This window comes from Thalassoglobus sp. JC818 (assembly GCF_040717535.1).
Taxonomy (GTDB): domain Bacteria; phylum Planctomycetota; class Planctomycetia; order Planctomycetales; family Planctomycetaceae; genus Thalassoglobus.
Genome location: NZ_JBFEFI010000006.1, coordinates 115,344 through 173,014, shown reverse-complemented (window position 1 = coordinate 173,014; position 57,671 = coordinate 115,344). Strand labels below are relative to the sequence as shown.

The following is a 57,671-nucleotide window of genomic DNA, read 5'->3' as shown; positions in this document are numbered from 1 at the left end:
AAGACTGAGAGGTAACCTTTCTTGACGAGTCCGTCGGCAGCATGGATGAACCGGAGCGGCGGGCTTACACCAGACATAAGATCAAGACCTCCGGAGACAAGTAAATAACCGTGGGGTTCAACAAAGTGGCAGTTGTGGGATCGTCGTATTCACTCGGCACCCGATGATCCACGCCGGTATGCAGAACGTGAACCACTTGACCTGACTTCAGAATCAAGGGGCTTCATGGTGACACGTTCTGTTGTCTTATTGCTCGTCGGCTCAATTGTCTCACTGGTTTGGATGGGGATCGGTGGTTTGGTGAGTTACGTGCCCGGAGCGATCACGTCAAACGAGATGCAAAACATTTACCTGTCACGCATCTTTTGGTACGGATCGCTTTCGAGTCTCCTGCAATTTGCTGCAATTGCATTGATCGGAGCGGGGCGAAATCGATCAACGGTTACGAGGAAGGAGTGAGAACAATGGAGAGCATTTCTTCGGATGCCCGGACATGATGCTCGTGGCTCATCCGCGAGCGTCATTATCCAAAAGCGAAAGTCACGTTCTCACAATCAAACAAGTCTGCAGACGCTAATTATGCCAACCAAAGCAAAAGTCTTCTTCATTTTGGCTGCCGTTCTAACGACAAGTGCTTTGTCGGCAATCGGTCGCGGAGATCCCCGCGGGGGACTCGCGTACAAGATTGGTTACGTTTTCGGATTGTTCTTACTTCCAACGATCTTCTTAATCGGCGGTCTCATAGCGAGGAAGTCGTCGAAGTAATTCGTTTGTTGCCCCAAGGAGGACCATTGCGATGCTGGCATCTACTTCACGGCTCTCGTCGCCGAACAACAATTGCATGAACCGTAAGAGCGGTGTTGAGATCGCCTTATTTTCCCAGCACCCGCTGGTCAACTCTGGAACATCTTTCGTTGCGCTAGAAACCCGCTCCACACGGCTACTCCTCACGTTGAATCGAGGGGCAAAACGAGTTGCCTTCCTCGCGTTAGGCGAGAAGGGAATCGCACGTGTTTGTAGAGGCAACCCTGTAGGCGATTTATCCGTTGAAGTCGTTGGGATTACCGAACAGTCCTCCGCCGCCGGTTGAGCCGGTTCCGCCTTTGAGCGGGCCTTTGCGTTTGCGTTCGTACTTTTCGACTGGTGCTTCTTCGACTTTCGGGCGATCGACCGGCTCGGGTTTGGCTGTCAATGCTTTTACTGACAGGCTGATTCGCTTCTTGCCGGGGTCGACTTCGAGAACCTGGACTTCTGCCATGTCGTCGACGTTCAGGATCTCGGTCACGCGTTTGACCCGGCGATGGTCCAATTCGCTGATGTGGACGAGTCCTTCAATTCCAGGTTCGAGTTCGACGAATGCTCCGAAAGTTTCAACACGAGTGACGCGACCTGTAACAGTCGAGCCTTTTTCGTATTTGCTTTCCGCGACGCGCCAGGGGTTTTGCGTCAGCTGTCGCATGCCGAGGCTGATTTTTTCTTTCTCGCGATCGATGCTGAGAATTTTGACTTCGATCTCCTGCCCTTGTGAAATGATTTCGCTCGGGTGTTCGATTCGAACCCAACTCATCTGCGAGATTGGGAGAAATCCGTCGAGTCCACCGAGATCGATGAACGCTCCGTAATCTTTGATCGTTTTGACAGTTCCTGTTCGGACCTGATCAGTTTTCAGTTCGCCGAGGACTTCTTTCTTCTGCTCGTCGCGGCGTTGCTTCAGGACTTTTCTGCGGCTGAGGACGAGATTCTTTTTCTCAGGCTTTAGTTCTGTCACTGCGACAGTCAGTTTGCGACCGACGAAAACTTCCATGTCTTCCACGAAACCGAGGTCGACCTGGCTGGCGGGAATGAATCCGCGGAGGCTTCCGACGGTGACTTCGAGTCCACCTTTGTTCGTCTTCTTGACGACGCATTCGACCATCTGGCCTTTGGTGAGCAGGTCCCAGTCGCCACTGACCACAGCCGACGTGCGACCTGGAATGCGGGCCATGATCAGCCCTTCGGCTTCGTCGACTTTATCGAAGATGACTTCAATTTTTTCGCCTTCGTTCGGAAGTGGTGTGCTTCCGAACTGTCGAACCGGAATCGCTCCGCTGAGTCGCAATCCGAAATCGACAAAGACGTAATCTGCTGCGTTGGATTGAACAATTCCGCTCAACTTCTGGCCGGGCTCAAGATCTTCAACGTTGACCACTCCAGCAGCTGCGGCATCTGGATCGGATGACGAAGAACTTTCTGAGCCGGACATTGCTTCTTCAATGGCCGCTTCGATCGAAGCATCAATGGCAGACTTTGCAGGCACTTCGACAGCACCTTTGGGGTCTTCTGAATCTGATGTGGATGAAGGATTCGATTCGTATCCGGAAATCGCTTTCGCGACTTCTGCTTCGATGTCTTCATCCGTTGCGGTTGGCAATTCGACTGGTCCTGAAGGGACAGCTTGCACTGATCCTGTTTCTGCACCGATTGACGGAACGGGTCTTGCGTCTTCTGGTGTTGCTTTCGGATTGAGAGAAACCTTCCGCTTGCTGGTTTCTTCTGCGGTCTCACCTGCTGCTGGAGCTGGAGTCTCCGCAGGATCTGCAGCAGCTCCGACAGATGGAGCTGAGGCTTCTGATGATTCGCTTTCGGCTCCCGCAGCCTGTTGCTGTTCAGCGTTCTCGGAAGCTGAGGATTGACTCGCTTCAAGCTGCTGAGAAGAATCGTTCGCGGTGTTCTTTTCCTGCGGGGCACTTTGTTCGGTGCTCATTCCGTCAACCTAAAATCAATTCCAGTAACCAAGCGGTAATCAGGAGACATGTCGAAATTGAAACGTCGAGGTGGTTCGATAGCCACCTACGAGGACTAGTGCACATCGAGATCAAAACACTGTCAAGAGATGAAATCGGTGCGCGACGTGATTGTCAGTAAAAAACCAGCTTGAACGCAAGGGTTTGGGAAGAGTTTGCGGCGGGAAATTCAAGGAACGTTGCGGGAACCCGTCATTCCGAGAGTGATCAGATGCCAGAAACCGATTATTGAGGCCAATTCATGGCATGTCGGTGGGAGTTTTCGGTTTCGAAAGAGAGCGGAGGAATGGTGCTCACAAAGCAGCTTTTGTGTTGAGATGACACCACAATCTCTCAGGACTCTGACACTCCTGTGTTTGTTAAACGACTGAGAAGTTTCATTCGCTGCCGAGATCGAGTCCAATCGCGAGGGGAGACTCTCTTGGATCAGAAAGACTGAACATGACAAAGAACAGCGCCGATCCCATTTGTCTGGTGACGGGAGGAGCTGGATTCATCGGGTCGCATTTAGTGACGAGGCTGGTGAACGATGGCTATCAGGTTCGGGTTCTCGACAATCTCAGCACTGGAAACCTGGACAACATCAAATCGGTTTCCCAAGAAATTGAGCTGTTCGAAGGAAGCCTTCTTGATCGTCCTCTGCTCGACAAAGCGTTGAAAGACGTGCGATACGTTTTTCACGAGGCGGCACTTCCTTCTGTTCCGATCAGCTTGAAAGATCCACTCGCAACTCATGAAATGTGTGCCACGGGAACGTTGAATCTCTTGGACGCGAGTCGTCAGGCTGGGGTGCAACGACTCATCTATGCTGCATCGAGTAGTGCCTACGGTGAGTCCGAAACTCTTCCACACCGTGAAGACGCTCCAACAGCTGCTCTGTCTCCGTATGCGGCAGCGAAGCTGGCGGGAGAACTTTACTGTCAGTCGTTCACCGCTTCTTACGGGTTTGAAACTGTTCGCCTGCGGTACTTCAACGTGTTTGGTCCGCGCCAGGATCCCGGGAGCCCGTATTCAGCCGTCATTCCGCTATTCATCACCGCAATCTTGAACGGCAAACGCCCCACGATTTTCGGAGACGGTTCGCAGACCAGAGACTTCATTTACGTCGAAGACGTTGTGAATGCCAACGTCGCTGCGATGAAGGCTCCGTCTGCTGTCGCTGGAGGCGTTTTCAACGTCGCTTCTGGGGAATCCATTTCAATTCGAGGACTGGCTACGAAGATCAGCCAGTTCATGAATGCTGTAGACGATCCACAGTTCGAAGCAGCACGTTCCGGTGAAATACAACACTCCTGGGCTGAGACAGCAGTAGCACGGGAAGCTCTCGATTTCGTGGCGCAATACTCGTTCGACGATGCTCTTCAACAAACGATCGATGCGTTTGTCGGCGAAGCGAACACGTCGCAGGCGTGAAGCTCTTAATCGTGTTTCAGGCAGACTGATTGCGTCTTGAAGATCGTGTCAGTCGTTGAGAGTGTCGTCTTCTGACTGCTCAATGCACGGAATTGGGATCGCGAAGCCTGACTCATCTTCTAGCGAGACAGTTTCGTCGAGGTTCTGAATCATCCGCTCGCAGATGTCCTTGAACAGGTGCAAATCTTCTGACGTCAGCCCGGAAACGGCTTGACGTCGAATCTCATGAGCAATTTCTGAGGCGCGATTCCAGACTTCGGTCGCTTTGTCTGTCGGATGAAGCGTGTTCTTTCTCCGGTCTTGATCACACGGACGGCGGACTAACAGCCCGGCTTTCTCCATACGATTCAAGATTCCAGCCAACGTGTGAGGTTCAATTCCCAATTGCTCTGCCAGGACAGACTGCGAACCGCAGCCGCGCGACGAAAGCCACGCCAGGACTTCCCACTGTCGGATCGTGATTCCCTCTGGTGCGAGACGGGCGTCGAGAGTCTTACGAAAGACATGAGACGCTGCGCATACCCAATACGCGACGCTGTTTTCCCAGTCATAATTGAGCATCAGAGAGGAGCTCCGTAACGTGCGCGATGTGAGGGGATTTTCCCCGGGAGATGTGAATTGTTCAGAAAAAAGAGAAGGATAGAGTCTAAATTATCACTCGAATTCCCTGCAAGCAGCGATTCTATAAACCAGACATTTCCTTCAGATTGACTAAACGTTCTGAACTTCGTGGCTGCGTTGTCTTTGTACGTCTCTGCTTTGTGAAATCAAGCCCGTTTTCTTGAGGATCGTCTCAGCAGGGTGTTGATGTTCTGCCCGAGATCGTGACACTGAATGAAGAGTAATCAGGTCCGGTGAACAAAGTCGTCGGCATCACGGGCTCTGTTTCCATGCCAGGTGGGCACAGTCACAAGACAACAATGACCAACTGAAAGTCTGCGCAGACATCATGAGTGACAGCAACACGGCAGCACGGACTCCCGGAAGCCCAAATCGTCTTAGTGACGAAACGAGTCCGTATCTTCTGCAGCATGCAAACAACCCGGTCGACTGGTATCCGTGGTCCGAGGAAGCGTTTCGACTCGCAGAGGAAACCGACCGACCCATCTTTCTCTCTGTGGGTTACAGCGCATGTCACTGGTGTCATGTGATGGAGCATGAGAGCTTCGAAAACGAAGAGATCTCGGCGATTCTCAACGAGTCCTTCGTGTCGATCAAAGTCGACCGGGAAGAACGACCGGATGTTGACCAGATTTACATGACGGCGGTTCAACTGATCACACGTCGCGGAGGATGGCCGATGTCGGTCTTCATGACTCCGGATGGACGTCCATTTTACGGGGGAACATATTGGCCGCCGACTTCTCGCATGGGCATGCCCGGATTTCGAGACATCTTGCTGAAGCTGCGGGACTATTGGCACAACAAGAAAGATGAAGTCGAGACAAGTGCCGATCAACTCGCCGAAGCGATTCAGGAGATGGCTGCCCCAGTTTTCCAAACAGCGAAGCTTGGAGAGGAGACTTTGCAGGCAGCGGTCGAAGGATTGATGCGGATTGCTGACCGCAAACATGGTGGATTCGGAGGATCACCCAAGTTTCCACATCCGATGGATCTTCGATTCCTGCTGCGAGGTTGGGATCGCTTTGGTGATCAAGAGGTATTGGATGTCATTCAATTGACTCTCAAGAAGATGTTCGCAGGCGGGATCTACGATCAACTCGGCGGCGGCTTTCATCGTTATTCAACCGACGCGTACTGGCTGGCTCCGCATTTCGAAAAGATGCTTTACGACAATGCGTTGCTGGTGCCCGTCTATCTCGAAGCTTGGCAAATAACTGGAGATCAGGAATATGAAACCTGTGTCCGAGAGACTCTCGACTACGTCTTACGGGAGATGACAAGCGAGCTGGGAGGATTCTACAGCACTCAGGATGCAGACACCGAAGGGGAAGAAGGTCGATTCTTTGTCTGGAGTGCGGATGAAATTTGGCAGTTGCTCGGAGATCGCGAAGCTGAGATTTTCAGTGCAGCTTATGACGTCTCTCAAAACGGCAATTGGGAGGGGCACTCGATCTTAAATCGCCCGAAACCGCTCGATCAGGTTGCTCGAGAGCTGAGCATCGAAGTCGAAGAGCTACACAAAAGCCTCGATCGGTCGCGTTCGATCTTATTCGAAGCTCGTTCCAAACGAATTGCACCAGCCCGTGATGAGAAAGTTCTGACAGCCTGGAACGGAATGATGATCTCCGCGTTCGCGCAGGCGGGTGTGGCATTCAACGAGTCGAAGTATCTCGATGCTGCTCAAGCTGCAGCTGACTTCTTTAGGCTTCACATGAAAGGCAGCGGCAACGAACTATTGCACAGCTACAAAGATGGTCGGTCTCGTTTTCGTGGGTATCTCGATGATTATGCTTGCCTCATCGATGGCCTCGTGGAACTGTTTCAAGCGACTGGATCGGACCAGTACCTCGAGGAGAGCCTCGAGCTTGCAGATGTTATGATCGCAGAGTTCTGGGACCCCGAGCAGGGTGGATTCTTCTACACCGGGAACGATCATGAAAAGCTGATCGCGCGAACCAAAGAAGTGCAGGACAACGCCGTCCCGAGCGGCAACGGAATGGCCGCAACGGCACTCGTCAAACTCGCCCACTTGACCGGTCGATCTGATCTAATGGAACGAGCGACCAGCACGCTCGATTCATTCGGAGAATTGTTGGCAGATCGTCCGCAGGCAGTGGGACAGGCACTTATCGCCCTCGATCTGGTTGTCGGGCCAAGTCGTCAGATTGTGCTCGTGGAATCTGACGACGAAAAGGACTCTTCGAAGCTGGGAGAATGGGCTCGCCGTCAGTTTCTTCCGAGGACGACGGTACTCTGGAAGTATCAGTTCGTCGACTCGCAAGGCATTCCCGATCTCATCGCTGGAAAAGAGATGATCGATGGCGCGACCACAGCATATCTGTGCGAGGGAGGGGCGTGTCAGGCACCGGTCACGAGCGTTGAGGATCTTGAGCGTCAAATTCGGAATAATCCGTAAAAACTGATTGGCATACCGTGGAATGCGAATTTCGATGACGCCCTAAGAGAGGAGGATCTCGATGCGTCGATGACACGCTATGATTGGGGCAACTTCAACAACAGATCGGTCCAGTTTTCTCATGCGCAGTGTCCATGAACTCTGCGTAAATCGAGAAAACCATTGGTCTTGAGAAGAAGCTGTTAAGAAGAAAGCGCCAATCTGTGGAATGGCGGCGTTTCGTGATTCAAGAAAGTCAAAAGGATCAGTAGAATCAAATTGGTTCTACGTTCAGTCGATATGGCAACGATGCAACATCTGAATATTTTTCGAGTCGAAAAGATTGGCGATGCGCTCGTTGTCACACCGAGTGGGGAAGTCAGCTCATTCCGGTATCAGGACATCCATCAGGAAGCGAACACGATTCGCGGCGAAATCGCCCGCAAGAATGCGAAGAACCTGGTGTTGAATCTCGCGGAACTTGAGTACTTCGGTTCAGAATTTATTGGCTCGCTCGTTTCGATGCTGCGAGAAACCCGTATGCGACGCGGAACTGGTTGTTTTTGTGCTGCGAACGATCAGATGTTGAAAGTTTTGCAAAACATGAGCCTGTTCAAGCTCTGGCCATACTACAACACCGTTTCTGAAGCCTTGGCCGCTCTCGAAGAGCCGAAACAGTAATCTCTGGCCTTCGCCTCATTGAATGGACATTGTTTCTGACCGGTCCCTTGATCCGGTTTTGAGAAGACCGTTTCGGGAAATGCTTGTGATGGAATCCGGTTTTCGTCAAGTTCCCGCGGACTTCCAGCTGCGACGTGAACATTCTCTCAGCTAACCCAATCGATTGATAAGTCTTGATCGATCAAAGTGTTACGGGGAAATCGCACGGGCAGGTTGCGACTTCTGGAAGGACGGGAGGGTTCGACGTTGTCGGGCTCAAGTTCTCCGCGATTCTGGACGATTTCTCCAAGAGCAGAGGGTGATGGATGAAACCCTCTCAAAGACCGAGACAGTCGACGGAGTGGCGATGGCGGCGAAGACGGATCAAGAGCGATTCCATTTGGGATTTCTGTGGGTTGCAGAGACGAATCTCGGATTCGTTGGGGGACTGCTTGTCACCAACCATCGCGGCAGGCCACTGGAATTCCAGTGTACGACCCCGGTCAAAGCAAACCGCACTCAGGAAATTCTATACGGTAATTCGCTGAAGCCGTTCCTCTTTGGAGAGTTGATCGGGAAAACTCTCTGCGAACGTATCTCTGTTCACCCGGATCTCATTATCGTTCAGCAGGACGAACTGATGGAGCTGCGGAGCCATCAGAAAACGCCGGTTGTCTATCTGCTTCCCGAGGACTGCCGAGATTTGCCCGACGAAGATCGGGTTCAAATCGGGAATCAGTCCGTCCGCTTTAATCCCGAGTTTCCAGAAGATGTCGATCAGATTCGCGAGCGGGCTCGTCTGATCAGTGCAGACGCCGATTTGGAAGAGCCGCTCGATCGTGTCCGCGAAGCATTGAACGAAACAGTCAAGGTCCAAACCGTTGCCTGATTCTCAGAACGCTCCCGAATCTCACTCGGAAACTTCTCGTGACAGAGAGACACAAATGGACTCTCCCACGTTGAGTCACGCGCTTCCGCTTTCGATCGACATTCCAGAGACGTCGATGTCCGATGTCGGAATGCGCTCGCCGAACGTGGTGATCACCGGCATGAATGGAGCTCTGAAGCGCGCCCCTCAAGTCGGCGTTGGAACGCAGTCTCTCACGACACCAGTCGGCTTTGTTCCTCGCTGGAAACCGTTCTGGCCGAAGGTCAACGTCTTCGGTTTGCAGTTTCCCGATGCCATTGAGTTTCTTCAGCCGACCGAAAAGGAGTCTGAAGAACTCGTCAGCATTGAAGCTCCGCGTAAGCCTGAAAAGAAACCGTCCGGGGCTCCGCGCAAACCGACCCGGATCAAGCCGCCCAGCGATGCGCTGTCGATTCAGGATCGCCTGTTTTACGTGCTTCAACCTCCTCTTGAGTCCTGGCTGCGCGGGCAGGAACTCATCATGCCTTTCGAGCCGTTTCCCTATCAGTACGAAGGGATTGCCTGGCTGTTTTCTCAGGAGTCCGCTCTTCTTGCTGACGAAATGGGCCTCGGGAAAACGATGCAGATGATCACGGCCGTCCGCTTACTTCTCCGGTCCGGGCAGGTTCGACGAGTGCTGATGGTCTGTCCGAAACCGCTCATTCCCAACTGGCAGCGAGAGTTCAAGCTGTGGGCGGAAGAAATTCCAGTGACTCCCGTCGAAGGGGATGCAAATCGTCGCAAAATGATCTGGCAGATGCCCGGCTCAGCCGTCCTGCTGGCGAACTACGAACTCGTGGTACGTGACTTTCAGGCGATGCACCCGGATGACCATCCCATGTTTGACCTCGTCGTGCTCGACGAAGCACAGCGAATCAAAAATCGAGAGTCGGTGACCGCGCAAACGATTCATTCGATTCCGCGAAAACGCAGCGTTTGTCTGACCGGAACACCGATTGAGAACCGGGCAGAGGAGATGATCTCCCTGTTCCAGTTCATGAACGTGGTCCCCGCTCATGCCTCTCCCGATATCCGCCAACTGTCGCAACTGAGTGAGGAATATATCCTCCGGAGAACGAAGGATCTCGTCGCCAAAGATCTGCCGCCGCGCATTGATCGGGATGAAGTCATCGAACTGGCACCGGGACAGGAATACGCCTACAAAGTCGCTGAGAATGAGGGCGTCATCCAACTCGATGGGCTCGGCGAATCGATCACGATTCAACACGTCTTCGAACTCGTTCTGCGCTTGAAGCAAATCTGTAATGTCGACCCGTTCACGGGCGAGTCTTGTAAAGCAGATCGACTCGTTGCAGACATGGAAGAGATCGCTGCTTCTGGCGGAAAAGCCATTCTGTTTAGTCAATGGACGAAAACTCTCGACTGGCTCGAAGGCAAAACCAAACAGTTCGGTTGCCTGAAGTACCATGGGGGAATTCCGACCAAGGATCGTGAACCCATTCTCGACCAGTTCAAGCATGATCCGAACTCTCATCTGATTCTGATGAGTTACGGGACAGGTGCGGTCGGGTTAAATCTGCAGTTTGCCGGGTATGTCTTCCTGTACGATCGCTGGTGGAATCCAGCTGTTGAAGATCAGGCGATCAACCGGGCGCACCGCATTGGGGCGACAGCATCGCAGATCATTGTCAGCAAATTCATTTGCAAAGACACGATCGAAGAGAGAATCGATAAGGTCCTGCAGCAGAAGCGAGAACTATTCCATCGCGTGCTGGGCGAAGGGGACAACGAGAACCACTCGCTCAGCATGAACGCTGGGGAGATCTTCGGGCTGTTCGACCTGAAAGCCCGCAAAGGGGGAGAAACAAAGTCCATCGGACCGAAACAACCCGCTCAAGACTCTCACGCTGCTTAGAGAGATCGCCTGTCTCTAAAACCCTCGGACTCGAGACTCCTTACCGTCCGGAAATGGTATGAGCGCGTTCTCTCGCTTCTTCTCATTGCGGAATTCCAACGTCTCTCGAGGAATTCTCACGCTTCAACTCAGCAGCTGCTGAAATAAGCGTTTTCAGGGCATGATTCGCTTGCAAGTGAAGGTCCTGAATCGGCCTGAATTCCTTCTCTTTGACGTCGTCCGGAAAGACATTCTGCGCTCTTTCCGCACGGGGGACTTTGTCAAAATTCAGTAAAAGATAGTGAAAAGATGAAGACGGACGGCTGCTATTGGCGTCAAAATCTCTAACCTTCCTCTGTGGAACCTGCTTTGCGCAGTTTCTGCAGTTTGCGAAATTGGATTCCGCAAACTCACGTCGCAGTGACTCAGTCGACTAGGCATCTCCCATGAAAAAAACTGCACGCTCGCGTTTTTTCATCGCTTTTCTCTGTTCATTTGTCGCACTCGCATCGCCGGGGTTTTCACAGGACGAAAGCCTGGATGACGTCGCAGGTGACACGCCAGACGTTGTGGCGGAAGAGACAACCGCGGATGAAACAGCCACGCAGGAGATCGCTCCTGTGGAAGTCTTGAACGAGAGCGGTGAGCGGATCATCTACATCCCTTTCAAAGATTTCGAAAGTGCGTTCGGCAATCCCAACTCGAATGTCATTCTTCCGTTTTCGGAGTACGAAAAAATGTTGGCTGCCTGGAAGGCGGCGCAACAAAGAACAGAGTCACCGGACGCTGTTCTGTCTCAGATCGGCTATACGGTGACGATCGATGGTGAGATCGCTCGCGTTCGTGCCGAATTGCAGGTGAACGTTCTGAAAGAGGGTTGGGTCGAACTTCCCATTCAATTCGGAGCGGCCGCCGTTGGGCAAGTCACGGGGGATGACGTTCTGCTCCGCGGAGTCGGCAACGGTCAGTATGCGTTGCTCTTTCAAACACCGGGCGAGAAGAGCGTTTCGATCGACCTCGCTGTCCGCGTGAAGCAGTCACCCGATGGACAGGAAATTTCTTTTCAGACGCCTCCTGTAGCTGTGACGACGCTTGATGTCACCGTACCGAGAGAAGGGCAGGCGATTGAAGTTACACCACAAATCGTGGAAGTTGCCGGGGATGGAGACGAAGCCCCTGAAGGCACGACGAGAATGCAGGTCAATGTCGGGGCGACGGACACCATCCGCATTCAGTGGCATCCGGAAGCCAGCTTGCAACCGGAAATGAACCTGCTGGCAAGTGTCGAAAATCAGACGCTGGTGACGATCGAGGATGGTTTGATTCATACGGATGCTTACCTCAAGTATGAAATTCTGCGAGGAACGATGGAGGGTTGCAGAGTTGCAGTGCCTGCCTCGCATCGAATTCTGGACGTGACCGCTTCGAGCCGAATCAAAAACTGGCAGGTCGTCGAACAGGACGGACAGCAAATCGTCGACGTGGAATTTCTCTCTGCCATCGAAAACGGGCTGAATCTTGAACTCCACACAGAACGAAAACTCGATGCTGCCGATATCAGCATTGCTGGTTGGCAGGAAGGGCAACCAGCGGAGGGAATTCATGCGATGGACGTCGTCCGTGAAAGCGGACAAATCGCCGTTCGCCATGCTTCGGACATCAGCCTGACCGTGCTGGAACAGCAAGGTGTCGTACGCATCGAACCTTCAGCAGTGGGTGAAAAACTCGCCGGTTCGAATGCGCTGACCTACAAGTTCTACTCTCCTGAGTTTTCACTGAAGGTGAATGCCAAGGCGGTCGAGCCACGACTGATTGTTGGCAATCGGATCGTTTTGACGTTTCAGGACGATGAACTCGACGTCGTAAACACCTTGAACTACTCCGTGGAACGGATGGGTGTCTTCGAGTTGAAACTGCAACTGCCGGAGAACCTGCAAGTCGACGACGTCATCTCGCCGCGACTCAAGGAATTCAATGTCAGCGAAGAGGGACGGTTGTTGACCGTCACGCTGCTAGAACGGACTCAAGGGGAATTCCCGGTGGAGATTCGAAGCCATCGCGACCTGACGGACTCCGGAGAGGCAGAACCTCTTCCGCTCATCGAACCGCTTGGAGTGGAACGCGAGACCGGCACAATTCAGGTCTTCGCTCGGACAGCGATTGAAGTCATTACAGAGACTGAACAGCTGGAAGGAGTTCAGCCCGTTCCGACATCGATGGAAGCCAGAAACGACGTTCGCCTGAATTCAGCATGGAGTTTCACACGACGTCCGATTGTGATTCCCGTTAGAACGGAACGAAAACCAACGCGTTTGTCTGCCTTCGTCGGGACGACGATTTCAGTTCAGGATGAATTGACACAGGTGCGAACTCAACTGGATTACCTGATTGAATACTCGGGCTTGAACACGTTTCGTTTCGAAGTTCCGGAAGCGATTTCGGATTCCATTCAAATCGAGATTGCCGGAGGTGATCAACAGTCGTCCCCGATTCAACAAAGAACATCAGGAGACCCGGTCGACGGATGGGTTCCCTGGACAATTATCACTCAACGGGATGTGGTCGGACTACAGCGATTTATCATCACCTACGATATCGATCAACCAGAAGCTGAGTCAGAAGAGGCTGATGCAGAATCTGATTCAGAGAGTTCCGCAGAGACGACGACGACCATTCAACTGATTCGACCGCTCGGGCTAGTGGACAGCGACGGAGAATCAACAACAACCCTGGCACAATCGCAAGGGGAAGTTGTCATCGACAAAGAACGGTCTCTTTCAATTGCAGCGAGTGGAACGGGCGGTGGACTCGAGCAAATCGATCTCCGCGAACTTTCGCGTCTCCCACAAAATGGGACGCTGGCTTTCCGCTACTTCCGTTCTGATGCTGACGATCGACCGAGTGTTGAGGTTGCACAGTCACGGCATGACATTCAGGAAGTGGTTTCAACAATTGTGCCTCGCGGTCTCGTCGAGATTGTGACCGGCGAAGATTCCGAGGGGACGTATCGCTGCCGGTATCTTGTGAAGACAACGGAACGACAGCGGCTTCTCGTCTACCTTCCGGTTGATCTCGAAGTCCTCGGGACTTTCCTGAATGAGCGCGAAGTCTCGCTTGAGATCGCAGACGTTCCAGCATCGGAATCCGTCGGCGAAAACCTGACTCCGTTTTGGGTGAATGTCGCGAGAACAGAGTCGTCGGACGAAGACTTTCTGCTGACGTTTCAGTTCTTGTGGAAGCTTCATCCGGCGCTGGGAGAAAGTGCGTTCGGTCGTGGCGAAATGCTTCTTCCTCTGCCGGTCATCGGTCGAGGTGGATCGGCGGTTGTGCAGGAGTTGAAAGTCGCGATCTGGGTTCCTGAGAAATACGCACTCGTCGGCGATCCCGAAAACTTCCATCTGCAAACACGTCGGCGAGCAGGCGACGTGCTGATTGGCGCGACTGCTGATCGACAGGTGGGCGGACTCGAAAAGTGGGTCAGCAACGGACACACTTGTCCGGTGAGCGTTGCACAATTTCCGACCGATGGCCGTGTGCCTTACGTTTACAGCAATCTCGGAGGGGCGAAGAGCGTCACCGTCCGCTGGTGGAATCAGGTCGTCATGACGCTGATCGTCAGCCTCGCAGTCGGCGTGATTGGCTGGTTGCTTTTGAAAACGAGTTGGGAAAACAAACTCGGCATGCTGCTGATCGCTTTCTTCGCGGCAGCACTGTACGGAATCTCGGACAGCCACGCACTCAGTCAGGGACTGCACGCTGCCCGATTTGGGCTGATGCTCCTCATCGGGTTGTGGATCATTCACTGGATCTTCCAACTCATTCGCGGTGTTCAGTCGACCTTCGCAACGGCAGGAGCATCTGCAGCGGCAGCGACGCCGGTCAACACCGAAGCTTCCGGTTCATCGCCCCCGGCAGCGGAGCGGCAAGACAAAAACTAGCGCGACTTGCGGTGGACGTTTTTCTGCTGTCTGTACAGAGGTGTTGTTATGAGTTTCCAGTTTTTCCACAAAGCAAGTCGCTCGGTGATTCAATCCCTGAAGTTGAGCGTCAATCATCTCGCCTTGTTGATGCTGGGCGTGTTGGTCGCGTCGTCTCTCTCGCAGAGTCTCTACGCGCAGCCTGATTCGAAGACTAACTTCACCGGGCAGCAGCTCAATGAAATCAAGAGGATCTATGTTCCTCAGGAAGAGCTCTCCTCGATTCTCCGTCATGACAAACAGGGTGTCGTGATGAGTGAAGACGAGTTCGATGAACTCGTGAATTCTGCAAGACAAGACAACCGATTGGACGAAACTTCTCCGCAGGGACACGTCGTTTCAAACGCTGTTTACTCGGTCCAGATCGACGAACATCGCCTCGTGGGCGAAATTGTCATCGCGCTCCGAACCTTTGAGCGAACGTGGATGGAATCACGACTGAATATTACTGGTTGGAATATCGAACAAGCCACGCTCGATGATGGACCTGCGACGATTGCCCGCGATGGAGACCATCAGAATACGCTTCGCGTCTTCATTGATCAGCCCGGTGAACACATTCTTAAGCTCAGCGTTTCAAGTCCGCTTCAATCAGCGGGTAGTGATCAGGCGGTGAAAGTCAGTCTGATCGAAGCCAGCTCAGGTGTCTTCGAACTTTCGCTGCCAGCTGGAAAGCGACTGGAACTTGATCAGACCTCCATCGATCGACCAAGCCCATTGGAAGAGCAAACGACTTATTCGATTCCGATCGGAGGGCAGCAGGAATTGAGTTTGACGATCACGGATCGTCAGAAAGAGACCCGAGGGGAAGTCTTGACGTTCGCAAACACAGCGATGGCCATTCGCCTCTTTCCGAGCGAACTCAGTTGGTCAGCACAAACAGAGTTGCAAGTCTTCGGGCAAGAGATTGAGAAGTTGGTCTGCAGTGTTCCCAACACGCTGGAAATTACGGGAGTCGATTCGAACGGGCTGGAGTCGTGGGAACTCTCCGACGATCCCGATGACGCATCGCAAACTCGTATCACGCTGAACTACCGACAGGGAATCAGTTCCCGCAGAACTCTAAACTTTCGCGGCATTCAATCGTTTCAGCCATCTCAGCCGTGGACCGCCCCGACTCTAAAGATTTCCGGACTGACTTCACATTCCGGGTCTGTGACGGTCGACTATCCATCCAGCTTGCGCCTTCAGGTACTCCGAGCATCTGGAGTTCGAGCAGCGGAAGCGGATACTCCACAAGCTCCGCCAGTGAATGGAGAAATTTCGCGAGTCGAATATCTCGTCTGGGACGAAAACTTCTCGCTGCAGTTTCTCACGAACTTAAAGCAGCAGGAAGTTCATGCTGCGATGACCAATGTCTTGGACGTTGGAACGTCGGAGTTAAAGCTTTACACCAGCGTCAGCCTCGAAACCAAAGTCGTCCCGCTGTTTGATGTTCGATTGCTCATTCCATCCGACTGGGAAGTCGAAATGGTTCAAGTCGATGGGAATGTTTCCGATTGGAACCTCGTTTCCAATCAGGCGGGGATCAATGAAATCAGAATTCCGTTGGCGAAGCCACTCGCTCCGGGTGAGACACAGAACGTTGTGATGCAGTCTCGACGAGTACCGGACGGTTGGCCGCTTCGCACAAGCTTGCAGCGAATCTCCATTCCAGAGATTCGACTTCCGCAGGCAGCGATGGTGGAAGCACTCTACGGGATGACAGCCAGCGACGAACTGACGTTGACTCCTCAAGATGTCACCGGACTCGATCCCGCCGGTCAGAGCGATCTCCAGGTCCTTAACGAAAAAGTGGCGGTCCTCAATAAAAGCGTCAAGCTGGGATTCACTTATCAGGACACAACCTTTCAGGGCGAACTCGAAATTCAGCGCAAACCAGCGAACGTGACGGTCGAGACGCTCACGTTCTTTCGCGTCGACGATGAGCAAGTCTTCACGCGACTGGAAGCGGTTTTATTGCTCTCTGGAGGGGGTGTTCAAGAGTTGACCATCCAGGTTTCGGAGTCCGCCGGAGAGACGCTGCGATTTGCTTTGTCGCCCGACATCCGAGTCCAACAACAGCAGCAAGCTGTCTTTCCCAATGCGGGGCGACTGGTGGAGCAAATTCCCGGAGATGTGGCGGATGGATTTCGGACGTGGACATTGCGTTTTGATCGGTTCCTCAAAGGCCAGTACCGATTGACAACGGATGTCCTCCTCCCTCGCGATTCGGAGGCAACACAATTTCAGCCCGCACAAATTCTGTTCCCGGATCTCTCGATCGTCAGCGGGCACATTGCGGTCGAAGGCGGACTCGAAGAATTCGTTCGAGTTGAAGCGGTCGATCAGGCTGGGCAACCGCTCGTTGTTGTTGACCCGGTCGATTTCCCATCTGCTGTCTATCGACCCCTCGAGCGAGTCATTGCCGGGTTTCAGTATGTCCATCCCGGTTGGGAAGTGACCGTCACTCAGGATGAATTCGATCGCAGTGCAGTGCCGACCGTTGTGGGACACAACGCACAACTTGAAAGCGTGATCAGCAAAGCCGGCCAGTTTCAGCATCAGGCAACATGGACCTTCACAGCTGTTGGAGCACAATCGCTCGTCGTGGTTCCGCAGGCTGGGGCACAATTATGGTCGATGCTGATCGATGGAGTTCCCATTGAAGTACGCCGTTCCAACCACGGCGTCGAGGTCCCGGTCTCAAACCTCGATCCACTGAAAAAACATGAGCTGCGAGTCTTGTATTCAACGCAATCGCAATCTTTGGCTACGATCGGCGAGTTGTCGGCGGTTGCACCAACGATCGCGGTTCTCGACGGAAGTGGCGAGCTGCAGCCTGTTGAGATTCTCAAGCAGGACTGGGTGCTGCATCTGCCTCATGAAACAATGTTGATCGGGAATGACGGGGACTTTCTTCCCAATCAGAACATCGCTCATTCAGGATTGTTTCAAGAGTTTCGTTCGCTCCTCCGACTGCCTCGCTTTACCGATGCAGTGTCGAAGGGGATTTTGCTGTTCGTGACCGGTCTGATTCTGCTGTTCATTGGCTTCTGGCGAGCTCGTTGGTATCGATCATCTTTGAAGACGGAACCGTCAGAGTTCTCGATCTGGCGGACACTCTTTTTGCTCGCGATCCTAGCTTGTCTGATCGCTCCAGTTTTGTACTTCAGTGTGCTGTCAGCTCCTGCTCGCAAAGCTGTCGTGTCCAGTTCGTACTTTACCACATCCGATGCAGAATTCGCTGAACCAGCTGCTGCAGATGCGATCGTTGAATTCAAGGTCGATGAGGGGCAAGTAGAGTGGGAAGAACGACAATCCACGATCGGCGATGATCTCATTCTTCGCGAACAGTTGCTGGGACTCAGCGACATGGACATGGATGGCGCTCAGCAAATGTTCGATGGTGCTGGCGGATATGGTGGCGACGGGTACGGACAGAACGATTTCACTCAGCCGCAAGGAATTCCCGCGATTGCACAGCCGTCAGATCAACCGATCGCGGGGACTGTCATTCAGCAACCCAATCAAAGTCTTGCGATACAGAATATGCCGGAGGAAGAACCACCATCTCAACCGAGTTCTGGAGAAGCCGAAGTGACAGAACGTTCCAGTGCTCGCGCTCAACGTGGGCGATTCTCCACTGGTGGCCTGTTGTCGATGAAATTTCAACTCGAAGTGCCTGAGGATGTCCGCACTGAGCGATTTACCTACCAGGGCAATGGAACAGCGGCCAGCGACGTCGACCTGCGAGTCAGGTTCGCCAATCGAACGACCGGGCGCGTTCTGGTTTGGTCGGTAGCTTTGGGAATTGCACTCCTCGGCTGGTGGCTTCGCCGCACACACGCAGCGACTCGTGCGTTTTGGATTTTTCTGACAATCGTGGTCCCAGTCGCGCTGATTGAAGTTGTTCCGATGCTGTGGGAGCTTCTTTTAGAAGGCGTCGTCTGGGGTGGATTGCTATCGATGGCTGGTTGGGGACTTCGAGGCATCGTGCAGTGGTTTCGGACGTTGAGAATCCCACTGACGAAGCAGGCTGCCGGTTTGTTGATCGGTGCAGTTGTTCTCTGCGGAAGCAATACATCCTTCGCTCAAGAAGAACCAAATGTAACGAGTCAGAATTCCGGTCCGGCGGTTATCATTCCGTATTCAGACATCGACGATGTACGGAAAGCAGACCGTGTTTTTGTCAGCCATGCTCTGTACAAACAGCTGTGGGAATCAGCTAGCGCTCCGGATGCAGCAGCCGAAAATGGTCCGATCGCTTCGACGGTTTCGGAAGCGACTTACTTCGCAACTCTGGATGATTCCGGTTCTGATCCGAAGATCTCGATTCAGGCACGCTGGGTGGTTTCCGTACTCACTGATCAACCGGTTCTCGTCAGACTGCCGATTCAGGGAGTCGCAATTTCTTCGATCAGTATCGATGGCGAAGCGGCTCCTGTGCTGGCTGGCCCGGATCAGTCAACGGAAGTCAGACTCTCGGGCCGAGGCGTTCACATTGTCGATGGAAAACTCATTTCCCCAGCTGCAGTCAACGGACTTGTCGGGCAATTTCAGTTGAAACTGTCTCCCGTCGGAGCAGCGAATCTGATTTTCGAACTTCCCGAAGCTGATGGCGAGACTCGCGTTCAAGTCGATGGTCAACAACGGTCCTATCGACGTACGACCGACGACGGAAAAACGCGAATTGAGATCGCATGTGATCGCGGTGGCAATCGCTCGATTACCTGGTTCCCTGAGTCTCAAATCGATGGACAGGATCGAACAGTGCAGGTCGAGACCGCCATCGCAGCCAGTTTCCGCGACGTCGGTTTTGATGTGAGTCACAGCTTTCAGATTCGAGTCCGACAGGGAACTCTCAACGAAATTTCGTTCTCACTCCCGGAGGGCGTCGCTGTCCGCGATGTCGGGGGGGATGACCTTGGTGGTTGGGAATTGATTGACGCAACTGCTGATGAACAAGCTCAACTTCGGGTCTTCTTCCGACGAGGCATCACAGCCGAAACGAATCTCTTCGTCGACCTCTTCAAGAAAGAAGAAGTCGATGAGTCAGGTACTGTCGTCTCCCTGCCAACTTTGGCACCGCTGGGAGTGCTGCGTGAAACCGTTCAACTGGCGGTCTTCGTTCCGGATCACTTAAAGGTGCGAGTTGACTCCGTTCAGGGTCTTTTGCAGACGGACGTGTCTCGATACTCCCCGGTTGTGGCACCTCGTGAGACATCAGGCAAGTTGCAGCTAGCTTATCGAACTTCTGTGCGACCGTTTGAGCTAACGCTAAATCTCCGTCGTCAAGAAGCTGATTCGAAGACAACGATCGAACACGGAGTCCATATCGCTCGACGACGAACGCTGGTCGCGACGCGAATTGTTTGGACGCTGACAGGAGCTCCGCAGCGTCGTCTCGATATCGAAGTCCCGGATGATTACCTCCCCATGAGCGTCATCTGTGCGGAGAGTTCGGACTGGTACGTGCATCAGTCTGATGGACGAAGAATCCTCACCATCGAATTCCCTCAGCCGCGCGTGGGAACTGTCGAAGCGGGAATCGAAGGACACCTGCCGAAGAGTCCTGATCAAACTCGGCTTGAGGTTCTGCTGCCTCGACCTGCAGGAATCAACAGCCAATCGGCAACCCTTGGGATTTGGCTGGATGAAGGATATCAGGCGTCCATTGCTCAACCCGGCGGTTGGAAGTCGATTCGTCCCGGAGAACTTTCAGGAAGCTATCGAAATCTCGATCCTGATCCCGTGCAATTTGCGTTTTCGACGATGGTCACTGATCCAGAAAACGTCATTCTTCAGATTCGGGCTGCGACCGCGAAATTGACCGGCGACTCTGTCACTTTGATCGCAGTCGGAGAAGCAACGATCGACTACGGAATGACGCTGCGATGGAACATCTCTCAAGCTGCCACGGACGAGTTCGTCTTCACAACTCCGTCGTGGTTGCAAAACGTAGAAATGAATGGGCCGACGATTCGGCAGATTACGAGCGAAGAACTGGAAGATGGTCAGACCCGCTGGACCGTCTCGCTCATTGATCCCGTCATCGATCAGTACATGTTGACGATCGTCGCGACGAATCCACATCCGGAGGATCTCATCGTCCGTACGCCTCGCATCGTGTTTGAATCACCTCAACAGGGCGGAGACTTCGACCGACTCACCGTTCAGCAGCAGTTCGCGTTTCTTGTCAATCTCTCACACGATCAACTCGTTGCTGAGGATCTGGATCAGTTCGAACTTGTGCCTGCCGGGCGTCTTCCGTTCCGAATTCACGACAACCTGTTGAAGCAGGCTGTTGAGATCACACAGGTGCGTGATGAGAAAATCCCGACCTGGAAGATTGAGCGGATGGATGGAACCGGGGCTGCGAAAGCAGTCGTCTTAGGTGCGCACCTTGAAACAGTCTTGGAACTCGATCGAAGCTGGAGAATGCAGGCGAACTACGCGGTGCGCAATCGCGGACGCCAGTTCCTTGCTTTGGAGATTCCTGAAGGAGCGAGAATCCTCTCGGTGTTCGTTCGAAACAAGCCTTCACGGACAGTCACAACAGACCTTGATGGACGCACAATTCATCTCATCGCACTGCCGCAAACGAGCGCCGTCGATCTTTCGTTTGATGTGCGAGTTCTATTGGCGGGAAGACTTTCGGGCTCAAAATCTGATGACTTTGACGTCATGGGAGAGTCACTAGCGCTGCCCACTCCGCAAGTCCTTTCGCAGAAGGAATCCGAAGAATTCGGGATGCCGGTCACTCAGACGCTATGGACGGTTCATTTGCCGGATGAATTGCGAGCGCGAGTCATGTCGGCAGTGAAAGATACAAACCTGACGCCTCATGCTGAAGATGCCTGGCTCGCTGCTGAAAAGCAAACACTCGACCGGCTTCAGGCTGACATCTCAGAGATGTCGCGAATTGTTTCCGATCAACAGGTGAGTCGCTCGCGCCGAATCCAGGCCCAAAACAATTTGAAAACCCTGAGCCTGACGCTTGAGCAAGCGAACCAGAATTATCAGGCGAATACATCGAACGGCATCGATCAAAGCGAGTCGCTCGAAGAGCTCATTCGTGACAATCAATTTCTGCAAAAGGAAGTCGAGAAAGCGTCTCAAGGAGAACTCGGCGTCACTCAATTGGACGCCGGTTTCGAGAACAATCGAGCCTTCATTATCACTAACAATGGAGAGTTGCTGGCGAACAACTCCGCGAATGGAATTGTTTTCTCAGACGAGAGCAAAACTCAAAACTTCAACTTCCTGATCGTTGAGGACCAACAACTCGGTCAAATGAAGTCTGAGGAAGATTCAAAAGAGTCTGCATCACGGTCGAAGCTCAAATCGAAGTTGTCATCACAACAACTGATCGTTTCAGATTCCGTGAGGATGTCGGGAGAAGGGCAACCCCCTTCGATCACCTTCTCAGGGAAAGATCCTGGTGGACCACGCGGAGGAGCTGGCGGAGGTGGCTTCGGCGGAGGAGCGTTCGACATTCCGGAAGTGACCGACAACTTTCAAATACAGAATGAATTCCAGCAAGGACGACGCTACCAGGACGGATTGGGGCGTGGGGGAAGGTTCGACTCAACTGACCAAAGCTTGGGCTACGCTGACACAAACTCAGCCTACGGAGCGGATGGTCTCTCCGACTTCTTTCAGCAACAGTCAATAGATTCTCTACAGATCAATCCGAATGCGATTTCTGATTTCGGAACGATCGCCGAAGGGGCTCAGTTGCAGTTTGGAGATACGAGCGGATTGGCAACTGCCGTAACGACCCAACCATGGAGTTCCGTGGGAGGACTCAGTGTCGAGATGGGACTGCCCAAGCACGGTCAAACGCTCTCCTTCTCGAAGCCGGGCGGAAGTCCGGTTCTCACACTTCGCCTGCAGCCCGCCGAATCGAACCGATTCCTGTGGGGAGTCGCCTGGTGCTTCGCGGTACTGATTTTTGGAATGTGGTTTTTCAAGAAGCTTCGCGACGCCATCGCTGCCGAACGGACAATTCAGTTCCTAAGTTGCTTTGTGATGGCTCTCGGGGCGTTGGCGCTTGTTTTTCTCCCGGGTGATTTCGAAGCCCTCGGTTTTATTGCTTTCGTCATTGCGGGGATTGTGAAGATCGCAACCTGGAAACCGGTTTCGGCTCCGTCGCAGGCAGCTTAGAACACTTAGAAATTTGGTTTGCACTGACTCGCTCGAGCGAACTCAGGTGTTTAATGAGTGAAACCGCGGAAGCGCATGCGTATGAAAGAGCAGCTTGCTCTAAAATGATGAGTGAGGGGATCGACGCGGTTGAAAGTTTGTCGCAGAGGTTGTTGAATTTGATATCGTCAGCCCATCAGCTTCTTTCCCAACAACCAATCGCCCATGCCGGAACTACCCGACATATCGATTTATCTCGAATCCCTCGAAAGTCGAATTGTCGGAGCGACTTTAGTCCGGTCGCAAATCGTCAGTCCGTTCTTGCTGCGGACCTTCGATCCGCCTGTTGATACGGTCATCGAGCACCGTGTGACTGAGTTGCGAAGGCTCGGCAAACGAGTCGCAATCGGTTTCGACAATGAAATCTGGTACGTCTTTCACTTGATGATCGCGGGACGTTTTCAGTGGAAGGCCACCGACGACCAGTTTTCGAAGCGTTATGGATTGGCTCAGTTTGAATTCACGACCGGCACGTTGATCCTTACAGAAGCTGGAACGAAGAAACGTGCGTCGCTGCATGTCGTGAGGTCTTCAGAGTTGGAAGAACTCGATCCCGGCGGCATCGATGTGCTGACAGCCACGCTCAAGGAGTTTCAGCAGTCACTTCAACTGACGAACCGAACACTCAAGCGGCAGTTGACCAGCCCGATGCTCTTCAGCGGAATCGGAAATGCTTACTCCGACGAAATCCTGCATCGCGCGCAGCTTTCTCCGATTCAACACACTCAGAAACTCAGCTCGGAAGAAGTCGAACGTCTGTATTCAGCGACTCAAGAGGTGATGACTGGATGGACTTCGCTGCTGCGAAAGAAGGCGAAAGGTGGGTTCCCGAAGAAGGTCACAGCGTTTCATCGCGAAATGGCAGTCCATGGAAAATTTGGTGAGCCATGCCCGGTGTGCGGTTCACCCGTTCAGCGGATCGTCTATGCCGACAACGAGACGAACTATTGCGCGACTTGTCAGACAAAAGGCAAGGTTCTCGCGGACCGTTCGTTGTCTCGGCTATTGAAATCAGACTGGCCTCGCCGCATCGAAGATTGGGAAGAAGGTTCTGCCTGATGCTTTGGAACACTCTCAAATTTGGTTCACGCTGACTCGCATGAGCAAACTCAGCTTTCGAATGAATGAGACCGTGCAAGCGAGTGCACAGGAAAAAGCAACGTGTGCTAGTCGACGATTTCGAATGGGATGTCTGAACTCGCCTGTTTGCCAGTCGATTCATCCACGATGGTGATCTTCAGCGAGTACTTGCCAGCAGAGAGATGCTCCGGGAAGTCAATTCGATAGGAGTGATAGTAGTCCGAGCGTTGAGTCCGCGACAGATCTTCAGTCGATGGGAAGTCGTTGGCATCAACACGGTTCCCGGTCGTTGTGTCATAGATCTCAAGGAGTGACCGAATACGTGTTGAGTACTCTCCGTCGGCGGTCATTTTGCTAGTGAAGTTCTTGATCTCAGAGTAAATCAGAACTCGCTGGCCAGCTCGGAATCGATCACTCAGGTACGTTTCGTAGTTTCCGAATCCGTCAATTCGCTGGCAGAACAGAACGTTTTTCAAACGCAAACGAGCGGTCACTTCGAGGTGACTGGTTGCCAGTCGAAGTTGACTGATCGCTTGAGACGTCCGTTCAGCGACGTCGGGGTTTTCCTGATCAATGTAGGACGACAGGCCCCAGAAGAGAGCCGTCCAGAATTCCTGTTCAGAAGCGGTCAGACCGGGAATCGGCTGTTGTGAGAGTTCAGGTTGTCCGTTAATCAGCATCAGCAATCGCAGTGCGACGTGATGACGCAATTCGTTCGGAGACAGGGATTCAGTTCCGCCCGTGACGATCGATTCTGCGCTCATTAACGAGATCAGACGTTGCAGCTCATCTTCCCACAGCTTCGCTCCCGGAGCGATGTGCATTTTCTCATCACTCGACACAGCATGCGGTGGTCGTGACAGCTCTTCCGACGGAGTGACGACGACAACGTTCGACGGTGCCGGTTCACTCTCTTCTCGATTGAGGAAGGAACCGCCGAGAATCTTGGGAAGTCCCAACGGCTGTTTGGCGTTAGGCTCGGACGATTTCGAATTGCTGCTGTCATCTTTTCCACGCAGTCGGATTGGACTGTCCCATTCGGTCAGCGAGCGGAGTCGACCGGGAAGATCTCGTATCGCTTCCGGGACCGCGGTTGAGCTTTCAGCCTCCTCAGCTTCGGGGGCTTGCAGAAGAGGAGGCACTTTGGAAGTTTCTTGAGTCAGCTGAGGTGGCGTGTCGGCACTCGCAAGCGTGTCCTGGGCGGCGTTTCTGGATGAGCGATCGAACAGATGCCCGGTCTGCACGATTTCTTCTCCTTCCGACTCCGCGACGTTTTCTTGTCCATTCTGAAGCGGTTTGGGCATTTCTTCTTCGAGGATCTTCAACAGCGAAGGTTGGTTCTCCACGATTTCCGGGCCGGAATTCTGTTCGTGAGTTCGATCGCGAAGCTGGTCATCTCCGGGATTCCGGTTTTGCTGCTGAGCACTCAGAACAAATGGAACCATTCGAGAGTCAACCGTTGCGAAGTATTCTCTCCACTCAACTTGTTCCGCTTCGCTGAGATTTCGAAGGGCTGTATTGATGAGCGTTTGTGTCTCAGCGTCATGAACAAAGCGCTGAGAAGAAACCGGAGGGGCCGCTGGGGGATGTTCCCCCGATTGGACCGGTTCAATCTCGATGTGTGAGGCGAGTTGAACCACGGGCTTTGGGGTGTCTGGCGGGACTGAAGCCAGATCGGAAGACGGTTCTTCGGGCAGCTCGTCGGGTGTTGACTCTTCGAAGCCGGCCATGGCTTGTTCGAAGGTCTGCACCTGTCGTTCAGGTGTGTTTGGAGTCGCATTTCGATTCAGGAACGACAAGACAGACCGGTTCTGTGTGCCCGATGTCGATTGGCAGCCAACCGACATCAGCAGGAGTAGAACAAGTTTGAAAATGGCGTCGTGCCGGAGCATGTTTTCGGCATCCTGGCCGATTTGATGTAAGTAAATGGCGCTTTGATGTGGAACTTCTTCTGGACGCTAAGTCATGCGAAAACTTGGAACAAGATCAGTATTGGCTGCGGTTGACGCTCTTTGCTGAAGTGGAAAGAATTGCCAAAAGTTTTCCCGCGAAGTGATCGCAGCGGTTTCTTCTAAAGTCGCTATTTTCTCTATTTGGTCGTATTGGCGCGCTGTGTCTGAAGCTCGACAACCAGGATTGTTTGACGATCAGCCGGACCTGTCCCCATGGGAGATTGAAGCAGCCAACGATCAATTGATCGCAGAAGTTGTTTTCAACCGCCCACTGGACACGGTCTATCGATACATCGTTCCGGACGACCTCCGAGAACTCATTCAGCCTGGCCAGCGAGTCCGAGTTCCGTTCGGGAGAGGAAATTCGTCGACGCTGGGATATTGCGTGAGAACCAGTGTCGGCGGGACGCCAGGCAAGAAGCTGAAATCTCTCGCCGAGATCTGCGATCGAGAACCGTTGTTGTCGCCGTCGATGCTCGACCTGACCGAATGGATTGCTGGACGCTATCTGAGCGGTTGGGGGCAAGTTTTAGAGTCTGTGATTCCGGCCGGGGTGAAACGTCAGGCAGGGACACGCGAGATCGTTTTCTATCGAGTGGCTGACTCGTTGCCGGACCTCAAAACGTTGAAATTGCCTTCCAAGCAACAGACTGTTTTGAACCTGCTGCTGCAATCTGACGAGCCGATGAGGGTCGATGAACTCTCTGCTGCCGCCGGGTGCGGGGTTTCTCCGATTGACTCTCTCAAAAAGAAAAACCTGATTGTTCCAGAACGACGACGAGTTTCGACTCACAGCATCGATGGGATCGAAGCGAAACGTCAGGAGGATTTGAAACTCAACTCGGAACAGTCAGCTGCCCTTCAGGAAATTCTGAAGGTGTTGCGAGATTCACGCCACGAAACATTCCTTCTCCACGGTGTCACCGGAAGCGGTAAGACTGAGGTCTACATTCAAGCGATTCGAGAGGTGATCAGCTATGGCCGGCAGGCGATTGTGCTGGTTCCGGAAATCAGTTTGACTCCCCAAACGATCCGCAGGTTTCGCGCGAGATTTGATTCCGTCGCCGTCCTGCATAGCCACTTGAGCGACTCTGACCGACACTGGCATTGGCAACAAATTGCCAGTGGAGATGTACAAGTTGTCGTCGGCGCGAGAAGCGCGGTCTTCGCTCCCGTTCCTCATTTGGGACTGATCGTCATCGACGAGGAACACGAAACGACTTTCAAGCAACAGTCGGTGCCGAGGTATCACGCACGAGAAGTGGCCCGGGAACGAGCGCGACGAGAAAATATCCCCCTCATTCTCGGGACTGCAACTCCTACTCTCGAAACGCTCAAGCGGACCATGGAGGGGAATGATCGACGCATCGTGTTGAAGGAGCGAGTCGAACAACGGCCTCTGCCTCCGGTCAGTATTGTTGATATTCGAAACGATCCCTTCATCCAGCGTCGACACTCTCTCGGTCGAGCCATGACGAACGCGATTCAGGTCGCACTGAAAGCCGGCGGGCAGGGCATTCTGTTCCTCAACTTGCGCGGCTACTCTCCCGTCCTTTGGTGCGGCAAGTGCAAGGGGGTGACGTGTCCGGACTGTGATGTCAGTCTGACATGGCACAAAGACCGCAGCAGATTGGTTTGTCACAGCTGCGACTTCGAAATGGAGTCCCCGGAGCGTTGTCCGACATGCAATCAGCCGGGGTTGAGGTTGATCGGGACAGGGACTCAGCGACTGGAAGCTGAAGTCATCAGCAAGTTCCCTGATGCTCGAATCGCACGTATGGACAGCGACTCCATGCGGAAGCCCGGCAGTCACGACGAAGTTCTCGAGCGGTTTCGCGAGCACGACATCGATCTATTGCTGGGCACGCAGATGATCGCGAAGGGGCTGGATTTTCCGAACGTCACTCTGGTGGGAGTGATCGATGCCGACACTCTCCTGTATCAGCCGGATCTTCGGGCTGGCGAGCGGACGTTTCATCTCATCTCTCAAGTCGCGGGACGAACCGGTCGGGGTGACAAACAGGGACGCGTCCTTGTGCAGACATTGAATCCGGATGAGCCAATTATTCAGTTTGCAGCACGTCATGACTTCGATGGTTTTGCCAAGTACGAACTGCAACAACGAAAGGTCATGCAGGCTCCTCCATTTCAATCAATGGCCCGAGTCATTCTGCGTGCGCTGGATGAGAGGATTGTGCAGGCGGAATCACAACGCATCTGCCAATTACTGCGAGAGCGAATTCAGGCGGGCAATCGTCCGATTCGTGTTCTGGGTCCGGCTCCAGCGCCGATTCTCCGTCTCAGGAAGTATTTTCGTTATCATTTTCAACTCACAAGTCCCGATCAACAACAGATCGAAGAAGTTTGGAGAGAGTTTGTGCCGACTATGAAATTAGCGGCCGAGGTTGACATGGTGATTGACATGGATCCCGTGGACTTGCGATAAGTCATGAGTCTCCCCGCAACGTGGGCACACGGAGGTTGACCGTCGATCATCCCCTCACTTAAACTTCTGTTTGCCTTTCTTAACGTATTTTTTGACTCAAATGACGAAGTGAGATATCCGGTTGCGAGCCATAATCAGTGACATTCATGGCAACCTCGAAGCTCTTGAAGCGGTTTTGAGCGAGATCAAGTCGAAAGGCATTACAGAGATTTACTGCCTGGGCGACATCATTGGGTATGGGCCAAACCCGCGTGAATGTATCGATCTGGTGATGGAAAACTGTCAGGTGACCATTCTGGGGAACCATGACCAGGCTGCCTTGTTCGATCCGGATGGATTTAATGCCGGAGCAGAGCGAGCCATTTTCTGGACCCGTACCATGCTGGAGCAGGGCGATCCCAACGGAAATGAGCGTCGCTGGGAATTTCTTGGGGAACTTCCGCGGATGAAGCGAGAAGAACCGTTTCTCTTCGTCCACGGTTCAGCACGCAATCCATTGAACGAGTACGTCTTCCCTGAAGATGTCTACAACCAGCGGAAGATGGAAAGAATCTTCGGGCTGGTGGACAATTTCTGTTTTCAGGGCCACACGCACATTCCAGGTGTCTTCACAGAAGACTACAACTTCTATTCACCTGATGAAATTGGGCATCAGTATCAGCTCGAAACGACCAAAGTGCTCGTAAATGTCGGGTCAGTCGGACAGCCGCGCGATGGCAATCCGAAAGCGAGTTACGTTGTCATTGAAGATCGCACGGTCCACTTCTGCCGCACCGGATACGACTTCGAGAAAACAATTGCCAAGATCTACCCAATTCCCGATCTTGACAACTTTCTCGGCGACCGGCTTCGAGATGGACGATAATTCGCTTCGTCTCAGTTCTTCGGTCTGACTCGAAAATTTCCGAGACTTTCCCCTGCAGAGTGCGATTCCTGAGAATTGCCGGGTCCGCTGCTGGTCATTGGCGGCAAGTTTCTCATAATGTCAGCACTTTCGGAGCGTCGGGCATTCTCGTCTCCCTGGCCTTTGCTGCCTTCATGCAGGTCTGCCGAGGATTACGACAAGCTCACAAGAAACTCCGGAGCAATGCAGATTATTCAATGTGATCGAGAGCATCTTTATCTCTGGTTTGCAGCGATTCACACGAGAAAACGAGCATTCATCGACAGAAACGAGTTCAGGCGAGCGTCGAGAAACCATGAAAATGGTCTAAGAGTGGGGCATTTCCAGCGAATGTCTAGACAGGCATTCTGTCTCGCCCGATCCCGCTTCAGATTGTTCCGATGGATGTTCTGAAACCGTATTTCACTGAGTGAGTGTTTTCGAATTCACTCAAAAGATCGGTTTGGGAATCCTCCCTCAGAACTTGTTTTGTGCCGAACTTGCGGGTTCAGGACGGAGCAAGTCAAATCTGCGGTGTGAATTCTGGCTCGCAGAACAGGCAGTTGTTGACTTTTGAAAGGAACGGTCATTCGGACCGTCATTGCGTCTCATGGACCAGCGTCGCTACATGTTCTTCGTCATACTGACGATGATCTTCTTCCTTGTCTGGTCGAAGGTCGCGCCTCAGTTGTTTCCGGGGATGTTTCCCCCTCCCCAGCAACAGGTCGAAGAGCAGGCTGAGCCTGACGCAGACGTCAACGAAGAGTTGGCGAACTCAGATGCCGAGCCATCCGACGATGACAAGCAACCTGCCGCTGACGAACCAGCCCCGGAAGATGATCCAGCGAAACAGGATCTCACAGAGTTTCCAAACAAGCTGGTGACACTGGGTGACGAGGGGTTTGATGCTGGCTATCTCATTCAGGCTCAAATCAACTCGCGAGGCGGTGCGGTCGACTGGGTGATTCTGACAGACCCTCGATACACAACGCTCAATCGCAAAGAACAGCTGAAAGTCATCGGCAATCCAATCTCAGGTGGCAGCGACGAACGAGTTCCTAATTCGTTCGAGATGTCAGTGGCTCAAATCGACAGCCAGCTTGCCGAATTCAACACTTCGCTGAACGAAGTTGAGTGGGAAGTTGTCGAACAGTCGCCCGATTCCGTCACGCTCCGCTATCCAGCTCCCGATGGGTCGCTGGAAGTCGTGAAATCATATCGGATTTCCAAAGCTGAACTGGAGCTACGGGACGAATCACCGAACGGCTACATGCTGAACATGGACGTGGTCCTTCGGAATCTGAAAGACAAGTCTCTAGAGACTGCGTATTCGTTGCAGGGACCAGTCGGCGTCCCGCTTGAGAACGTCGACAACACGCGATCTTTCCGCGAAATCGACATCGCGACGATCGATGATCCCTCCGATCCAACGGACTTCACCTCGATCCATCTGCAGGCTCAAGAGATTGTCAAGCAGTTTGACCGAGCCAGAGACGGGGGGAAACCTGTCACAGCCTGGCGAGCACCGATTCACTATGCTGGCCTCGACGTCCAATTTTTCGCAGCATTGGTCTTCCCGGAACGCGGAGACGAAGAGACGGTCGTCCAGTGGTTTGATTCGGTCGAACCGCAATTGCTCGTCGAAGCGGAGAAGCCCGAGCGAAGCGATTTTTCTTTCATGATGAATTCGCGGAAGCAGGCAGTCCCGGCGGGAGGCGAAGTCAAACACACGTTCGACGTCTTTTTCGGACCGAAACGGACTCAACTCTTGCGTCCGCTCGGTGCTGAGGAGGTCGTTCGTCTCGGCTGGTTCTCGGCGATTGCCAAACTCATGCTTGGCGTGCTCGGATTCTTCCACAACTGGGTCGGCCTTCCGTATGCGTTTGCGATCATCCTGCTGACCGTTCTGGTGCGTGGACTGATGTTCCCGATCTCCAAGAAGCAGGCCATCGAATCGGAAAAGATGAAGGTCCTCGCGCCGAAGCTGAAAGAGCTTCAGGACAAGTACAAAGATAAACCCGAAGAGTTTGCGAAGGCTTATCGAGCGTTTCAGAAGAAGCACGACTATCATCCGCTGTACGGCTGTCTGCCAGCGCTTCTGCAGCTTCCAATTTTCTGGGGGTTGTATACATCGCTTTATCAGGCGGTCGATCTGCGTCTCGCACGTTTTTTGTGGATCGACAATCTGGCTGCTCCAGATGCCTTGTTCCAACTTGGGTTCACGGTCCCATGGCTCGGCTATACTGAGTTCAACCTGTTGCCGATTCTGACTGTCATCCTGTTCATTGTTCAGCAGAAAATGTTCACGCCGCCTCCAACTTCTGAGGAGCAGGCGATGACATATAAGATGATGAACTTCATGATGATCGCGATCGGCTTCGCCTTCTATCGCGTTCCAGCTGGTCTCTGCTTGTACTTCATCTCATCCAGTTTGTGGGGGATCTGCGAACGTCTCCTTTTGAAGAATCAAAAGGGGCCTGACATCGACACCGAAGCGTTGAGCGGTCCTGTGAAACCAGAGGTCGTCGACCAGCCGGATCGAGAACCGGGGTTCTTTGAGAAGTTGCGAATCGCAGCCGACGAAGCACAGGGAAATGCCCAGCGTAACGCAAGCGGACGGAAGTATTCCAAGAAGAACAAGAATCGGAAGCGTTAGAGCTCAGAGCTCTTTAGAGAGCGTTTTCAACTCTTGGGAATTGCAGCGAGGCTGTCCGATACCCGCGAGGACTTCTTTGTCACGAGCAGGAAAAGGCCGCAAGAATATTCTTGCGGCCTTTTTTATTGCTTTGCTTCATCTGCTCAGTGCAGCTTCTGCATCATCGGATCATAAGAGTGCGTAGCGCCCAATCGCGTTACGCTTGCGGCTCGGTCATGCTCATCGGATCGAGTGCTTCTTTGAGAACGTCCTCCGGGAGAATGTTCTGTTCGGTGCAGAGTTCGCGAATCGTCTTACCAGTCTTGAAGGCTTCCTTTGCCAGCTGAGCAGCACGCTCGTACCCAATATGAGGATTCAGACTCGTCACCATCGACAAGCTCTTCTCGACGGCAGCTTCGCAGGCTTCTTCGTTAGGCTCGAGCTTGTTCAGGCAAAGATCCACGAATGCGTCGGCTCCGCTCGCAAGAATTGAGATCGACTCGAGGGTCGTTTGTCCCATGACTGGCATCATGATGTTGAGTTGGAAGTTTCCGCCCGCTGCTCCGCTGATTGTCAGGCAGCCATCGTTCCCGATCACGCGAGCACAAACCTGCATGAGGCTCTCGCACATCACAGGATTGACCTTCCCGGGCATAATGGAGCTTCCCGGCTGGAGATCAGGAATCTTGATCTCGTAGAACCCGCAGCGTGGGCCTGAACCGAGCCAACGAATGTTATTAGCGACGTTGAAGAGCGTTGTCGCAATCGCTTTCAGCTCTCCGTGACACTCAACGAGTCCGTCTCTCTGAGCATTGGCTTCGAAGTGGTTGACTGCTTCTGTGAAGGGAATCTTTGTCTGTTCGGCGACAACCGCAGCAACTCGGGCTCCGAATTCGGGATGAGTGTTGATTCCGGAACCGACCGCGGTTCCTCCGACTGGCAATTCAAGAACCGATTCGAGGGCTCGTTCAGCGCGATCAATCGACAGGACAAGCTGGCGCGCGAATCCTGAAAACTCCTGTCCGAGTCGCAGAGGTGTTGCGTCCGCAAGATGAGTCCGTCCGATCTTGATGATCTGATCCCACGCCTGAGCTTTTTCCTCGAGGGTAGCAGCGAACTTTTTGAGTGCGGGGATGAGTTGATTCTTCAGGCTTTGACCGACAGCCACGTGAATCGCAGTCGGGAACGTATCGTTCGTGCTTTGGCCCATGTTCACATGGTCATTCGGGTGAATCGGTTTCGCCGACTCGAGGCGATTTCCGCCGTGAATTTCGATGGCTCGATTGGAAATGACCTCGTTCGCATTCATGTTGCTTGATGTGCCTGACCCGGTCTGGAAGACATCGATCGGGAACTCCGAGTCATGTTTTCCTTCAGCCACTTCGAGACAGGCAGCGATCAACGATTCGACTTGTGAATCATCAAGGGGGTTCTTCCCAGTTCCGGTCAGTTTTCCGAGATCGCGATTCGCAACGGCACACGCCAGTTTCACAGTTCCGATGGCATGAATCAGATTCGGATGCAATGTCCATCCTGAAACGGGAAAGTTTTCGACAGCTCGCTGGGTCTGTGCGCCGAAGTAAGCATCAGCGGGGACGCGAACTTCGCCCATTGAATCGTGTTCAGTGCGATACTCGGTCATCGTTCAATTCTTGTAAGTTGTATTCTGGTTGGGGTTTACAGAAAACGGCCGAGCTTGGTTTGGGAGTCGCGGCCGTCTGTTAGAAAAGATAACGTTTTCGCGTCGATTTCTCGATTCGAGCGGTCCAGGATTCCAGCTTTCATCACGGAAAGTTTACGGAAGTTTCAGCAACGAAGCATCTTGCGTGAGTACTGAAACTGGTTATACTTCCCATCTTGGGTCAATCCATGTTGAATTATCAAAGGCAGGAGCTCTCAACTCCTGGTCAGAATTTGGAGGAATAGTGGTTCGGTTGCGTCTGCGTGATAATGAGTCTGTTCAAGATGCCGTTCGTCGGTTTCGTAAGTTGGTTGAGCACAGCGGAATTAAGAAAGAACTCCGAAAGCGTGAGTTCTACGAAAAGCCAAGTGAAGCATCACGTCGTGAAAAGCGTCGTGCAAAAAATCGCGCCCGCATGAATCAGATGATGAACGGATAGTCTCGATCTGGTCGACTTTACCGGAGAAAATGAGACTTCAGCACGCTGCAAAGCGTGCTTTTTTTCTGGTCAATCCCACAATTTGAGCGGTTTCCTACGAAATTGACATGCCGTCTTTGAAAGTTTGGAAGCAATGACACACGCTTGGCACGATGTCGTTCCAGGAGAAAATCTCCCCAGAGAGTTCACGTCGGTGATTGAGATCCCGAAAGGGTCCAACATCAAGTACGAACTCGACAAAGACACCGGGTTGCTGAAAGTCGACCGAATGCTCTATTCGGCTGTCTATTATCCCGCGAACTATGGATTCGTTCCCCAGACGTACGCTGAGGATGGTGACCCGCTTGACGTTCTCGTGATGTGCCAGGAGCCAGTCGCTCCGCTGACATTGGTCAAAGCACGGGCCATCGGGCTGATGACGATGGTCGACGCCGGGAAAAAAGACCACAAAGTTCTCGCTGTCGCTTCGAACGACCCTGAGTACAGCCATGTGGAGCACTTCAACGAGCTTCCCAGCCATCGACTGGCCATGGTGAGACGCTTCTTCCAGGATTACAAAATGCTGGAAGGCAAGACTGTCGAGGTCGATGAATTTCAGGATGCGGATGTCGCAATCCCGATCATTGAGAGAGCGCTCGAGGCATACAGCAATCTTCGACGTCGAGGATTCTCAGAGTTGCGCGAACACTAGGCCGATGGGGTTTCGCTGCCTTCCATCGCTCACGCTCGCATCGATTGGCCCGGTTTCGTTGGTTGGCAGAACCTTTTCAGGTGTTGGGGGGCTGAGCACTCAAGAAGGAACTTTCTCTTCGAGTTCCTGACCAGCGAGCTTTCATCCTCTAAGATGCGGGGCCAGAACAACTCTTTGCATTTGCAGAACTCGCCATCAGTTTGAAGGAGCGATTCATGGTCGAAAAGGTCGAACAGTACCTTCAGGAGAATTCGGAGCGCAACCTCAACGAACTGATGGATCTGCTTCGTATTCCGAGCATCAGTGCCGACTCGAAGTATGTCTCCTCCATGCGGGATGCAGCCGAATTTCTGCGGAATCAACTTGCAGGGAGCGGTTGCGACGCGGAGATCGTCGAAACTGACGGGCACCCGATTGTCTATGGAGAGTGGACGAAGAAGCCCGGGGCACCGACGGCGATGATTTATGGGCACTACGATGTCCAACCGCCCGATCCGCTTGATGAGTGGATCACGCCCCCGTTTGAACCGACCATTCGCAATGGCGAAGTCTTCGCACGGGGAGCAACTGACGACAAAGGGCAGATGTACACGCATGTCAAATCGGTACAGGCCTGGCTTGAGGCCGTTGGCGAATTGCCGGTGAATGTCAAATTTGTCATCGAAGGCGAAGAGGAAGTCGGGAGCGATCACCTCGAAAAGTTTCTGGATTCCAATCGTGAAAAGTGTGCCTGCGATGTCGCAGTGGTGAGTGACACGGCTCAATATGCTCCCGGAATTCCTGCGATTACGTACGGGCTGCGCGGAATTACTGCCTGTGAAGTGCGAGTGTCTGGTCCGAATCAAGATTTGCACAGCGGAGTCTTTGGCGGATCGATCGCCAATCCGGTAAACGCTCTCGCGAAAATGATCGGCGATTTGATCGACGAAGAGGGGCGAGTTCAGATTCCGGGCTTTTATGATGATGTCCTCCCGTTGACGGAACAGGAACGATCGGAGTTCGCGAAGCTTCCGTTCGAAGAATCGGAATACCTCGAATCTCTGGGAGTCTCGAAGACTCACGGGGAAGCTGGATTTTCCACGCTGGAACGTCGTTGGGCTCGGCCGACTTGCGATGTCAACGGAATCCATGGGGGCTACACAGGAGAAGGTCCCAAGACGATCATCCCGGCTTTCGCATCAGCAAAGATCTCATGTCGACTCGTTCCGAACCAGCAGGAGTCAGTGATCATCAAGAAGCTTGAGGAGTTTCTTCGCGAGAGAACTCCGGCAGGCCTTCGATTCGAGTTTCGCCACTGGCATGGTTGTCCAGCGGTTCTGTGTGATTTGAACAGCCCGTACATGAAGGCGGCGACGGCGGCAGTCGAGCGAGGATTTGGAAAGCATCCGGTCATGATTCGCGAAGGTGGATCAATTCCCGTGGTCGGAACATTTCAGGATTTGCTGGGAGTCGATACCCTTCTGCTTGGATGGGGGCAGAATACTGACAATCTTCACAGCCCCAACGAAAAATTTAGTGTCGATGCATTTCATCGGGGAACGTTGTCGAGCGCCTGGCTGTGGAAAATGCTGGGTGATCTGGCATCCTCTTCCTCCTGACACGCGATGACCAGCAAAGCATCACATTTTCGATCGCCATCAGTGAGTTCTGGCGAGTACCGGCCTTATTTCAGCGTAAAACGAAACCTCTGATCCTATGCTTGACCTCCAATTCATCTGCGACAATGCAGACCTGATCGAAAAGAACTGCCAGGCTCGTGGAGTCCCGTGTGACATTCCGCGTCTGATCGAACTTCGTAAAAAACGCAGCGAACTGATTGTCGCTGGCGACGACTTGCGACGTCAGCAGAAAGAAACAGCTGCGAAGATCCCGAAAGCCACGTCTGAAGAACGGCCTGCGTTGATCGAGTTCGGCAAGAATCTGAAGACTCAGGTCGCCGAGAATGAATCGACTCTGAAAGAGATTGAAACCGATCTCAACGCGGAACTCTCCCGTCTCCCGAACCTGACGCATCCCGATGCTCCGATTGGAGGAGAAGAGGATGCAGTCGTGCTTCGCACCTGGGGGAAGATTCCAGAATTCGACTTCAAACCGAAAGATCACGTCCAACTGATGGCGGATCTCGATATGGTCGACTTCGAAAGTGGAGCGAAAGTCGCTGGCTCAGGGTTTTACTTCTTGAAGAACGAAGCAGTCCTTCTCGAACTCGCGATGGTTCAATTTGCGATTGAGAAAGTTCGTGCGGCGGGATTCGATTTGTACACGACGCCGGATCTGGCTCGTCAGGAAGTTCTGGAAGGCACAGGCTACCAGCCACGCGGTCCGGAAACCCAGATTTACAGCATCGAGAATTCAGACCTCTCACTGATTGCAACTGCTGAAATTCCCCTCGGTGGAATGCTCAAAGATCAGATTTTGGAAGAATCCAATTTGCCGATGCGAGTCGCGGGACTGTCGCACTGTTTTCGGACAGAAGCAGGCGGTCATGGCAAAGCTTCGAAAGGGATCTATCGGGTGCATCAGTTTACGAAAGTCGAGATGTTTGGCTTCACTGCACCTGATCTCGAAGCATCGAATGAATTCCATCAGGTGATTGTCGGCCTCGAAGAAGAAATCTTCCAGGCCCTCGAGATTCCCTATCAAGTCATCGACACACCCACCGGAGACCTCGGCGGACCGGCGTATCGCAAGTTCGATCTGGAAGCCTGGATGCCCGGCCGCGGAGAGAACGGAGAATACGGGGAAGTCACTTCTGCGTCGAACTGTACCGACTTTCAGGCACGACGACTTGGGATTCGCTGTCGCAATGCCGAAGAAAAGGGGACGAAGTTCGTGCACACGCTGAACGGGACAGCGATTGCAGTGACTCGAGCGATGATTGCGTTGATCGAGAATCATCAACAGGCCGACGGCAGCATTCGCATTCCCGAAGCGCTTCGAAAGTGGGTCGGAATGGATGTGATCTCCGCCAAATCGTGAGTCGGATGCGCGAGCACTCGCTTCCCTCAATCAAAGAAGCGAGTGCCATTGACTGCCGAGCAACAATTAGAGTGGTTTATGCTTCGGGGAAATTCATCCATTTTCGCAACGTTCGGATGTCTCGCTGGTGAGCTTTGACAGCTGACGGGATTTCCGGTTTCGTAAAGATTCGATACCCCATCCATTCCATGTGGATGCAGAGCGGCATCGGCGGAAGTCCGTTTCGGATTGTTGAGAAGACCTCTTCGTTGACGAAGCCCATGTCGAGAGGGACGTCTTCGTATTGATCGCCTCGCGGTCCTTTCCAGATTCCGTCTTTCACGTAGATGGAACGGATGTGGTCCCTCACTGTGGCGAGTGCAACCCACCAGGACGATCCGGTGTCTTTCTTCAGATGACGGGTGTCGAACGCAATTCCGAGTGCTTCGGGAGAAATCCCTTCGAGCATCATGGCTGCGTCCCAACCTAACGCTCCCAGATAGCCGCGTTTGCGGTTAGCTCCGGAGTGATTCTGATAGAGACCCTGGATTCCGATCTCCTGATTCATCGCAGCCAGATCACGAGCCTGGGCTGTGTAGTTGCGGAGTTGAGGGAGCATCGGCTTGGCGAGATCGAGATGATAATGCCCCATACGGTAGTGCGTAACACCCGCCTCTTTCAGCACCTTCAACAGCGACTCAGTATGCGGTTCATCAACGCTTCGAACAGCCGTCGCTGCGATGACGATGCGGCAACCCTGTTTTCCGAGGGCTTCGGACATTTTGGGAACTTCGTCGGCAGCAACTTCCGGTTCGATATGTCCTCCCGGGCGAATGGTGGCTTCAATGCCGTCTGCTCCGGTCTCTGAAACTGCTTTCGCGAGCTCCGTGTAATTGAGACCTTCGAAGACCTTCTCGAAGATTGCGATCGGCCATTCGTCGGGGATGGGACCTTGAGAGTCGTCGGCGAATCCGAGGCCGGGGAAGCAGGCGAGTGCTCCCGATGTTGCGATCAGCTTCTGCAGAAAGAGTCGGCGCGATTCCGTGGTCGGCATGGTGCGATCCTGTGTTGATGAGGCTGACGAATCAGTTGGGCGTGTGTGCGAGGTTGAGAAGACCCGTGCGAAAGATTGTCTATGGTCGAAACTCATGCCAGTCCATTCCGTCCTGCATGATGCTCTCGTTGATTCGAAGAAGCTTGCCTTTGAGTTCATCGACAAGTTCCGGATGCTGGTCCGCGATGTTTGTTGTTTGCGAAGGATCTTCGCTCAAATTGAAAAGTTGGTAGTTGGTGTAACCGCCGGACTTGATGGTTGGAATCCAGTCTTCGTTGAACATGTTGTCGGTCGAAAGTTCGTAGTCCGGATCGGCGACCAGTGAATAGTCACCGTCTCTCATTGCGACGATGGGGCGAGATTTTTGAAGATGCCAGAAGAGGGGTTGATGTCGTTCAAAGCTGTCCCGGTGTCCGGTGAGCAGCGGCGTCAGATCGGAGCCGTCGAGGTGGACATTCTCCGGAGGGGCGATTTCCAAGAGACCACAAACGGTTGGGAAGACATCGACAAGACCTGCAGGGACATCGAGGACTTGATCGGCCTCGATGACACCTGGCCAGGCAAAGATACCCGGGACGCGAATTCCGCCTTCCCAGTTCATGCCTTTCCGGCCGCGCAGTCCACCTGTGCGGTCGTCGCGATAACTTCCGTTGTCGGAGGCGTAGATGATCAGCGTTTGCTTGTCGACTCCGAGTTCTTCGAAGCACTTCAGCAGGCGACCGATGGCTCGGTCGGTGTTGTCAATCGTTCCGGAATAGACAGCCCCTTTGTTGTTGGCGTTTCCGTATTCCTGAACGATCTCTTCCGGGGCTGCGATTGGAGCGTGTGGCTCATGAAACCAGACGTTCAGGAAGAACGGCTGATCAGTGACTCTCTTGTTTTTCAACCAGTCGATGGCTTCATCAACAACAAGCTGGCAGGAATATCCCTCAAGTGGTCCGACCGGGCTTCCGTTACGAACGAAGTTATTAGGATTGTGGTGACTTGGAGAAGCGTTGTTGTGGGTTGCGAACCAGTAATCGAAGCCGTGATCGGCCGGTGTTGGTTTGGTTCGTTCCTCTGTTGAGAGTCCGAGGTGCCACTTGCCGACATGACACGTTTCGAAGCCCGCTTGCTTAAGCTGTTCGGCGAGAGTGACTTCCCGTTCTCGCAGATGCGACCACTGGCGTCGGTCTTCGATCCAGCTGTAAACGCCGGTGCGAATGTGATGGCGGCCGGTGGTCAATGTGGCACGTGAAGGAGAACAGACTGCGCAGCCTGAATAGAAATTTGTGAATCGCGTCCCTCGTTTGGCGATGCTGTCGATAAAGGGAGTGGAGACCGGACCGTCATAGCATCCAACGTCCTGAAAGCCGAGATCGTCGGCGAGCAGGATGACGACATTCGGATGATCAGCTGCCGAAAGATCGCCAGCAAAAAGTGACGACATTAAGACCAGCAGGCAGCAATCACGAAGCACTCTCAACAGTTTCATCTGTTTTCCTTATCCGTCACGAGAGCAAGTTGCTCTTTCGCGTGCACTCGCTTGTGCTGTTTCGTCAAGTCAAAGGCTGTGTTTGCTCGTGCGAGAGAGTGCAAACCAAATCGGAAGGTATGCTCCCATCCACGTCCATCGATGCTTCTCAGTGTGGCATCTGGACAACGAGCGTCAAGGCTCAGGCGGTCGGGAAGAGGTTCGGAAAGAAGACGAAAACGAGAGTGCGATTCTTCGCGGAAGCGTTACTTGACGCTCACAACACGATGGAAGTGTAGCTCCACTTCGCGATCGACCACTCGTCGAACACCTTCAGCCAGGCACATCGGCTCGTTGTCCGATTCTCCGCGAGCGATGACTTCCTTGAGAGGAGTTCCGGGAGGGACGGTGAAAGCCGTTTGCTGAATGATCTGATTGCCAGCGTCGAGTTCCGGAACGATGAAGTGAGTCGTTGCGCCGTACGTCAACATGTGGTGACTGAACGCATCCTGATAGGGCCGGAAGCCGGGAAAGGAAGGGAGCAGGCCATGATGAAGATTGATAATACGTCCTCCAGCATATTCCCAGCAGGCGCGCGGAGGAATCAATCGCATGTAACGGGCGAGCACGATGTAGTCGACATCGTATTCGTCGAACAGATCGACCATCCGATCGTTGTCGGGATTGCCTTTGTCGTCACCGACATTGTGGAAGTCGACGCCGAACTGCTCAGCAATTCCGCGACAGGCGTTGCGGTTTCCGATCATGACCGGGACTGTTGCGGCAAGCTGCTTGTCGCGAATGTTTCTTAAGATCGCAAGCGAAGGCTCGGGGCGAAATGTGGTGCAGAGTGCGATGCGCGGGGGCCTGTCGTATTCGTCGCGCGACCAGACACGAATTCGCAGCCCTTTCATTTCACCGATTTGAGTCATTCGTTCGCGGAGGACCGAGATCGATTCTTGATCTTCTGGCCACTCCATACGAACGAGCATCGCGAACAGCTGTTCGGTGTCGCGATCGTACATCTGGATTTCATGGAGATTGGCGCCAGCCTGTGTCACATAGTGAACGATCGGATCGGCCAGCCCACGATGATCAGGTCCGACTGCGGTGATTGTAACGTGCATTGAACATTCAGCCTTCAAAATCCATTAAGCATGTTGTTCTTGCGAGACTGCAGAAACCACTTTGAGAAGTCATCTCTGCACTCACATTGCGTGAGTTGTCGCTCCATCCAGTTCACATTGAATCTATTGTGCGAGGTCGAATCTCACGCGAGGTTACTTTGCTGCTTCATCAGGAAACAGCGGGTAATTGGAACTCGGTGTATGAGACTGATCCATGATCGCGGTCAATTCTTTGACGAGGTCAGGATGATCTTTGGCGATGTTGTGTTGCTCAGACTCATCCGTGTCCAGATGATACAGTTCCGGAGAAGTTGGTTTGGCAGTGCTGACTTTCGTTTGCACGAGCTTCCACGGACCTTTGCGGACGGCTCGTTTGCCTTGTTGTTCGGTGAACTCCCAGTACAGAAAGTCGTGTTCTTTTTGCTTGTCTGATTCGCCGAGTAGAGTCGGAAGGAATGAAATTCCGTCGACGTCTTCGGGAATCGGAACTTCCGCGATTTCAGCAACTGTCGGGAGGAGGTCCTGAAACGCTGAAATGTGATCCGTGGTTGTGTCCGGGCGGATTTTCTCCGGCCAGCGAGCGAGAAGGGGAACTCGAATGCCACCTTCGTAAAGGTCTCTTTTCATGCCAGTGAGATGGCTGTTGGAATCGAAGAACTCCATGATGTGGCCACCCTCCTGATGCGGTCCATTGTCGCTGCCAATCAGGACGAGAGTGTTGTTGTCAATTCCGGACTTCTTGAGCTGATCGAGAACGCTTTGAACGGATCGATCAATGTTCTGCATCATGGCTGCAAAACCCTTCTCCGGACCTGGCCAGCTTTGGTCCGCATAGCTTCCGAAGTCCGGGACCTCCATCCCTTTTTCGGGAGAAGGATTGTCTCGTCCCCCTTCGTTATTGGTGTGCGGGACGTTCAAAGCGTAGTAGAGAAAGAAGGGTTGATCATCGCTGGCGCTGATGTAATCGACGACTGCTTGCGAGAGAATTTCGGGTGCGTAATCAACCCGAGTCACAGCGACGCCGCGTCCATCCTGTCCTTTGTATTTGTCCATCACGACGTTTCGAAGCGGAACTTCTTCGCCGTCTCGGATGAGGAACTCCGGATAGAAATTGTGGGCGTGCCACATGCTGACGTATCCGAAGAAATGGTCGAAGCCGTTTCGATTCGGATCGTCGAGGGGAATTCCGGCACCGACGCCCCATTTGCCGATGCAAGCTGTTCGATAACCCGCCTGCTTTAAGACTTTCGCAATCGTCACATCTTCTGGGAGAAGTGCTCCCTCACTGTTGCCTCGAACGCGTGCATGCCCGGAGTGTTTGCCGGTCAGTAGAACGCAGCGTGAGGGAGCACAAACTGTGCTGCCCGCGTAGAACTGCGTGAACTTCATGCCTTCCTTGCGGAACTGGTCGATCGCGGGCGTCTTGAGAAACCCGGGGTCGTAGCAACTGAAGTCGCCGAATCCTGCATCATCCAAAAGAATGAGAATGATGTTGGGCTGCGCGAGCGCACTTCGTGTGAGGAAGACTGAGAGCAGCGTGAACCAGAGCGCAATGTGAAACCGTTTCATTACCCGTGCAAACCTCTTGAGCGTTGAGTGGTACGGTGGTCAATTCGAATGTCGACCTCGATCGAGTCCTCAATTTGTGAAACGGATCGAAGTGCGACCTCACGATCCGATCACAAACATCACAGATGTGTTGAGGAAAGTCTTTGAGCTGAGGTCAGAGTTTCGAACTACAAAGTCTGGGAACGGATCTCTTCCAGCAGTCGGACAGCTGCGCCGACGTCTGCTTTCTGCTGTTCGCGGTCTTCAGGAATTTCACGTTCGATGGTGAGCGGACCGGTGTAACCGATTTCCTTCAAGGTGCGAAGGTAGGTTTCCATGCCGACGTCTCCTTGACCGAGAGCGACTTCCCGGCCCCAGCCTGTTCCTCGTTCACTTTCCGCTGCCCAGGTGGCATCTTTGCAGTGAACGCTGCGGACGAGATGGCCTACCTTTTTTAGTGCTTCAATCGGATCGCCGGTGCCGTAAAGAATCATGTTGGCGGGATCGAAGTTGATAAACAGATTGTCGCGTTCAACGTCTTTGATGAAGTCGAGCAAATGGTCGGCGGTTTCCTGACCGGTTTCGAGGTTCAGGCTTTGACCGTTGGATTTTACGTGGTCGAGAAGCTCTCTCGTGACCGCCAGCAGGTCCTTGTAGTCCTCGCCATTTCGATCTTCCGGGACGAATCCAATATGCAGAGCGACAGTGTCGACATTCAGGAGCTTCGTGAAATCGGAAATCTCTTTCATTTCCTGCAGTCGTGCCTGTCGTGTCGACTGTGGGACGAGTCCGACAGTGCGAGCTGTTTCTTCGATGCTGGCGTAGCTTTCCCCATCGAATCCGCCGAAGACGCAGGTGATTTGAATGCCAGCTGCGCTCGTCTCAGCCAGAAAACTCTTCGCGGTTTCTTCCGTTCGAGTTGCTTTGTGCGGCGCGTGAATCTGAACGGTCGGGATGTTCAGTTCCTGGACGACATCTAAGCGAACACCCAGGCCGGCGTCGACAGATGTAAAGACTCCGATAGGCCATGAACTCATTGAATCTTACTCCTCAGCATCATTCGGCTTTTCGACACGGAACATCGGGTTGAGAGCACACATCCCGAGGACAATGGATCTCTTTTCGATTGTCATCTCACGAGAGCGAAACTTATCCAATTCCGGTATTCATTTTGAACCGCAAGCATAGCGAGTTTGGAGGATGTGGACCAATCCATGGATCACGATGATGAGACCATCAGCAATAGGTCTAAAACTCGAAAGGTTCTTGAGCAGTTGAAAGCGGGTCACCTCAGAGAAATTTGGTGAGAGTCTTTGATCAAGAGTGGATCTGAAGTCGTAGAGATGGTGTCTTCGAAGAAAAGCAAACCGGGGGCTGTGGGATCAACGAGTTCACGCGTCGAATTCAGCCTCACCTTCAGCCCTTGCAGGTGAGACTGGTGACTGATGTGTCAACAGGCTCGTTACGTCCGCTCATTGAATAAGAGATTGACTACTGATTTGCTCCACGCCAGTGTCGCATAGTCAATCATCAGCCCCCGGGAGGGGCCCGCCTCTGCTTCGAAGTATTTGTGTCTGCAGTGGAATTATCTCGTCGAAGTGGAGCGAAGCATTGGCAGCAAGTCTTCAATAGTCTCTTAAGGATCGCGTGACGCGAATCAGAGGTAAATCCTAGAAAACTTGCAGTTTGCAGCGGAATTTCTGTGGTGAATCCGTTCTTAAAACGTTTTCGACTAACGGGTTGCATCAAGTTTTTGGACTTAGCTAAAATTCCTCCAGTTCATGACGAAACAACGATTGGAAGACGTCGATTGGCCAAGAGACTGACCACTGTTGGTTTGATTGCTGGGATTCAGGCGCGCAAGAATGACGCCTGGATTCGGATGACCACTCTGTTCGGACCGCTGGTCCATAAGTGGATTCGCAAAACGGGTTTGCAACCGGCCGATATCGCAGACATTTCGCAGGAAGTGTTCCAAGCGGCGATTGAGTCAATTGACCGCTATCAACACTCCCCGGAGAAACACGGTTCTTTCACCGGTTGGCTGTTTGGGATCACGCGCAACAAGATTCGCGACTTCTTCAACCAAGCGAGGGCTCAACCGCTGAAGGTTGATCAGAGTCTTGTTGAGAGTCGCTGGGATCCGAAGTCGATTGTTGACGATGAAGTTCCGGCGAGTTCGATTAAGAATGCGGTCGTTGGGCAGGCGCATTCAGCTGCCAAGAAGATTCGAGACAAGTGCGAACCGCACGTTTGGCAATCTTTCTGGCGTGTCGTGGTCAATGGGGAAACCGCCGTTGCTGTCTCAGAAGATCTGAAACTGACACCCGAAGCGGTTCGACAAGCTTGCCATCGAACCGTCCGCCGAATTCAGGAGGAGCTCACTCGGTTGGAGAATGAGTTCAAGACTCCCGAAACTTGCGCGGATGCACTCGATTGAGGTTCGTCACGCACTGAAGATGACGGCTTCTCTTCTAGGCGGAGTTATTCATCTTCCGGTCGTTGTTGTGAGTAGATCTGCTGGAGCAGGTCCTCGACGGACTTGAATTTCTTCTTGGTGCTCTCGGAAGCTCGTTCGATTTTTTCGCGAGCATCCTGCTGTGAATGTCCTAGAGCGAGAAGTGCCTGAAAACCTTCGCTGAGGACGTCCTGATCTTCTCTCGGATCGCCATTCTCTGCTTGATCGACGAGCAGGGCGAACTTGGCCATTTTTCGTCGCAGCTTGGCGACAATACGTTCCGCGACAGCAGGTCCAATTCCGGGAAGCGTGCTGAGTTGTTTGATGTCCTGTTCTTCGATGGAAATGGCCACTTCCTGAACGGGGCGCACCATCGCCTGCAGTGCTTTGCGAACTCCAACTCCGTCGACCTGACAAATCAACTCGAAGAATTCTCGTTCTGCCCGATGGAGGAAACCGACCAATCGGGGAGTGAGTCGACCTTTTTGAGGGTTCCCATCCAGATATTGGATGGTCATCAAGGTCACTTCCTGATCGAGTTTCGTTTGCAAATGCCGTCGGACAAACTCAGGAATGAGCACCTGATATTCAAACGCTCCCACTTCGATTGCTGCTTCCTGGTCGTGCAAGTCGCAGAGTTTTCCGGTGATCTTCCGAATCATTGTTGAGTGCCATCCTTGAAGTTCGACGTTCAGGCTACCCGCTTTCACCAGCAGCTTGATTGAATTTGCTGGTGCAGTTTAGCAAGCTGCATTTGGTCTGTCTGTCGATGAGATTTCTGAACCGAATCGCATGCGAGGGTTGGTGTTGCTGAACGTTGTGTTGTCGCCCAGAATGAGCGAGCGTCATTCCTAATGATTGCACATTGTTTTTCGTCGCCCCTTTTTATTTCCCGTCTCCTCTCTCCGCTTGACCGGCCTTGAATCTTCCGATCATCGAAAAATCGAACCCAGAACTTCCAGCACGCTGGAAGGCATGGGTTGTTCACGGAATTCGGGTCTTGCTGTTTGCTGCAACGCTGCTGACGATACATATTCATTCGAAGTCACAGTCGCAGTTTCCGGAACCGACTCATTTGGAAGTCGACTTGGAACGCCTCTCGCAATGGTTTTCTGACGGAGCTATTGGGGAATACGATGCTGAGACGGGGATGACGGACGTCATTGATGCTTCGAGAGAGGTCGTCGGACATGTGACAATGACATCTCCGCAGGGAGATCGTTCGATCGGATTTTCCGGCCCGACCAACGTTCTCGTGGCATTGGATCGCGATTTCGAGATTGTCGGCCTCGATGTTCTGCAAAGCCGTGACACTCGCGAGCATGTCGATGTTGTGCTCGCTTCCGAAGAATACTGGCAGCAATTTCTCGGGAAGAACTGGAACGAAGTGGCCGATCTGCCGCGTGTTGATGCGGTATCGGGAGCCACGCTGACCAGCTATGCCATCGCGGAAGCACTCGTCGCTCGGGCTGGGGGAAGTGCACCTCGCTTGAAGTTCGACCAATCGCTCAAATTGGAAGATGTATCGGAACTGTTTCCCGAAGCTGCGACCCTGACTCTTCAAGAGGAACAGAGTTCTCGCTGGGACATTCGCAGTGCTGCTGGCGAACTGATCGGCGAGGTTGTGAGTACTTCTCCTTTTGCCGAATCCGTGGTCGGATATCAAGGTCCCTCGCAGGCTCTCATCGCACTTGATGCCGATGGAACGGTCAAGCGATTCGCTTTGCATGACAGCTATGACAACGAGCCCTACACGTCCTATCTGAATGAAGACTGGTCTTTCCCGGAGCTCTTTTCGGGCCTGACGTTAAAACAAGTGAGCGACTATGACCTTGAAGAGCAGGGCATTGAGGGAGTCAGTGGAGCGACCTGGACCAGCATGGCTGTCGCTCGGGGGATTATCGAAGCAGCTGGACAACTCGAACGCCTCAAGCAGGAATCGAACGAGCCTGCAGAATCCGAACCAGCCTGGGTGATCTCGTCCCGAGATCTTTGGACCTTGGGATTTCTGTTTGTAGGGACCGGCTTGGCGTTCTCGCCTCTCCGAGGAAAGGGTTGGATTCGTGTCGTTTATCAGATTTGTCTGGTGGTCTATCTCGGATTTGTAAACGGCGATCTACTATCACAAGCGATGCTCGTCGGCTGGGTTCGACATGGACTTCCCGGAACGTCAGCTGTCCGCCTGATCGTCATGGCAGGAATTGCGTTTTCCGTTCCGATTCTGGCGAAGAAGAATGTGTACTGCACCCACCTGTGTGCTTTCGGGGCGATTCAACAGTTGGCGAGGAATCGCTTGCCGTGGCAGATTTCCGTTAACAAACGAATTCGCTCTTGGGCCCGGTTTCTGCCGGGAGTGCTGTTGGCATGGGTGGCGATTGTGACGCTCTTCGACTTGCCGTTCAGTCTGGTCGACATTGAACCCTTCGATGCCTTCGTGTTTCAGATCGCTGGAACGGCGACAATTGCCGTTTTTATCGGTGGACTGATTGCATCTCTATTTATTCCGATGGCGTATTGCCGATTTGGTTGTCCGACCGGAGGAATGATTGAATACTTTCGCCGAACCCGGAGAAGTGATCGTCTCGGCTGGGCTGACCTGCTTTCTCTGGCTGTCTTTCTGTTGGCAGTCAGTCTATTGCTCTCAGATAGATAATTTTCTCTCGAACCCGTCACTCAAACCGGTTCCAGACGGTCACTGGTCTGTAATCTGTTTGAAATCAGGGGCTTACGGTGTTTCGGAATTCCTCTTGGTGAAAAACCGGGGACCGAAGTAAACTCTCGACGCGTTATCGTCCTTCCCCATGCGTAGTCACGCCACAACCGACAACTCGGTCATGTTTTCCCCGTCAGCAAACTCTCTGAAACCGACACTCGCGTCGCCGTTGAATCGAATGGCGATTCTGGGATTGTTCCTCCTTGCGTCGTTTTGGAGTTCGGGGTGTGTCAGTCGTCGAATGACGATCCGGTCGAATCCTCCGGGAGCTTTGGTGGAGGTCGATGGCAAACGTATCGGATTGACTCCCGTATCGATGGACTTTGACTACTACGGAACGCACGAGATCTCACTCTCTGCTCCGGGATATGAGACGATGCGGGTTCATCAGCCGGTCGAAGCTCCGCTCGGGCAGCGAATTCCGATCGACTTCTTCACGAACCATTTTCTCTTCGGACATGTCACCGATCGGCACGACTTCACCTACAATTTGGCGCGTCGCAGGGAACCGATCGACGAGGAACTCAATTTGATCGATCGCGGAAGAAACTTCCGTTCTCAAGCCCAGATCGGCGGAGTTGCGCAGCCATAATTCTTCGGGATGCGAATGAGAATTGATCTGCACATGGCAGTCTTCTCAATGGTCTTCATGGGTTCTTAGCAATCGTGTGAGACTGTTTCTTTCGATGAAAGCAGTGGTTGCTCGTGCGAATCTCTTCAAACCAGATTTGAAGATGCTCTAATTGATGTGGCCAGACTTTTGAGTTGAAGAATCCGGTCTCGCACGGATGCTCGCTGGATCAGTTCACTCGCCAGAGTTCAGACGAAAACAATCTTGTTCAAGGAAAGCAGAATGGCCCGCGTTCGACAGGTTCAAGTGATTGCACATCGTGGAGCGTCAGGGTATCTGCCTGAGCATACACTTGAAGCGAAAGCCATGGCTTATGCCATGGGGGCCGACTACTTAGAGCAGGATGTTGTCTTATCCAAAGATGACGTGCCGGTCGTGCTGCACGACATTCACCTCGACACCGTAACGGATGTCGCTGAGCGGTTTCCTGATCGCAAACGCTCCGACGGACGCTTCTATGCAATCGATTTTCTGGCAGAAGAAATTCAGTCGCTCAGAGCTTCTGAACGGTTTCACCATCGAACCGGCAAGGCTGTATTTCCTGATCGATTTCCCCCTCATACCGGAACGTTTCAGGTCCCAACGCTCGCCGATGAAATTCAAATGATTCAGGGGCTCAACAAGAGCAGTTGGCGGTCAGTCGCGATTTACCCGGAACTCAAACAACCCAAATTTCATCACGACGAAGGGAAGGATCTTGCCGGAATCGTTCTCAAAGAGTTGGGCAAGTTCGGTTACTCCTCAAAAACTTCTCCAGCCGTCGTCCAGTGTTTTGATGAGACTGAGTTGAGGAGAGTCCGCGAGGAACTCGGTTGTGATTTGACGCTGGTTCAATTGTTCTCCTCAGCAGACTGGATGACGAAAACGGACGCCGCCGACGAACGCCGAAAACGGTTGGCGACCGTCGCTGAGTACGCCGACGGGATTGGTCCATCGATCGATGCCGTTTTCCTCGAAGATCCACTGGGCGGCGTGCCAATCGGTTCGAGTCTCGTCGTCGATGCCCATGCCGCGGGTTTGATTGTACATCCGTGGACCTTTCGAGCGGACGCGTTTTCGTCCATGTTCAAGTCATTCGCCCAGATGCATCAGGCAGCAGTTTTGGCGGGGATCGACGGCGTGTTCAGCGACTTCCCCGATCAAAGCGTGAAGTTCTTCGAGAATATTGCTGCCGAGTAGGAATGACAGAAGCCACTTCGCCTCGATCGATGATTGAGGTGAGTGGCTTCTGATGTCGCAAGGCTCGCACGTGCAATCTCAGCGTTTTTAACGAGTGAGAACGCGCCAGCGAGTGCATAGGGAAGTGCAACCAGCTTTAGTCGATGGGGATCATTCTGACGCAAACCGGAGTCGGAACGTTCACGACGTTGCCAGTCGGTTCAAGCGAGCCGTCTTTTTGATTGATGCGGAAGACGACGATTGTGTCCGAGTTTTGATTGGCTGCGAGCAGGAACGTACCAGTCGGATCGATTCCAAAATTTCGTGGGATTTCGCCTTCAGTCGATGTATGTCCGATCGGCTCAATCGTTCCGTCGTCGTCAATCCGGAATCCAGCGATGCTGTTGTGTCCACGATTTGAGACGTAGACAAACTTACCCGACGGATGAACGAGTGTTTCGGCTGTCGAATTGCCTTCAAACTCACGATTGCCCGGAAGTGTCGATTTCGTCATCAGCGGTGACAGTTCTCCACTTTCAGGATCATACGAATATGCTGTGAGTGACGAACTCAGTTCGTTATTGCTGTAGGCGAATTTGCCGTTTGGATGGAAACAGAAGTGCCGTGGTCCGTCGCCTGGTTGGGTACTGACAGAATGTGGCGAGTTCGGCGAAAGCGTTCCGGTTTCGGGATTGAGTTGGTAGACGAGAAGTTTGTCGAGCCCAAGATCCGCCACGACAACACGCTGGTTGTTGGCGTCAATGTTCGCAGAGTGCGCGTGCGGAGCTTCCTGGCGTCGAGGATTGACGCTCGATCCAATGTGTCGAATGAATGACGTGATTTCATCGAGCGATCCATCTTCAAAAATCGGCAAGCTGGCGACACTTCCGCCTCCATAATTGGCGACGACCAAACATCGACCGGTGCTATCGACAACAAGGTGGCACGGACCCGCTCCACCGGAGAGTTGATTATTCAACTTGGTGAGATCACCTGAATCGGAGTCGATCTTGAACGATGTCACTCCCCCCACCTTCTCGCCACGCGGGCCCGGCAAGTCGCTGACTTCGTTGACGCAGTACAGGAATTGATGGTCCGGGCTGATCGCGACAAAAGAAGGATTGGCCAGCTCTGCGGCGAGTTTGGGTTCGCTGGGCTTTCCTGTCTTCATGTCGAGAGTGAAGGTGTAGATTCCCTGGCTGTCACCTCGTGTGTATGTGCCGACATAGACGCGCATTGGTGAGCTCTCCTGAGCGGCAGCGAAGGATGGCAGGAGACAGCAACTCAGCATGAGACTGCCGAGGACCGGCTTCAGCCACTCCAGTTGAAAGCAAAGCCTGGCGACAGGTTGAGGGTGGCGGTCAATTCGCTGCATGCGAACTCCTTCGTTGTCGAGGTGTGAATAGACACGTGCTTTGAGAAACTTAGTTGTTGCCATCTGACACAATTCTCCGCCTCTGTTCAATGCAGCGACCAGCGGCGGGAGCTACAATTCTGACCGATGATTTTGATCGGCAATCGTGATTGTGCAGTTCAGAGATGGCTTCCCGGGATTCCCTTTGCAAAGACTGAAAGAGGTTGCGGAAATGAAAGTGACACGTCGGACATGCTTGACTGGCTTGGGTGGAATCGCAGCAGCCGGACTTGTGTCATCCCCCGGAATTGTTCGCAGCCACGAGACATCGACCGAAAAGAAAATTCGCTATTGCCTGAACACCAGCACGATTCGCGGTCAGAACCTTTCCCTCGAAGAGGAAATTGACCTCGTTTCTGAAGTGGGCTACGACGGAATCGAGCCATGGATTCGTGAAATCGAAAGCTATCAGCAGTCAGGTAAGTCTCTGTCTGACTTGAAGAAGAAGATTGCAGACAAAGGGCTTCAAGTCGAAAGCGCGATCGGGTTTGCACGGTGGATCGTCGATGATGCCGGCGAACGCGAGCAAGGGCTTGAGCAAATGAAACGCGACATGGAACTAGTCAGTGCCATCGGCGGAACGCGCATCGCAGCTCCTCCTGTCGGAATGCACGGTCAGGATTCGGCCGCACTCGATCTCTTCGCAGCTGCGGAACGCTACGCAGTGCTGCTCGAGTTGGGACGAGAAATGGGTGTGACGCCACAAGTTGAAATCTGGGGGCCGTCGCGAAATCTGTCTCGGCTCGGAGAAGCTGTTTTTGTTGCGGTCGAGAGTGGCGATCAGGATGCGTGCGTCCTGCCGGATGTCTATCACATTTACCGTGGGGGCTCAGATTTCGAAGGCTTGAGCTTGTTGAATGGATCCGCAATTCACTGCTTCCATTTCAACGATTATCCTGCCGCATCAGACCGAGAGAAGCTGGGCGACGGGGACCGAGTTTACCCCGGAGACGGTGTTGCTCCATGGCAGTTGCTCGTTGACATTCTTGATCAAATCGGGTTCTCGGGAGCTGTCTCGCTTGAACTCTTCAACAAGAGCTACTGGGCAGAAGATCCCCGACAGGTTCTTCAAACCGGATTGAGCAAGATGAAACAGGTCTTCGAAACGCATTCCCATTCTGAATCCGCCTCGTAATACCAGTTTCGTCTGATTCGAATGGGTGACTGTTTCTCGAATGGAAATCGACTCGCTGTAGGGGATGGAGTGCGATGAATGTTCCGGTGACATTGTCGACACTCTGTCATTCTTGCGGACACCTGCGGATCGTGGTGTCCGGAACCGGTTCGCGATTTTACTTGTGCGAGAATTCGCAACAGCACAAGAATTATCCGCGCTACCCTCGCCAACCGGTTGTCGAGTGCGATGGGCACACGCCGGTTTCGGATTCCTCAAAGCAGCGACCTTCGAGCGGATGACTACTTGATTCCGGCGAGATCTTGGCGACTTAGGCAATCGACGAGAAATTCGCGCAGAAATTTTCGACTCTTCTGATCTACAATACCGACACAAGACTTCCTCCTAAATTCTTGAATTGTCGTTGTGGTGTTCATGAGACGCTCGCCATTTTCATTGTTGTTGATTTTCCAACTGTTGGTAGCGGTAGGAGGAATTCGAGCTGCCGACGAGTCATCTCCGCAGAGCGAAGGGAATTTCGAACAGGTTAAGCTGTCCGAGCTTCTGGAAGAAATCGACCGAATTCGAGCGTTTCCGGGGGCTGTCCAAGTTCAGGACCGGGGCGAATTGTCGATCTGGGTCAATCAACTCGATCTGGGGGCGGTCAATTCGTTCGACAGCGGGACGAATTTCTACCTCACCTGTCACATCAATGTGATCAACCAAGGCACCGAGGCCGTCGTCGTTGAGAGCGATAAAGTGACCCTCTCTGCCTGGGGGCAAACCTATGCAATTCACGATGTTTCGAAACAGCGAGGAATCCTGACCGTTCAAATTGCGGGTGAGCCGCAATCCATTCGAAACATTGAGACTCCTCCGGAGATCGAAGTGCCTGCGGGAGAAGCTGTCGCTTTCTGGGCAGTTTTCACCAACCTCCAACGTGTGCCGACGATTGGAAGTATGGAACTTGAACTTCCCGTTCGGGATCGGGCCACAATCACTCACGATTTGCGATCTGAACAAAAGTCCCGTCTCGGTTTGCAGGGCGAAACTCTCGGTGCTGCAAATTCGCTGGGAATGCTGAGCGTTTTTGGTGAGCTGAATTCGATCAATGCACAGGACTTGATCGATGAGATTCAGAAAATGATCGATACTGGCACCCGCCGGTTTCTCGTTCGCTGGGAGAGTGAAGCTGATACCGTCGAAGAAAATCTGATGGACTGGCTGTTGTTCACAGCTGCGAATCCGGGTCAGACTCGGAGTGTCTATCAATTCATGCCGCAGCTCCCTGAGTTTGAACAACTCGTTTGTGCTGAGATTCCGGAAGAGAATGTTCCCGAATTTCAGTTTGATGATGATTACGATTCGGTTCTGTTCGAAACTTCCGAAGAAGCCGCCGATGAAGTTCTGCGTCCGCTGTACGAAGTGATGGGACCGCGATTCATCGGTGAAGAAATTCGGTCGGGGCATCCACTGTCGCGGTCGGCGGCGCTTCACGTGCTAAGTTCGCGACGTGACACCGCAGCTTTTCAGAACCTGTTTTCGACTCTCTTGAAGCTTTACGAATCCGGCAACGAAAGCGATCGGCGAAACGTCCTGCTGGCCATGAGTCAGCAAACCGATCCGCGTGCCTGGGAGCTTCTCACCGAAGTCGCCACTCAAGGCAACTCCCGTGAATCCGTCGCAGCGTTTCAGTCGATGTTGCGATCGAATCATTACGGAATGGTCCGCGAAGTCCGGCAACTTCTTTCCGAGGACGCTTTCGAAATTCCACTCGAACAACAGATTGAATTACTCAGCGCAAATTTTCGTCCGGAATGGACCCGATTTCTGGCAGCGAGTTTTGAGGACGAGAACGAACTGGTTCGCGCGGCTGCGTTGAAGAGTCTCGTCGATGTCGGTCATCCGAGCATTATGCTGATTCTGGAGAAAGGATTGTCTGATCCTTCTGAAGAAGTTCGGCTCATTGCGTTTGAAGCGCTGGCTGCTCGGGGAGATGTCGTCAGCAATCGCATCGCTCACGAATACGCTCTCGAAATGTTATCGCAGGGGAAAGCCTCTTCGTCGGTGATGTCGATCATCGAGGACAACCGGGACACTCGAGCGGCGACGGTCATCGTCGATCGAATTAAGGCGGACGGTTCACAGCGACTGCAGCTCATTACTTTGTTGGGGACGGTCGGAGACGATTCAGACGTGCGGCGTTTGTTCCCGCTGTACGACGAATTCACTCCCGATGAACAAGCGTCACTTTTGAATCTTGTCGATCAACTCGAACTTCCCGAAGTTGTCACGATGAGCAAGCTCGCATTGGAGTCCGAACACAATGACGTGCGTCGCACGGGCATCGCCATTCTGACTCGATTGGGCAGCGATGAGGCGACCGAGACGCTCTACGAATATCTGTCCGACGCTGATCCGTCTGAACTCCCGGTTGTCTGTGCAGCGATCGGACAAATTGGAACGATGTATGCGAGAGACCTGCTGCGAGACTTTCGTACTGAAATGTATCAGGGAGGAAACGACGAGGGGTTGAGTGCTGCCCATGCCGGGTTGTACTTCTGGGCTCGAAACTCGCCCGCCTGGAATTCGATCGACTCAGCTTACTATCACTCTCAGATGGAGAACGCTGAGAACGCTCTCAAGTACTTTCAACTCGCTGCGGAAATCGATCCTGAACTTGGAACGGCATTCCATGGAAAAGGGAATGCATTGTTGAAGTTGAAACGCTTCGACGAGTCCAAAGAAGCGTACAAGGTCGCCCTAGAACTCGACGATTTCGACGGGCAAGCGATCACCGGGTTGGGCATTGTGATGGCGATCCAGGGAGAAACCGAAGCAGCTGTCGAATTGGCACTTGAGTCGATCGACAAGTTTCCCAAAGACAACGTTTACTACTACAACACAGCTTGCGTTTACGGGCGGGCGATCGAGTATCTGCGGAAGCAGCCGCAGTCCGACGAGACTCGCGAGACGATCAAAGAGTACGAGGAGGCAGCCATTCAGAAGCTGCGAGAATCGATCGAATTCGGATTCGAAGAGTTTGACCTCATGCGGAAAGACCCGGATATCGATGCACTTCGTGATGTTCCGGGATTCGATTCATTGATCCCGAACTGATCGTTCGCTGCGTGTTTTCCTATTCTCGATCGCATATCTTTCTCCGCGTCCGTTATTGTTCTGCGAAGATGTGTGCCCGTCGATTTAGTGAATCTGAGGAGACGCTATCCTCGGAGCGGTTTGTATCTCCCCCGAAATGGCAGCATGCTCTAGAAAACGAATGTTGAACGATGACTGTTGATGGAGCCACAGAAGGAACAATTGCAGCGATTGCCTCTGCTCCTGGTCGTTCGCAACGTGGAATTATCCGTGTCAGTGGTCAGAAGACGCTGAGCGTCATCAAGCAGTTGACAGGTCAGGCTGACTTTCATCCGCGTCATGCTCGAAGATATTCGCAGACCGTTTCTCTGGGAGATTCCGATCTTCAGTTACCGATCGATGTCTATCTCTGGCCAACGAATCGAAGCTTTACTGGAGAACCTCTCGCGGAAATCCATTGCGTTGGATCTCCGCCGCTGCTGAATGAAATTCTCGAGCTGGTCTTCGCACTGGATGTCAAACCCGCTCAGCCGGGGGCGTTTACGCTGCGAGCTTTTTTGTCCGGGCGAATCGATCTCCTTCAGGCCGAAGCTGTGCTGGGAGTAATTGATGCTGGCAACAGCAATCAACTCGAACTCGCTCTCCAGCAACTCGCTGGGGGAATTTCGACGAAGATCGCCGAACTTCGCGAAGAACTCCTGATTCACCTCGCGGATCTAGAAGCTGGGCTGGACTTTGTTGAAGAAGATATTGAGTTCGTCCAGCGGTCCGTGTTCTTAGGGCGTATCGATCACTCGATCGCGTTTCTCAATCAACTTCTGGCTCAATCACTTGATCGCATGGAGAGTGTGGGGCTGCCCAGAGTGGTGTTGGCAGGACTGCCGAATGCCGGAAAAAGTGCATTGTTCAACGCGCTCCTGAATAGTGAACGAGCACTTGTCTCCGAGATTGCCGGGACGACGCGTGATTACCTTTCGTGTGAGATGACATCCGGAAGAACCTCATTCACTCTGATTGACACAGCCGGTTGGGAAATTGGTCGCAATGCAATTGAGGAACAAGCTGGAGATCAGCGGGCGGATCAGTATCGACGTGCGAATCTAGTTGTCTGGTGCGAAGCGGTTGATCTGACCGACCAAGACATGGCAACGAATTCCGAACTTCTGGAAGAGGTCAGTGAGTCGGGCGTTTCTGTTTTAAAAGTGAAGACCAAAGCGGACTTGCTGCCGAGCGATGCTGTTTCTGCTGATGGAGAACTTGCCGTTTCATCCTCGAAGAATCTCCACTTGGAGGAATTGCTAAAGCGAATTTCACATCAGCTGTCGACATCTTCTGAAGAAGTGGAACTGTTGGCGTCGACTTCGGCGCGCTGCCGTGAGAGTTTGAGCAGAGCGGTTGAGTCGCTGGAGAGAACACGCGACATGATGGCATCAGAAGCGGGCGATGAACTCATTTCGATGGAGCTTCGCGAGTCGCTGGACCATCTCGGAAGAATTGTTGGTGTTGTTTACACCGATGACATTCTTGATCGAGTGTTCAGTCGGTTTTGTATCGGCAAATAAATTTGAATCGAAAAGTTTGACTGACGAGACAATGAGCGCGCGTTCGATGGAGAGTGGTCGTTTTATCGGATTGGACGAGGCGGGGTATGGTCCAAATCTTGGTCCGCTGGTGATCGCAACATCTGTCTGGACAACGCCGAATCCTCCGGAAGAATGTGACTTCTATACCTGTCTCGAGGAGGTGATTGATCTCAATGCACCGGCGGATTCGTCGAGAATTCAGGTCGCCGATTCCAAGCAGGTGAATGTCGGACGGGACGCTTTTCGAAACCTGGAACGGTCAGCGCTGAGTCTGCTGCGATCGACAGGAATTCAGCCGACGACGATCCATGAACTTTGGCAGGCATTGTGTCCGCGCAATGAGGATGAGGCGATCGACTTTGACAGTTCACTCGCGGAATGGGATCGAGATCCGATCACGATTCCTGTCGAAGCGGACGATGATGACATCGCGGAGATGGCTGATCGGCTCAGCAATTGTTTTGCAGAGCAGGGGATTGTCTGTCAGAAATTCGTTGCTCAGATTGTTCCGGCAGCGAGATTCAATCGATTGCTCGATGAACACGGCAGCAAGGGAGTTGTGCTGTCCACGCTTGGGTTTCAACTCCTCCAGTCGGTGTGGGAATCGGACTCCATCACGCCGACAGTCATCGTGGGAGACAAGCATGGCGGTCGAAACAGGTATGATGAATTCATCGCGGGAATTGTCGGTGATGCGATGATCTTTCGGATCGAAGAAGGTCGCCCGATGAGCCGCTACCGAGTCGGCTCAAC

General features: G+C 53.0%; 37 protein-coding genes (2 of these 37 cut by a window edge). 26 read left to right on the top strand and 11 right to left on the bottom strand.

All coding sequences use genetic code 11. The features are described from left to right. From AB1L42_RS16710 to AB1L42_RS16700, 3 genes are all read left to right on the top strand, one after another. Positions 1-8, top strand: the 3' portion of a protein-coding gene (locus tag AB1L42_RS16710; protein ID WP_367058344.1) for a hypothetical protein. Its footprint begins 370 nt before the window's first position; 8 of the gene's 378 nt are visible here — the last part of the coding sequence; its start codon lies off the left edge, out of view; the stop codon is at positions 6-8. Between the two features lie 217 nt (positions 9-225). After that, positions 226-459, top strand: coding sequence for a hypothetical protein (locus AB1L42_RS16705; RefSeq protein WP_367058341.1), 234 nt, complete (start codon positions 226-228; stop codon positions 457-459). Between the two features lie 120 nt (positions 460-579). Continuing rightward, positions 580-765: a hypothetical protein gene (locus AB1L42_RS16700; RefSeq protein ID WP_367058338.1), complete on the top strand. Its 186-nt coding sequence runs from the start codon at positions 580-582 to the stop codon at positions 763-765. Between the two features lie 274 nt (positions 766-1,039). On the opposite strand, the gene AB1L42_RS16695 is transcribed toward AB1L42_RS16700, so the two are convergent. Next, the gene (locus AB1L42_RS16695; protein ID WP_367058335.1) at positions 1,040-2,743 is read right to left on the bottom strand and encodes a S1 RNA-binding domain-containing protein; all 1,704 of its coding nucleotides are present in this window, start codon (positions 2,741-2,743) and stop codon (positions 1,040-1,042) included. A 481-nt stretch (positions 2,744-3,224) separates the two neighbouring features. On the opposite strand from AB1L42_RS16695, the gene AB1L42_RS16690 reads away from it, so the two are divergent. After that, positions 3,225-4,196 (top strand): SDR family oxidoreductase, encoded by a 972-nt coding sequence (locus AB1L42_RS16690; RefSeq protein ID WP_367058332.1) that lies wholly within the window; start codon positions 3,225-3,227, stop codon positions 4,194-4,196. A gap of 48 nt (positions 4,197-4,244) precedes the next feature. On the opposite strand, the gene AB1L42_RS16685 is transcribed toward AB1L42_RS16690, so the two are convergent. Then, positions 4,245-4,757, bottom strand: a complete 513-nt coding sequence (locus tag AB1L42_RS16685) for a MarR family transcriptional regulator (RefSeq protein ID WP_367058329.1) — start codon at positions 4,755-4,757, stop codon at positions 4,245-4,247. Between the two features lie 388 nt (positions 4,758-5,145). On the opposite strand from AB1L42_RS16685, the gene AB1L42_RS16680 reads away from it, so the two are divergent. From AB1L42_RS16680 to AB1L42_RS16650, 7 genes are all read left to right on the top strand, one after another. Beyond that, the gene (locus AB1L42_RS16680; protein ID WP_367058326.1) at positions 5,146-7,236 is read left to right on the top strand and encodes a thioredoxin domain-containing protein; all 2,091 of its coding nucleotides are present in this window, start codon (positions 5,146-5,148) and stop codon (positions 7,234-7,236) included. Positions 7,237-7,524: 288 nt separating this feature from the next. Continuing rightward, positions 7,525-7,896: an STAS domain-containing protein gene (locus AB1L42_RS16675; protein ID WP_367058323.1), complete on the top strand. Its 372-nt coding sequence runs from the start codon at positions 7,525-7,527 to the stop codon at positions 7,894-7,896. 301 nt (positions 7,897-8,197) lie between these two features. Beyond that, on the top strand, positions 8,198-8,764 hold the full coding sequence (locus AB1L42_RS16670) for a hypothetical protein (protein ID WP_367058320.1): 567 nt from the start codon (positions 8,198-8,200) through the stop codon (positions 8,762-8,764). A gap of 55 nt (positions 8,765-8,819) precedes the next feature. Then, the gene (locus AB1L42_RS16665; RefSeq protein WP_367058317.1) at positions 8,820-10,658 is read left to right on the top strand and encodes a DEAD/DEAH box helicase; all 1,839 of its coding nucleotides are present in this window, start codon (positions 8,820-8,822) and stop codon (positions 10,656-10,658) included. Positions 10,659-11,083: 425 nt separating this feature from the next. Next, entirely contained in the window at positions 11,084-14,575 is a 3,492-nt protein-coding gene (locus AB1L42_RS16660) for a hypothetical protein (protein WP_367058314.1), read from the top strand. A 48-nt stretch (positions 14,576-14,623) separates the two neighbouring features. Next, on the top strand, positions 14,624-22,762 hold the full coding sequence (locus AB1L42_RS16655) for a hypothetical protein (protein WP_367058311.1): 8,139 nt from the start codon (positions 14,624-14,626) through the stop codon (positions 22,760-22,762). A gap of 204 nt (positions 22,763-22,966) precedes the next feature. After that, complete coding sequence (locus AB1L42_RS16650; protein WP_367058308.1) at positions 22,967-23,860, top strand: DNA-formamidopyrimidine glycosylase family protein; 894 nt, start codon at positions 22,967-22,969, stop codon at positions 23,858-23,860. Between the two features lie 107 nt (positions 23,861-23,967). Here AB1L42_RS16650 and AB1L42_RS16645 read toward each other — a convergent pair whose 3' ends face one another. Further along, a complete protein-coding gene (locus tag AB1L42_RS16645; protein ID WP_367058305.1) occupies positions 23,968-25,773 on the bottom strand; it encodes a hypothetical protein in 1,806 nt (601 codons plus the stop codon). A 220-nt stretch (positions 25,774-25,993) separates the two neighbouring features. Between AB1L42_RS16645 and priA the strand changes: the two genes are divergently transcribed. The 3 genes from priA (at position 25,994) to yidC (ending at position 31,818) form a co-directional block, all read left to right on the top strand. Continuing rightward, the gene (gene priA, locus AB1L42_RS16640) at positions 25,994-28,279 is read left to right on the top strand and encodes a primosomal protein N' (RefSeq protein ID WP_367058302.1); all 2,286 of its coding nucleotides are present in this window, start codon (positions 25,994-25,996) and stop codon (positions 28,277-28,279) included. A 121-nt stretch (positions 28,280-28,400) separates the two neighbouring features. Further along, on the top strand, positions 28,401-29,144 hold the full coding sequence (locus AB1L42_RS16635) for a metallophosphoesterase family protein (protein ID WP_367058299.1): 744 nt from the start codon (positions 28,401-28,403) through the stop codon (positions 29,142-29,144). A gap of 628 nt (positions 29,145-29,772) precedes the next feature. Continuing rightward, positions 29,773-31,818, top strand: a complete 2,046-nt coding sequence (yidC, locus tag AB1L42_RS16630) for a membrane protein insertase YidC (RefSeq protein WP_367058296.1) — start codon at positions 29,773-29,775, stop codon at positions 31,816-31,818. Positions 31,819-32,014: 196 nt separating this feature from the next. Here the strand turns inward: yidC and AB1L42_RS16625 are convergent, their stop codons facing one another. After that, positions 32,015-33,439 (bottom strand): class II fumarate hydratase, encoded by a 1,425-nt coding sequence (locus AB1L42_RS16625; RefSeq protein ID WP_367058293.1) that lies wholly within the window; start codon positions 33,437-33,439, stop codon positions 32,015-32,017. 283 nt (positions 33,440-33,722) lie between these two features. Between AB1L42_RS16625 and rpsU the strand changes: the two genes are divergently transcribed. The 4 genes from rpsU to serS all read left to right on the top strand — a co-directional run bounded on the left by rpsU (position 33,723) and on the right by serS (position 37,587). Next, positions 33,723-33,917: a 30S ribosomal protein S21 gene (gene rpsU / locus AB1L42_RS16620; RefSeq protein WP_146506860.1), complete on the top strand. Its 195-nt coding sequence runs from the start codon at positions 33,723-33,725 to the stop codon at positions 33,915-33,917. A gap of 133 nt (positions 33,918-34,050) precedes the next feature. Then, positions 34,051-34,608: an inorganic diphosphatase gene (locus AB1L42_RS16615; protein ID WP_146506861.1), complete on the top strand. Its 558-nt coding sequence runs from the start codon at positions 34,051-34,053 to the stop codon at positions 34,606-34,608. Positions 34,609-34,823: 215 nt separating this feature from the next. Further along, complete coding sequence (locus tag AB1L42_RS16610) at positions 34,824-36,206, top strand: dipeptidase (protein WP_367058288.1); 1,383 nt, start codon at positions 34,824-34,826, stop codon at positions 36,204-36,206. Between the two features lie 97 nt (positions 36,207-36,303). Beyond that, on the top strand, positions 36,304-37,587 hold the full coding sequence (gene serS, locus AB1L42_RS16605; protein WP_367058285.1) for a serine--tRNA ligase: 1,284 nt from the start codon (positions 36,304-36,306) through the stop codon (positions 37,585-37,587). Positions 37,588-37,663: 76 nt separating this feature from the next. On the opposite strand, the gene AB1L42_RS16600 is transcribed toward serS, so the two are convergent. The 5 genes from AB1L42_RS16600 to AB1L42_RS16580 all read right to left on the bottom strand — a co-directional run bounded on the left by AB1L42_RS16600 (position 37,664) and on the right by AB1L42_RS16580 (position 43,785). Continuing rightward, on the bottom strand, positions 37,664-38,620 hold the full coding sequence (locus AB1L42_RS16600; RefSeq protein ID WP_367058282.1) for a TIM barrel protein: 957 nt from the start codon (positions 38,618-38,620) through the stop codon (positions 37,664-37,666). A 79-nt stretch (positions 38,621-38,699) separates the two neighbouring features. Then, complete coding sequence (locus tag AB1L42_RS16595; protein WP_367058279.1) at positions 38,700-40,094, bottom strand: sulfatase-like hydrolase/transferase; 1,395 nt, start codon at positions 40,092-40,094, stop codon at positions 38,700-38,702. A 245-nt stretch (positions 40,095-40,339) separates the two neighbouring features. Next, positions 40,340-41,200, bottom strand: a complete 861-nt coding sequence (locus tag AB1L42_RS16590) for a formyltransferase family protein (RefSeq protein WP_367058276.1) — start codon at positions 41,198-41,200, stop codon at positions 40,340-40,342. A 153-nt stretch (positions 41,201-41,353) separates the two neighbouring features. After that, positions 41,354-42,769, bottom strand: coding sequence for an arylsulfatase (locus AB1L42_RS16585; protein ID WP_367058273.1), 1,416 nt, complete (start codon positions 42,767-42,769; stop codon positions 41,354-41,356). Between the two features lie 167 nt (positions 42,770-42,936). Further along, positions 42,937-43,785, bottom strand: a complete 849-nt coding sequence (locus AB1L42_RS16580; RefSeq protein WP_367058270.1) for a sugar phosphate isomerase/epimerase family protein — start codon at positions 43,783-43,785, stop codon at positions 42,937-42,939. 773 nt (positions 43,786-44,558) lie between these two features. Between AB1L42_RS16580 and AB1L42_RS16575 the strand changes: the two genes are divergently transcribed. Next, entirely contained in the window at positions 44,559-45,188 is a 630-nt protein-coding gene (locus AB1L42_RS16575; RefSeq protein ID WP_367058267.1) for a sigma-70 family RNA polymerase sigma factor, read from the top strand. A gap of 44 nt (positions 45,189-45,232) precedes the next feature. Here the strand turns inward: AB1L42_RS16575 and ruvA are convergent, their stop codons facing one another. Beyond that, entirely contained in the window at positions 45,233-45,868 is a 636-nt protein-coding gene (gene ruvA, locus AB1L42_RS16570) for a Holliday junction branch migration protein RuvA (RefSeq protein ID WP_367058264.1), read from the bottom strand. A 257-nt stretch (positions 45,869-46,125) separates the two neighbouring features. On the opposite strand from ruvA, the gene AB1L42_RS16565 reads away from it, so the two are divergent. The 3 genes from AB1L42_RS16565 to glpQ all read left to right on the top strand — a co-directional run bounded on the left by AB1L42_RS16565 (position 46,126) and on the right by glpQ (position 49,729). Further along, positions 46,126-47,859: an FMN-binding protein gene (locus AB1L42_RS16565; protein ID WP_367058261.1), complete on the top strand. Its 1,734-nt coding sequence runs from the start codon at positions 46,126-46,128 to the stop codon at positions 47,857-47,859. A gap of 181 nt (positions 47,860-48,040) precedes the next feature. After that, a complete protein-coding gene (locus AB1L42_RS16560; RefSeq protein WP_367058258.1) occupies positions 48,041-48,511 on the top strand; it encodes a PEGA domain-containing protein in 471 nt (156 codons plus the stop codon). Between the two features lie 243 nt (positions 48,512-48,754). Beyond that, positions 48,755-49,729, top strand: a complete 975-nt coding sequence (gene glpQ, locus AB1L42_RS16555; protein ID WP_367058255.1) for a glycerophosphodiester phosphodiesterase — start codon at positions 48,755-48,757, stop codon at positions 49,727-49,729. Between the two features lie 136 nt (positions 49,730-49,865). Here the strand turns inward: glpQ and AB1L42_RS16550 are convergent, their stop codons facing one another. After that, positions 49,866-51,146 carry a lactonase family protein gene (locus tag AB1L42_RS16550; RefSeq protein ID WP_367058252.1) on the bottom strand — a complete coding sequence of 427 codons (1,281 nt, stop codon included), beginning with the start codon at positions 51,144-51,146 and terminating at the stop codon, positions 49,866-49,868. A gap of 148 nt (positions 51,147-51,294) precedes the next feature. Here AB1L42_RS16550 and AB1L42_RS16545 point away from each other — a divergent pair, with 148 nt between their 5' ends. The 4 genes from AB1L42_RS16545 to AB1L42_RS16530 form a co-directional block, all read left to right on the top strand. Next, positions 51,295-52,257 (top strand): sugar phosphate isomerase/epimerase, encoded by a 963-nt coding sequence (locus AB1L42_RS16545; RefSeq protein WP_367058249.1) that lies wholly within the window; start codon positions 51,295-51,297, stop codon positions 52,255-52,257. Between the two features lie 414 nt (positions 52,258-52,671). After that, the gene (locus tag AB1L42_RS16540; RefSeq protein WP_367058246.1) at positions 52,672-55,356 is read left to right on the top strand and encodes a HEAT repeat domain-containing protein; all 2,685 of its coding nucleotides are present in this window, start codon (positions 52,672-52,674) and stop codon (positions 55,354-55,356) included. 170 nt (positions 55,357-55,526) lie between these two features. Continuing rightward, positions 55,527-56,897, top strand: a complete 1,371-nt coding sequence (locus tag AB1L42_RS16535; RefSeq protein WP_367058243.1) for a tRNA modification GTPase — start codon at positions 55,527-55,529, stop codon at positions 56,895-56,897. Positions 56,898-56,928: 31 nt separating this feature from the next. After that, positions 56,929-57,671 carry the 5' portion of a hypothetical protein gene (locus AB1L42_RS16530; protein ID WP_367058240.1) on the top strand. Its footprint extends 238 nt past the window's final position, so 743 of the gene's 981 nt are visible here — the first part of the coding sequence; it begins with the start codon at positions 56,929-56,931; the stop codon falls past the right edge of the window.

Bases quoted from the DNA above. Each gene is read 5' to 3' on its own strand.
- AB1L42_RS16625 (WP_367058293.1), bottom strand. From the start codon at position 33,439: ATGACCGAGTATCGCACTGAACACGATTCAATGGGCGAAGTTCGCGTC.
- yidC (WP_367058296.1), top strand. From the start codon at position 29,773: ATGGACCAGCGTCGCTACATGTTCTTCGTCATACTGACGATGATCTTC.
- AB1L42_RS16600 (WP_367058282.1), bottom strand. From the start codon at position 38,620: ATGCCGACCACGGAATCGCGCCGACTCTTTCTGCAGAAGCTGATCGCA.
- AB1L42_RS16690 (WP_367058332.1), top strand. From the start codon at position 3,225: ATGACAAAGAACAGCGCCGATCCCATTTGTCTGGTGACGGGAGGAGCT.
- AB1L42_RS16655 (WP_367058311.1), top strand. From the start codon at position 14,624: ATGAGTTTCCAGTTTTTCCACAAAGCAAGTCGCTCGGTGATTCAATCC.
- AB1L42_RS16670 (WP_367058320.1), top strand. From the start codon at position 8,198: ATGGATGAAACCCTCTCAAAGACCGAGACAGTCGACGGAGTGGCGATG.
- AB1L42_RS16680 (WP_367058326.1), top strand. From the start codon at position 5,146: ATGAGTGACAGCAACACGGCAGCACGGACTCCCGGAAGCCCAAATCGT.
- serS (WP_367058285.1), top strand. From the start codon at position 36,304: ATGCTTGACCTCCAATTCATCTGCGACAATGCAGACCTGATCGAAAAG.
- AB1L42_RS16590 (WP_367058276.1), bottom strand. From the start codon at position 41,200: ATGCACGTTACAATCACCGCAGTCGGACCTGATCATCGTGGGCTGGCC.
- AB1L42_RS16615 (WP_146506861.1), top strand. From the start codon at position 34,051: ATGACACACGCTTGGCACGATGTCGTTCCAGGAGAAAATCTCCCCAGA.
- AB1L42_RS16700 (WP_367058338.1), top strand. From the start codon at position 580: ATGCCAACCAAAGCAAAAGTCTTCTTCATTTTGGCTGCCGTTCTAACG.
- AB1L42_RS16545 (WP_367058249.1), top strand. From the start codon at position 51,295: ATGAAAGTGACACGTCGGACATGCTTGACTGGCTTGGGTGGAATCGCA.
- AB1L42_RS16585 (WP_367058273.1), bottom strand. From the start codon at position 42,769: ATGAAACGGTTTCACATTGCGCTCTGGTTCACGCTGCTCTCAGTCTTC.
- AB1L42_RS16660 (WP_367058314.1), top strand. From the start codon at position 11,084: ATGAAAAAAACTGCACGCTCGCGTTTTTTCATCGCTTTTCTCTGTTCA.
- AB1L42_RS16580 (WP_367058270.1), bottom strand. From the start codon at position 43,785: ATGAGTTCATGGCCTATCGGAGTCTTTACATCTGTCGACGCCGGCCTG.
- AB1L42_RS16595 (WP_367058279.1), bottom strand. From the start codon at position 40,094: ATGAAACTGTTGAGAGTGCTTCGTGATTGCTGCCTGCTGGTCTTAATG.
- AB1L42_RS16695 (WP_367058335.1), bottom strand. From the start codon at position 2,743: ATGAGCACCGAACAAAGTGCCCCGCAGGAAAAGAACACCGCGAACGAT.
- AB1L42_RS16650 (WP_367058308.1), top strand. From the start codon at position 22,967: ATGCCGGAACTACCCGACATATCGATTTATCTCGAATCCCTCGAAAGT.
- AB1L42_RS16610 (WP_367058288.1), top strand. From the start codon at position 34,824: ATGGTCGAAAAGGTCGAACAGTACCTTCAGGAGAATTCGGAGCGCAAC.
- AB1L42_RS16685 (WP_367058329.1), bottom strand. From the start codon at position 4,757: ATGCTCAATTATGACTGGGAAAACAGCGTCGCGTATTGGGTATGCGCA.
- AB1L42_RS16705 (WP_367058341.1), top strand. From the start codon at position 226: ATGGTGACACGTTCTGTTGTCTTATTGCTCGTCGGCTCAATTGTCTCA.
- ruvA (WP_367058264.1), bottom strand. From the start codon at position 45,868: ATGATTCGGAAGATCACCGGAAAACTCTGCGACTTGCACGACCAGGAA.
- AB1L42_RS16540 (WP_367058246.1), top strand. From the start codon at position 52,672: ATGAGACGCTCGCCATTTTCATTGTTGTTGATTTTCCAACTGTTGGTA.
- AB1L42_RS16665 (WP_367058317.1), top strand. From the start codon at position 8,820: ATGGACTCTCCCACGTTGAGTCACGCGCTTCCGCTTTCGATCGACATT.
- AB1L42_RS16535 (WP_367058243.1), top strand. From the start codon at position 55,527: ATGACTGTTGATGGAGCCACAGAAGGAACAATTGCAGCGATTGCCTCT.
- AB1L42_RS16675 (WP_367058323.1), top strand. From the start codon at position 7,525: ATGCAACATCTGAATATTTTTCGAGTCGAAAAGATTGGCGATGCGCTC.
- AB1L42_RS16560 (WP_367058258.1), top strand. From the start codon at position 48,041: ATGTTTTCCCCGTCAGCAAACTCTCTGAAACCGACACTCGCGTCGCCG.
- AB1L42_RS16550 (WP_367058252.1), bottom strand. From the start codon at position 51,146: ATGGCAACAACTAAGTTTCTCAAAGCACGTGTCTATTCACACCTCGAC.
- AB1L42_RS16645 (WP_367058305.1), bottom strand. From the start codon at position 25,773: ATGCTCCGGCACGACGCCATTTTCAAACTTGTTCTACTCCTGCTGATG.